Below are 57,036 nucleotides of genomic sequence, written 5' to 3'. Positions count from 1 at the left end.
CATTTAATTTTTATTTAATTATAGATTGCTAAAGCCCTAGAACTAATGCTGACCCCTGGTATTACCATCTACCTCCGAGAGTTTCAGTTATGAAGCTCAAGCAGTCGCACCTCATCCAGGAGTTTGTTTACCAGTTCTACCTGGCATTGTCCCGTTTGCCAGCGAGTAGCACTGGCACTGGCGGCTGCCGTTGCCAGCCGGGCTGCACCGGTTACCCCTTCTCCTCTGGCCAATCCTACGGCAAAACCGGCCACAAAGGCATCACCGCAACCGACGGTATTGATGGCCTGAACCCTGGGCGGGATAACTTTAAAGAAATCGTTCTCAGTAGCTACCAGGGCTCCATCCCCACCAAGGGAAAGAACAGCTACCTGGACACCGCTTTCCAGCAGTTTCATTAAAAACTTTTTTTGGTCGTCCACCTCCTTTAACGGATGCCCGGCCAGGGTTTCCGCTTCCTGCTGATTGGGTTTAACCATATAGGGCCTGGCTTTAATCCCCTCTATAAATGCCGCTCCGCTGGTGTCGAGGATAGCCATCGCCCCTGCCTGGTTAATTACCTCAATCAACAGGGAGTAAAAGCCAGGTGCTAATCCCCTTGTGAGGCTGCCGGATATGGTGACCACTTTGCTGCTACTGGCCAGTTCTTTGACTTTATCCACCAGCTTTTGCGCATCGGTCTGACTAACATCGGGCCCTGGTTCCAGGAGCTCGGTCTGCGTTTTCCCTACCGGGTCCAGGATATTAATGCAGATGCGCGATTCGCCTTCTATTACGACGAAATCCTCCTTCATTCCCTCCCTCGCCATTATTTCTTTGATATAGCTACCGGTGTATCCGCCAATAAATCCTGTAGCTATCACCTCCTCGCCGAGATTATGAATTACCCGAGCGACATTGAGTCCCTTGCCGCCTGCTTGGGCTAGCACTTGTTTAACGCGAAAGACACCATTTAAACTAAAATTGTCTACAATGTATGTTTTATCAATAGCTACGTTGGTAGTGACAGTCGTAATCATTCGGTCCTGCTCTCCAAAGTTAAAAGGTATTTGATATTATCGATAATCTCCACAGGGGTAGGATCTACTCCCCTTATAAGGGCCAGGTAAAGGGAGATAAAATCCCCTAAATATACCAGGGAAAAAAGACGGGCCAGGCGTGATTTACCCACTGACGCTACTTTTCTCACCCCGGCTGCCCGGGAAGCCAGGAGCTCCTGTGAGATCTCTATACGCCGGGTTGTTTCTAATCTATCCTCGGCATCCTGCAAAAACGTAAAGTAAAAATGGCGCAAGTATGACTGAGGTGCATCCCATCCCGCCACTTCATCATGATGAAGGGCCGGGAGGGCATTATACATGGCTAAAAGCTTGCTATTCTCTGCAAATTGGTTTTTCCATCTGCTGGCCACAGCGATAGTTAAAGGCAGGGAACCATAGACAACAGGGACATAGCCTGCCATCTCGTAAGCCATGCTTTTCGCCAGGTTATCTTTAGCAGGGACAATGGGTCCGTACTGACCACCGAGTTCAGATAAAATGTTAATGGTTTCTTTTACTTCTGCCGATTTATCACCGACAAATCCTAGTCGCTGTAACAGTCCCAGCAAGGGGAGAAAAATATACCCAACGGCGATACGGGGCATCATTCCGCCAGGAATGAGTAGATACGGGTGTTTATTTCCCCGGGCCAGGGATAATAATTTCCCCCCGGAGGTGAGGACAATGATCTGAGCCTCTGTTGTACAAACCTGATGATAAGCATTAAGTATCTCTTCGGTCTTACCAGAATGGCTGACAACAACAACCAGGGTGCGATTGTCAATACTAGCCGGTATGGTATATCCCCGGTTCAGAAAAAGGGGGATTTTAATTTCATCAAAGAGATACGATGCCAGAAGATCTACACTTGCTGCCGAGCCGCCGCCGGTACCAAGGAACATAATTTGTCTAATCTCATCCCGAGAAAGGTTTTCCGGCCAACGACCGGCCAGTTCCCAGGCCTCCCTGAACTGGTGGGGGTAGTTAATAGTTTCCTGAAGGGCTTGACCACTATCCAGTTTAGAGAGGGTGTGAAGATCGTCTAAATCAACATACACCGCCCGTGTTCCCTCTTCTCTTAATCAATTTTCTACTAGTGACCCCCTTCGGTGAACCGCCCATCTCAGGCTCGCCCAGCTGCGCCGAATAGCCTTATCTTTGCCAGAGCAACTTCCTTTACCCGGTTACGGGCCGGATTCAGGTAACGCCGAAGATCGTTCTCTTCCGGGTTAGATAAAAGGGTTTCTCTAAGAGCGGCAGCCATGGCCAGCTTGAGATCGGTAGCAATATTGATTTTACTGATCCCCAGTTGAATACAGCGGGTGATAGCCTCATCGGGAACGCCGGAAGCGCCGTGGAGAACCAGGGGTAATTTTACTTTGGCTGCTATGGATGCCAGGCGTTCAAAATCAAGGCGGGGTTCCCCCTGATATACACCATGGGCCGTGCCAATGGCAATGGCTAAAGAGTCTATCCCGGTAGCTTCTACAAAAGTAACAGCTTCGGCGGGATCAGTATAGTAAACGTCTTTCGCCCGGACCTGGAGTTCCTCCTCGCGACCACCTATACGGCCGAGCTCTGCTTCAACTGCCACCCCTCTGTTTCTGGCCATAGTTACTACCTGCCGGGTAAGGCGAATATTCTCATCCCAAGGTAACTTTGACCCGTCGAACATTACCGAAGAAAAACCGGCTTCAATACAGAGAGCTATCATGTCTAAATCCTGGGAATGATCCAGGTGCAGAGCTATTGGTATACCCGCCCTCCTGGCGGCTGCCCGGGCCATGGCCACCAGGAAGTCCGCTCCGGCAAATTTAACTGTACCCGGCGTGGCTTGGAGAATTACCGGCGCCTTAGCCTCGATAGCCGCCTCTACCACGGCCCACAGGGTTTCCAGGTTGTGAATATTAAAGGCACCTACTGCATAACCGTTCTCTCGTGCAGCTTGTAATACTTCCCTGGGATTTACTAATTCCACAACAAGATCTCCTTTCTGCAGCAATATACTTAAGCAACAATTACTTCGATGCCACGCCTGGTAAGTTCTTCTATAAAATCGCGGGGAGCATTGCTGTCGGTAATAAAGGTATTAACTGCAGAAATGGGCGCAAAGCGCGATAAAGTTACCCGGCCGATTTTGGAATGATCAGCCAGGACGATCACCCGATCGGCAGCAGCAACCATTAAGCTATTTGTATGGGCCTCGGTCATATTAGGTGTCGTAAGGCCGTGTTCAATACTTATACCGTTAACACCCAGAAATGCCTTCTGGACATGAATCTCCCGCAGTACCCTTTCCGTGAGGGAACCGACCATGGCATAAGACTTAGTACGCATATTTCCACCTGTCAGCACCAGGTTGATACCCTCACTATGCGCCAGTTCCATGGCAATGTTGACAGTATTGGTTACTACAGTAAGATTATTATGGTTCTTTAGTAACTGGGCCAGGGCAGTAATGGTAGTACCTGCATTAAGAAGAATAGTATCTCCATCCAGAACAAGCTCAGCAGCCTTGCGGGCAATGGCTAACTTTTCAGCCGAAAATTTATTGATTTTCTCCATAAAAGAGGGTTCCTCATCGCTTCCGCCGCGAACCGGCACTGCCCCTCCATGGGTACGGGTAAGAAACCCTTCCCTCTCGAGGGTTTCGAGATCCCGGCGAATGGTCATCGGCGATACTCCCAACTCCCGGCTGAGCTCATTTACACTCAGCGGCATTCCTGAGCTGATTTTATCGATAATGATTTTACGTCGTTGTGCCGAGATCATGATGCCCCACCCTGTATTGTTTTGTTAATTTATGTTTTCTTGTTAAACATATTCGCTAAAAAACGAACATCTCCTGCTGGTTATTAAAACTTTTTTATTAAATTTTTATGGTAATATTAAGGAACCTTTCATAGACAAAGAAAGGCTGCTGACCGGTATGGTCAACAGCCTTTGGGCCAACTTATCTTGTTCCCTTACTTTCCTTTCTTTTCCTTCAAAGCGGCCTGGGCGGCGGCCAGTCTCGCTACCGGCACCCGGAAGGGTGAGCAGCTGACGTAGTTCAAGCCGATCTGGTGGCAGAACTCCACCGAGCTGGGTTCGCCGCCGTGCTCGCCGCAGATGCCGATTTCCAGCTTGGGATTGGTGCTGCGGCCCAGTTCGACGGCCATCTTCATGAATTTGCCCACGCCGTCGCGGTCGAGGACGATGAAGGGGTCTTCTTTCAAGATCTTCTCGTCGACATACTGGTGCAGGAACTTGCCTTCAGCGTCGTCGCGGCTGAAGCCGAAGGTGGTCTGGGTCAGGTCGTTGGTGCCGAAGGAGAAGAACTCGGCTTCCCTGGCGATTTCATCGGCTGTGGCGCAGGCCCGCGGCATTTCGATCATGGTGCCGACCTTGTAATCGAAATCGACACCGGTTTCCTTTTTGACGGCCGCGGCTACCTCGTCAACCATGGCGTGGAGGCGCTGTAACTCGTTGACGTGGATAACCAGGGGAATCTCTACTTCAGGCAGGACCTTGACGCCCTCTTTCACCAGCTGGGCCACCGCCTGGAAGATGGCTCGCACCTGCATGGCGTAGATCTCCGGGTAGGTGATGCCTAAACGGCAGCCGCGGTGCCCGAGCATGGGGTTGAATTCGTGGCGCGCCCGGACTTCCCGCAGGAGGGCCTGTTTTTCTTCCAGCTCTTTGGAGTCGCCGTTTGTCGCCTGGAGCCTTGTGACGTCGACCAGGAGTTCTTCAATATTGGGCAAGAACTCATGCAGGGGCGGATCGAGGAGCCGGATGGTGACCGGCAGGCCCTCCATGGCCTTCAAGATACCGTAAAAGTCGCCCTGCTGCATCGGCAGGAGCTTATCCAGGGCAGCCTGCCGTTCTTCTTTGGTCTTGGCGAGAATCATCTGCTGGACAACAGGCAGGCGATCGACCTGCATAAACATATGCTCGGTACGGGTGAGGCCGATGCCATCGGCGCCGAATTCCCGGGAGCGCCTCGCGTCTTCCGGCGTGTCGGCGTTGGCGCGGACTTTGAGGCGCCGGAAGGAATCGGCCCACTCCAGGATGGTTTCAAATTCCCCTGTGAGCTGGGGGTCGATGAGGGGCACTTCACCCAGCATGACGTTGCCGGTGGAGCCGTCGATGGAAATGACGTCACCTTCTTTGACCACCAGGTCGCCGATGAAGAAGCGTTTGTTTTCGACGTCTATTTTAATGGCGTCGCAACCGGTGACCGCCGGTTTGCCCATGCCCCGGGCGACTACGGCTGCATGGCTGGTCATGCCGCCCCGGGCCGTGAGAACCCCCTGGGCCTGGACAATGCCGTGGATATCGTCGGGAGTGGTCTCGGTACGTACCAGGACGACCTTCTGGCCGTCGAGGCCCATTTTTTCGGCATCGTCGGCGTCAAAGACCACCTGGCCGGAGGCGGCACCGGGGGAAGCCGGCAGACCCTTGGCCACCACTTCCAGTTTGGCGCTGGGGTCGATACGCCGGTGCATGAGCTGGATTAATTGATCGGCGTCGACGCGCAGGACGGCTTCTTCTTTGGTAATCAGGCCCTCATTGACCATGTCGACGGCGATTTTGACAGCCGCGGCCGCCGTCCGTTTACCATTGCGGGTCTGGAGGATAAAGAGCTTGCCCTTTTCGATGGTAAACTCGATATCCTGCATATCGCGGTAGTGTTTCTCCAGCAGCTGGCAGATGTCTTCAAACTGGCGGTAAACTTCCGGCATTTCTTCCTTCAGGCTGCTGATGGGCTTAGGTGTGCGGATACCGGCCACCACGTCTTCGCCCTGGGCGTTGATGAGATACTCGCCGTAAATACCCTTCTCGCCGGTGGAGGGGTTGCGGGTGAAGGCCACGCCGGTGCCGCTGGTGGGACCCATGTTGCCGAAGGCCATGGTCTGGACATTGACGGCGGTGCCCAGGTCATCGGGGATCTTGTTGATCTTGCGGTAGACAATGGCCCGGGGGTTGTTCCAGGAATCAAAGACGGCACGGATGGCCATGTAAAGCTGCTCCCGGGGGTCCTGGGGGAAGTCCCGGCCGCTGCGGCTCTTGACGACGTCCTTGTACTCGGCGATAACTTCCCGCAAGGCATCGGGGGTGAGTTCATGGTCGAACTTTACGCCCAGGCGTTCTTTATGTTTTTCGAGTACGGCTTCAAAATCGTTATGTTCGATACCCAGGACGACGTTACCGAACATCTGGATAAAACGGCGATAGCAGTCCAGGGCGAAGCGCTCGTCGCCCGTCTGGGCGGCCAGGCCCTTGACGGAATTGTCGTTCAGCCCCAGGTTCAGGATGGTATCCATCATGCCGGGCATGGAAACAGGTGCCCCGGAACGGACGGAGACCAGGAGCGGGTTTTCGGGGTCGCCGAGCTTTTTACCATTGATGGCTTCCAGGTCCTTTAAGCGGGCGGCGACTTCCTCTTCCAGGCCCTCCGGGAATTGCTGGCCGAGACGATTGTACTCGTTACAGGCCTCGCAGGTGATGGTAATCCCCTGGGGTACCGGCAGGCCGATGTTGGTCATTTCGGCGAGATTCGCGCCTTTACCGCCAAGAAGCAGGCGCATGTCGGCCTTGCCTTCGCTGAACAGGTAGACGTACTTCTTACTTGCCATTTCTTTCCCTCCGATAATAGATTTGGAGTATTTTACCGGCCGTTTCTTCAACGGCCTTATTGATAACATTGATTACCGGACAGCCGAGCTGGTCCATGACCCTGCGGGCGTAGGCCAGTTCCTCTTCGATACGTTCCCTGGTGGCGTAGCCGGCCGGTCCCGGCAGCCCCAGGGTTTTCAGGCGTTCCTGGCGGATCTGATAGAGGAGCCCGGCGTCAATGGTCAGCCCTATTATCTTTTCCGGCGGCAGGTTGAGCAATTCTCCCGGCAGGGGTACTTCCGGCACCAGGGCGAGATTCGCGGCCCGCAAGCGCTTATGGGCCAGGTACATACACACCGGCGTTTTGGAGGTGCGGGACACTCCGATGAGGACCAGATCGGCGTGGCTCAGGCCCCGGATATCTTTGCCGTTATCATATTTAACGGCAAAATCAATGGCCTCCATTTTGCGGAAGTAGTCTTCGTCGGTACGGCGAATCAGGCCCGGCTCCAGCCGGGGCCGGCCGCCAGTAACCCGGGTGATGGCGTCCATCAGGGGGCCCAACAGGTCTACCGCCTCGAGGCCCCGGGCTGCCGCCAGTTCCAGGAGCTTCTTTTTTAAGTCCGGTAGTACCAGGGTGAAGGCGATGATCCCCTGTTCCTGGGCGGCTTCGTTGACTACCTCCTCCAGGTGGTCAAGGTCGGTAACATAGGGCACCCGGCGGATGTCCAGCCCGCCGCCGTCGAACTGGCTGGCTGCCGCCCGGGCGACATACTCGGCCGTCTCCCCCAGGGAGTCTGAGATCACGTAAATAACGCCGATGGTAACCCCTCCTTTACTTGGAAGTCGGAGTCCGGAAGCCAGACAGAAATGGGCTCCGGCCCTATTACCCATCGAGTAAATGTTTTGTGAATGGAGGTGATAGATACCCGCCGGGATATAGCTCCTTGCTAGGATCTGCCTTCTCCCAGTTCTACAAAGAGATTGGTTATGGTGGTCTTGGTAATGCGTCCTAATACTTTTAATTTTTTCCCTTGACCATTAACAGGACGTACTACCGGCAAGGCATCCACCTCGTGTTCGATAATCTTGCGAGCCGCTGCCAGTACCGGTTCATCAGGGGTGGTGCAAATAATATTGGGCATCCGGGTCATAATTACCGAAACCGGCATCTTCTGGAGATCACCGCCGCCGATGGCTGCTTTCAGCAGGTCCTTGCGGGAGACGACCCCCTCCAGGTGACCTTCGTCGTCAACCACCATCAGGGTACCTACGTCCTCCAGGAACATGGAGACAATGGCCTCATAAACCGAAGCCCCGGCCCGGATGACCCGGGGCAGGCCTTTGATATTGCCTACTCTGATCTTTTTGATTTCTTCGGCTACCAGGGCCTGGGAGGGCTTGCTGCTCAAAAAGTAGCCCACCCGGGGGCGGGCTTCCAGGATACCAGCCATGGTCAAGATGGCCAGATCGGGACGCAGGGTGGCCCGGGTAAGATTGAGCTCTGCGGCAATCTGCTGGCTGGTGATGGGCCCGGAACGCTTGACAATAGCTATTATCTGTTCCTGCCGCGGGGAAAGCTGCATCCCTCACCCCTCCCCTTCGTCCCGTTGTATACTTTGTAATGTATACCACATGGCCCGCCTTTTTCCTTCCTGGCAACCAAATTTTTTTATGGAACCAGGCGAGAGAAGTCGGCTATCTGAAAAACCAGGTTGACAATTGCCTGGAGGAGGGCCAGGCGGTTATTCCGGACTTCCATATCGGGCGCCATGACCAGGACGTTATCGAAGAAGGCATCAATGGGCCCCCGGAGGGCGGCCATGGCCTTTAAAGCAGCCAGGTAATCCCCTGCCCGGAGCCGGGGTTCAGCCTGGTGCCGGGTTTCCATCAGGGCCCGATAGAGTTCTGCCTCTGCCTTTTCCTGCAACGCCTCAGGCCGGAGATGGTATTTTTCCCTGGCCTGGCGGGCCAGGTTAAAGGCGCGGGTAAAAGCCGTCTGCAGGGCGGCAAAACCTTCTTCTTCCCTGAAGGCGCTCAAATCCCTGGTGCGATGATAAGCTGCCGCCAGGTCATCGCTGCCTGCCGCCAGGCAGGCCTGAATTACATCGTAGCGGTAGCCTTTTTCCTCTAGGAGGTGCTCCAGGCGCTGACGGCAAAACTGGACCAATTGCTCCTGGACGACATCCAGGGGCCTGGCCAGCTGGATACCGCCGGCAGTATAGCCTTCGTAGGCGGCGGCAATACTCGCGGTCAGGGAAAACTTTAAATTGAACTCCACGGCTATGGTTACCACGCCCGTGGCCTGGCGCCGCAGGGCATAAGGATCCTGGGAACCGGTGGGGATGAGGCCGGCCCCGAAGCAACCAACCAGAGTATCCAGCCGGTCGGCCAGGCCAACGACCATGCCGGTGAGGGAATCCGGTAACCGGTCGCCGGCAAAGCGCGGCCAGTAGTGCTGGCGGATACCCTGGCATACTTCAGCCCTTTCGCCGTCGTGGGCGGCATAATAAGAGCCCATGATGCCCTGGAGTTCGGGGAACTCGTAGACCATGGCCGTAACCAGGTCGGCCTTGGCTAGTTCAGCCGTACGTTCCACCAGGGGAACCAGTTCGGCCGGGAGGTCCAGGGTATTGACCAGATTTACGGCCAGGCGCTGCAGGCGCCTGGTTTTGGCCAGCATGGTGCCCAGGCTCTCCTGGAAGACGATCTCTTCCAGTTTGGGGACTTTGGCTGCCAGGGGCGTTTGCCGGTCTTCCTGGTAGAAGAAGGCCGCGTCGGCCAGCCGGGCTGCCAGTACCCTTTCATTGCCCCGGCTGATGTTCTCCAGGTGGTCGGCAGTGCCGTTATGGACGGTAATAAAACGGGGCAGGAGTTCACCCTGCGCGTTCCAGACGGGGAAGTAGCGCTGGTGGTCGCGCATGGGTGTAATGACTACCTCCTGGGGCAGCTTCAAGTACTCGGGGTCGAAGTGGCCGGCCAGGGCCGTGGGGTATTCGACAAGGTAGGTTATCTCCTCCAAAAGTTCCGGGTCCTTCTCCACCCGGCCACCTTCACGGCTGGCCAGGCCGGTAATCTGCTCCCAGATAAGCTGCCGGCGGCGGTGCTGGTCCACCAGGACGTAGTTTTCCTCCAGAACCTGGAAGTAAGCGCTGGCAGTTGGTACCTGGTGGGGACCGGGAGCCAGGAAGCGGTGGCCGTAAGTCTGGTTGCTGGCAGTCAGGCCGGCCAGTTCCACGGGTATGACCTCGCTACCAAAGAGCGCCAGGAGCCAGCGGATGGGCCGGGCGAAGCGTATCTCAAGGGAGCCCCAGCGCATGGGTTTGGGGAAACTCAAGGCGTTAACCACGGCCAGGAGCAGTTCCGGCAGGACTGTCACCGCCGGCCGGCCCTGTTCCCTCTTGATGGCAAAGACGTACTGGCCGCCATTATACTCCCGGGTTACCAGTTCCTCGACGGCGACGCCCATGCTCCGGGCGAAACCCAGGGCGGCCTTCGTCGGCTGGCCGTCGGCGGTAAAGGCGGCCTTTACCGGCGGCCCTTTGATTTCCTGGACCAGTTCCTCCTGGTTTTCCGCCAGGGCGGTTAGATAAAGGGCCAGGCGCCGGGGTGTGCCATAGGTGGCTACCTTCTGGCAGGGCAGGCGGTATTCCTGCAGGAGCTGGCTGGCTACGGCGGCCATTTGCTCCAGAGCCGGGTTCATAAAGCGGGCAGGAATCTCTTCCGTACCGATTTCAAAGATTAAATCGCGGGCCATGGCTATCCCTCCTTCACATCGCAGGCGTCCTTGCGGTCCCGGCCGCCCACCACGGCTGCCGGCCCAGGTGCAGGGGCTTCGGGCTGTTGCTGCCTAGCTTTTAACAGGGGATAGCCGAGCTTTTGCCGCTGTTCCAGGTAGGCGGCGGCACAGAGGCGGGCCAGGTGGCGCACCCGGCCAATGTAGGCCGTCCGCTCGGTGACGCTGATAGCCCCGCGGGCGTCCAGGAGGTTAAAGGTGTGGGAGCACTTGAGGGTGTAATCATAGGCTGGCTGGACCAGGCCCTGTTCGACCACCCGCATAGCTTCGGCCTCATAGGCGTTAAAAAGGTTGAAGAGCATGGCGGTGTCGGCAAAGGTGAAGTTGTAGTGGGAGTAATCGACTTCCGTCTGGTGATGTATATCGCCGTAGGTGATGCCGTCCACCCACTCAATGTCGTAGACGCTGTTGACCTGCTGGATATACATGGCCAGGCGCTCCAGGCCGTAGGTGATTTCGGCGCTAACGGGATGGCAGTCAAAACCGCCGCACTGCTGGAAGTATGTAAACTGGGTTATCTCCATGCCGTCCAGCCACACCTCCCAGCCCAGGCCCCAGGCCCCCAGGGTGGGGGACTCCCAGTTATCTTCAACAAAACGGATGTCGTGTTCCAGGGGATTGATGCCCATGGCTTCCAGGCTCTGTAAGTAAAGATCCTGGACGTTATCCGGCGACGGTTTTAAGATTACCTGGTACTGGTAGTAGTGCTGGAGGCGGTTGGGGTTCTCCCCGTAGCGGCCGTCTGTCGGCCGCCGGGAAGGCTCCACGTAGGCTACCCGCCAGGGCTCCGGCCCCAGGACGCGTAAAAAAGTGGCCGGGTTCATGGTACCGGCGCCTTTTTCCAGGTCATAGGGCTGCTGGATGACGCAGTTTTGTTCTGCCCAGAACCGCTGCAGGGTCATTATGAGTTCCTGGAAATTCAAGTGGGTTCTTCCTCTCTCGGGCTGGCATTGTTTGCACTCGGACCGCAGACAATTGCCAGCCCATAATTTTTTTATAGCTCCTCCGAAAATAGGGTTTTGCCAAAAATGGTGATCATTGCTGGTTGGGCTGTACTCCAGCTTCTTTGGGTCTGGGGGTACAGGCTCCGGGCTCCGGTGGTTCTCGGCTAGCAAACTTTACGCTCAGCCTTGCTCGGCGGCGGGGGTGGCTTGGCTTTATCTCTTCGATCATTCACAGCGGGGTGTGATACTTCTCATTCCTGAAGTCACGTTGCGATCCCCATCCCGTTCACCGCCGCCTCGCTTTGGCTTCGCTGAGTTTGCTAGCGCCTCGAACCAATTCGCCCTCCGCCTGTACCATCCAGACCCTTGACTTAGCCCACTTCATTATTCGTGACGGGGGCACCAGCCCCCATGGGCGGCTACTTAAAAAAGAGGCTCCCGCCCTGCCAGGGACGGGAGCTTGCTCTCCGTAACAGCATACCGGCCGGCCCCTGGCCAGCCTCACATGACAATAATTTAACAAAGTAGCCGCTACTTGTCAACTTGCTCATCCGAAGCCAGGGAATGTTCTTCCACCTGGCCGTCGGGACGTTCTACCTCCAGGGTGTAGCGGTTGAAAAGGGCCGCCACGGTACTCAAACCCGCCAGGACTGCCAGCTCGCTGCTGGCCAGGACGCCCAGGATGCCCAGGGCGCCGGCAGTGGCCGGGATCTCGGCGACTGTTTTGCCATCCTTTTTGATTTTGATCCTGGTCACATTGCCCTGGTGCAGAATGTTCCGGATCCGTTCCATCAATTTGCTGCCCCAGTTGCCCAGGGCGCCCTGGGTTTCTTCCTTGACCCCTTCCTCATACTGGATCAGGGCTTCCAGCAGGTCGCCACCGGCCCGGTCTAGGGCCTCTTTGGCTTCCCGGTAGCTAAGTCCCAGGCGCTTGCGCAACTGGTCGATTTTTTCCAGGTCCGTCAATATTATCGCCTCCTATTTCGTTGATAAAGGCACGGGATCGCAGTCTCCTGTCTAAATAGTATTCCAAAAACGCCGGCATAACTTCCCCTAGCTCCCCCATCAACATGGGGTTAATCTGCAATCTTTTTAAGTAGCTCCAGTTCAAGCGGTTTAGCTGCTGCCAGGTTTTTACACCTCCCCTGGATACCAGGTACTCTCGCCCCTGGTGGCCCCGACATTCAGGGCAAAGGGCGCCGCCGGCGGCCGGAGCTATGGCCACCCGCCCGTTGCCTTTTAGCTCCCTCTGGCACAGGGCACAGGCCTCCAGGCGCGGGGCCAGGCCAAGGAGCTTCAGGGTGCGGGCCTCAAAGGCCCGGGCCACCAGGGCCGGTTCCAGTTCCCCCAGGGCTTCCAGGCCCTGCTGCAGGAGGAGGTACATGGCCTGGTTCACCTGACCGGGCATAACCACGCCGTCAGCGATCTCGACCAGGTAATAGGCGTAGGCCAGGCGCTTTAAATCCTGGCGCAGGGGACCATAGATCTCCTGGACCTCGCACTGGGTGACGGTGGCCAGACTCTTGCCGGCATAAAATAAAAAACGGGATCGGCAGAGCTGCTGGGTACCGCTGCGCAGGCTGCTGCGGGGTTTGCGCACCCCCTTGACAATGGCTTCCAGCTTGCCGTGGGTGCGGGTGAGGATGGTCAGCAACTGGTCGGTTTCCTGGTAGTCACGGCTTTTTAAAACAATACCCTCAGCCTGGAATAGTCCCGGCATTGGTATCTCCACCTTTTTCCGGTTGTGATCCTGGAAGAGTCGGGCGCCGGCAGAAGTCTATCCAGTCTTACTTGTCACTGGTACCTGGCTGTTCGCCGACGGCGGCCAGCTCACCGGAGACCGGAGGGAAGCCGCCGGCATTCAAGCTATCACGGTAGAGAAGGTAAGCCTCGATACTTCCCGTCAGGGTAAACAATTGCCACCAGGCTTCGCTTATTTCCATGGGAGTCATCCTTTCTGAATTTCTCCTGCCGGGTATTAGTTATCCTGGACCCAAAAGCAAAGCCCTATACTGGTGTTCTACTGGATATGGCGGCGGTCGTAACCCAGTTGCCTCAGGGTAAGCTCCTGCTGGCGCCAGTTCTTCTTCACGCGGACCCTCAAATTTAAAAAAATCTTATTGCCCAGGAGGGCCTCCATTTCCCGGCGGGCCTGACTGCCGATTTCCTTCAATCTCTGTCCGCCTTCGCCGATGATGATCCCCTTCTGGGAATCCCGCTCCACGTAGATTACGGCGTCGACGTAGAGGTAGTCGTTGGGGCGTTCGGCTATCTCCTCCACTACCACGGCCACCGCGTGGGGCACCTCTTCCCGGGTAGCCCGGAGGACCTGCTCCCGGATGAGTTCTGCCATGACGAATTTCTCCGGCTGATCGGTAACCATATCCGGCGGGTAATACTGGGGGCCCGGGGGCAGGTAGGTACTGATAAGATCCGGCAGGGTGTCCAGGTTGGTGCCCACCAGGGCCGATACGGCGCGGACGGCGGCCACATCCAGGCGGGCGCGGAAGAATTCCTCCCGCCGGATGAGGGTCTCCCCCGCTACCAGATCCATTTTATTGAGGATCAGGATTACTGGCACGTCAACTTCCTTTAACCGGGAGATGATATACTCCTCCCCGGCGCCGGGTTCTTCCGCCGCGTCGACGACATAAAGGACGACGTCAACCTCGGCCAGGGTGTTCCGGGCTACGGCTACCATGTACTCACCCAGCTGATGCCGGGGTTTGTGGATGCCGGGGGTATCCAGAAAGACTATTTGATACGCGGTTGCAGTCAGGACCCCCAGGATCTTGTTGCGGGTCGTCTGGGGCTTATCGGACATAATGGCCACTTTACGACCTACCAGCCGGTTGAGGAGGGTGGATTTACCGGCGTTGGGCCGGCCGATGAGCCCGGCAAAGCCGGAACGGTAAGCTTCGGCCAAGGAACGTGCACCTCATTTCAAGGTAAAAGTATCCGGTAAGAGTTCTTTTAAACGCCGCCGGTGGATAGAGCCCCCGGGACGGCCGGTGATAACCTCCAGGTCGGGGGCAAACTCGGCCAGGACCTGACGGCAGGCACCGCAGGGAAAGCAGGCCTCCAGGTCACCGCCGACGACCGCCAGGGCGGTAAACTCCCGTTCGCCGGCGGCTACCGCCTGGAACAGGGCTACCCGCTCGGCGCAGACGGTCAGGCCGTAAGAGGCGTTTTCGATGTTACAGCCGGTATAGACTCTACCCCCGGCCGTGAGGAGGGCGGCGCCTACCCGGAAGTGGGAATAGGGCGCATAGGCTTTATCCCTGGCGGCCGCCGCCATGGCAATTAAATCCTGCAGGTCATATTTCATGTGGCAATCCCTGCTTTAATTTTACCATTGTCAGGGGCAACAAGCAAAGTTTTCTTGGCCGTACCGGTAAGAAATGCTAAACTGGGAGAAAAAGACGAAAGGCGGGGTGAAAGTATGGAGAAACGGTGCTACCCGTCTCAACCGCTGGTGGGGGTAGGGGCGGTAGTTGTCAGGGAAGAAAAATTGTTACTGGTGCGGCGGGGGAAGCCGCCGTCCCCGGGGCTCTGGAGCCTGCCCGGCGGTGCCCAGGAAACCGGGGAAACCCTGCCCCGGGCCGTTGAACGAGAGGTTTATGAGGAGTGCGGCCTTATTATAGCCGCCGGCCCGCCCATCGCTGTCCTGGACAGCATTTATACCGACAACAGGGGCCGGGTAAAATACCACTATGTCCTGATCGACTTCTGGGCCGAGTACCGGGGCGGCAGCCTGAATCCGGCCGACGACGCTACCGCTGCCTGCTGGGTGCCTCTACCGAAAATAGCTGACTATCCCCTCACCTCCGGGTTGAAAGAACTCCTGGCAGAGTGGGGTTTACTCGGCGGTATTCCGGCTTCTCCTCCAACCGGGGTTGTTTATCGTACCATTGGCGGTCAGTCCTTGTAGAAGCCGGCCCCAGCCTGCGCCCCCGCTGGCTGTCCTACCCGCCGGGCCGACCACCCCGGCAGAAATGATAAGCTTTAAACCGTCTTCTACCGGCATCTCCAGGGGAATAACCTCCTCCCGGGGGACCAGGAGCAAAAAGCCGGAGGTGGGGTTGGGTGTGGTGGGGACGAAAACATTGACCAGGTCGCTGGCGGCCCGCATGCTGGCCTCGGCCGGGGCCGGACCGGTAAGGAAGCCCAGGGAATAAATACCCCGGCGGGGATACTCGACCATAACTACATGTTGAAAGGCCTTTTTATCGTCCCGCCAGATGGCCTCTACCAGTTGCTTGACGGTCCGGTAGATAGAGTTGACCAGGGGAATGCGGTACATAACCTCGTCCCAGAGGTTCAGGAAGAAGCGGCCGATAAAGTTGGTGGCCAGGAAGCCGGCTATTAAAACCACGGCCAATGTCAAGGCCAGGCCCAGGCCCGGGACCCGCCGGCCCAGGAACAGGCCTACGGCCTGTCCGGCCAGCTGATCGAGGAAACTGAAGACCAGCCACAGGGCGTAGATGGTCGCTGCCGCCGGCATGGTTACTATAATACCGGTGAGAAAGAAACGGCGTAAACGGCGCAAAAGAAAGCCTCCTAAAAGCCCAGGCGGGGTCCAAAGATAAGGTAGCCTACAGCTACCGCCCCCAGGGCCGTAATCAGGACGGCCCCGGCGGCTACATCCTTGGCGATCCGCGCCAGGGGATGATACTGCTTCGTATAGAGATTCACGGTAACTTCCACTGCTGTGTTCAAGGCTTCGGCCGCCAGGACCATGGTGATAGTTATAGTAAGGGCCACCCATTCCCAGGCCGCGATCCGGAAGTACCAGCCCGCCCCGATGACCACCATGGCGGCCAGCAGGTGGACGGCCATATTGATTTGCGTCCGCAGGCAGTAGACAATCCCGGCCCCGGCCGCCCGAAATTTGGCCAGCATTAACGCCTCAGCCCTACCCCGGCCAGGATGGCCTCCTGGCGCGCCTCCATATCCGCCGCCCCTGCTGCCGTGTCGTGGTCGTAGCCCAGGAGATGCAGGAAACCGTGGACGGCCAGGAAGGCCAGTTCCCGGGCCAGGGAGTGGCCGTATTCCCCGGCCTGACGGACTGCCGTGGGTACGGAGATAATGATGTCCCCCAGGAGCTTGTCCCCCCCGGGGTCAGCGTAGGCGGGCTCATCAGGGCCCTTCTCTTCGAGGGCAAAGGAAAGGACGTCCGTAGGGGCGTCCACCCCCCGGTAGGTGCGGTTGAGCTCCTTTATGGCCGCATCATCCACCAGGGTCAGGCTTACCTCGGCTTCCCCTGCCACCCCTTCAGCGGCGGCGGCGGCCTGCAGCACCCGGTTCAGGGTGGAGAGCAGTTCCTCGCCCACAGGGTAATCAGCCTGCTGATTGTTTATGGAGCACTCCATTACGGTTTTTTCTCCTTTCTATCTCCTTGACGACCACCTCCGGGTATTCCACCCGTGTGTGGAAAATGCCGTTTAAAACCCGCATGAAGGCTTCGGCGATTACTGTCAGTTCCCTGAAGGTTAGGTCGCTGGCCTCCAGCTGGTTATCTTCCAGTTTTTCCTTGATGATTTTACGGATAAAACCTTCCATCCGGCCGGGAGTGGCTTTAGGCAGGGAACGGATACCGGCCTCCACGCTATCGGCCAGCATGACAATGGCTGCCTCTTTGCTCTGGGGCTTGGGTCCCTCATAACGAAAATCGTCAGCCGCCACCTCTTTTTCATCCCGGCTGTTTTCACAGGCCTTATGGTAAAAGTAAGACATCAGGGTGGCCCCGTGGTGCTGGGCGATGATGTCCTGGATTACCCGGGGCAGGTGGAACTCCCGGGCCATTTCCAGGCCGTCCTTCACGTGGCAGGAAATAATCAGGGTGCTCAGGGTCGGCGCCAGGCGGTCATGGGGGTTTTCCGGGGTGACCTGGTTTTCGATAAAGAAATAGGGCCGTTTCAACTTGCCGATGTCGTGATAGTAGGCCCCTACCCGCGCCAGAAGGGAGTCGGCTCCCACGGCGTTGGCTGCTGCCTCGGCGAGATTCCCGACCAGGATGCTGTGGTGGTAGGTGCCCGGTGCCTCCAGGAGGAGCCTCTTTAGCAGGGGATGGTTGGGATCGGACAGCTCCAGGAGTTTGACGGCCGTAGTGATGCCAAAGCTATTTTCCAGGAAGGGTAAAAAGCCGATGGTCAACACCGTCGAAAGGAGACCATTGGCCAGGGCCAGGCCGGCGGCGATGCTGAGCTGGAAAAGGGTATCTTTAAGCATCAAACCCAGGGCGACCACGCTCAAGAGATTGGCCAGCATTAAAAACAGGCTTGACCGGGCCAGGTCGGAGCGGTGGCTTAAATGGGCCACACAGTAAATCCCCGTCAGGCCGCTGATGAATCCGGCCGCCGCAAACTGGTAGTAGTTGCCGCTAATAATGCCGGCCTCCAGGCCCAGAAAAACAGTAAAGATGACCGCCACCTGGGCGTCCAGGAGGATGGCCACCAGCATGGAACCGGCTGCAACGGGCATGAGGTAACCTACCAGCCGGGCCAGGTCGGGCCGCCCCCCCAGGCTGATGGCCACTACGCCCCGGGAGAAAACAAGAAAAATCAACCACAAAAGGCCGAGTAGAAGTAAGAGGTGGTTATCACCATAGATATCCGGTTTAAAAAAGCGTAAATAAAGGAGCATGAGGGCTACCAGGATACCCTGAAAGAGAATCAGCCCTATAAAGCCTCCCCACGAGGTGCCGGTGCGCAGCCGGCCGAGCTTCTGCAGGGCTTCAATATCCTCCGCCGTCACCAGTTCGCCGTCGCTAACGATCTTTTCCCCCTGGCGGATGGTCACCTGCACCGGAACTACCTCGGCCCGGGCCTTTTCCTGTTTCTGCATGGTAGCGGCAACGTCGTAAATCAAGTTGGGTTTTAAGTCGAGCTCCCTCAACAGGGCTGCCACCAGGGGCCGGTACCGGGCGTCAATGCCCGAAGTCTCAACTGCCGCCAGCATTTTATCCCTGGCGGTATTTAAAGCGTCCTGGGGGACGGCTTCGCCCATCACCTGGTTGATAATGCTCTTTGTAGCAGTTGCCAGGTTATTGATGGTGCCGCTATCGGCTGTGGCCAGGGCCTGGATAATTGCCGGCGTCAGCTTGAACTGGTTCAGGCGCTCTTTTAAACGGGCCACGCGCTCGTTAGCATCGCCGGTACTATTATTAATTTCCCTGATTGACTGGAAAATACTATCTACCTGGCCGGTAAGGGAGGCGACCACCGTATTATCCACCCGGTAAACCGGTGCTACCTGCCGGGCCGCTTCCTCCCGGGCCTTCTGGGTTAAAACCTCGCTTTCATAAACAATGCCCTGGGGAGCTTTAAAGTCCCTGGGGCTGGGTTGACCAACTGTGAGATCGAGTTTTTGGGGAAGGAAATCAAGGGCCATAATGGCCACGGCTATGACAAACAGGGCCATCCCCCAGACGGCCCGCCGGGTAAGAAACCTGGGGCCGAGCCGGGCCAGCAGCGGGTGCAGCAGCGTCTCTAACCGCTGCCATGGCACATCTGGTCACTCCTCTCGTAGGCCTTGATGATCTCCTGGACCAGGGGATGCCGAACCACATCGGCTTCCGTTAAATACTCGATGGCAATGCCTTCAATGCCCTTTAAAATCCTCTGGACTTCCACCAGGCCGGAGGTTGTCTCCCGGGGCAGATCCACCTGGGTGATATCGCCGGTGATTACCGCCCTGGAGCCGAAGCCGATCCTGGTCAGGAACATTTTCATTTGTTCGGAAGTAGTATTCTGGGCCTCATCCAGGATGATAAAGGCGTCGTCCAGGGTCCGTCCCCGCATATAGGCCAGGGGCGCTACTTCTATAATATTTTTTTCCATATACTTTTGTGCCGTTTCCAGTCCTAAAACGTCATAAAGGCCGTCATAAAGGGGGCGCAGGTAGGGATTGACCTTTTCCTGCAGGTCGCCGGGGAGGAAGCCCAGCTTCTCTCCCGCTTCTACTGCCGGTCGGGCCAGGATGATCCTTTCTACGCTGCGCGCCCTCAGGGCATTGACGGCCATAACTACTGCCAGGTAGGTTTTACCGGTACCGGCCGGGCCGATACCAAAGACGATATCATAACGGCGCATGGCCTGAATATAACGCAATTGTCCCAGGGTCTTGGGCCGGATCTGCTTACCCCGGGGGGTAACATAAATCACTTCACCCAGAGCCTGGGCCAGGTCCGGCTGATCCTGGCTGCCGTCCTGCCTGCGGACCAGGTTCCAGGTGTAGTTGATGGTTGCTGTATTGATGGTTGTTCCCGCCCGGGCGAGTTTTATTAGTTGCCAGAAAAGCTTTTCCAGCACCTGGACTTCCCGCCGGTCGCCGCTTAAGGTTATTTCGTTACCCCGGGCGATAATCCGGGCCGGCGTGTGGCTCTCAATAAATTTCAGGTTTTCATCCTGGTGGCCAAAGATGTTGGCCGCCTCACCGTTATTGCCGGTGGTGAGTTTTACTTCATAAATATCGGCCAATGGTTTGATCATCATCTCCCCTGATAGTATTGAAGGCTTTAGTAAATTATTATAGCTTTCATTTGTCCTTTAGTAAAGATGGATAATGATTACCCGGGGGTCGCCGGAGGGTTACCGCCGGGGGGCGTCCGGCCATGCAGAGGGACCACCTGGCCGATGTCTTCTTCGGTTTCGACCCAGGCCCGCACCCGGACTCTCTGTTCCCCCGTTCCAGTGAGGGGGATTATTTTCTCACCGGTAATGGTTACCCCTGCCGGCAACCGGGCTTTCAGGCTGGCCAGGGCCTGTTGACCGGCGACCCTGACAGCCTCTTCGTAGCCCAGTTGTTGCTTCTGGATCCGGATCTCGCGGTAGGTACTGATGATAAGTTCGACGGGAGGGGGGAAATTCCTCCAGGACGGTAAAGTGATTACTTTATTTTCCTGCAGGTAATGGGCATAGGGGGACCGGGCCGGACCCCTGAGAACGACCTGGCGTCCGGGAGTCTTAATTATTATCGCTCTCTGCTGACGTCCGGTGGCCTGTTCCCGGACCTGCAGGCGCTCTATCTCCTTTTCTTCTTCATACCAGACCCGGGCCCGGACAATACCCCGGGCCCGGACCAGGCGGGGTTCGGGCCGTGGTTGCTGCTGCGGCTGGTTTTCACCCGGTTTTTTCTCCGGCTCCGGAGGCAGGATCAGGCCGGAGATCAAGACCTCTCCCCGGCGAACCGTATCGCCGACAGCCACCCGCCCTTCACCATTCATCACCAGGATCTGTTTAATCACCCCGTCTTTGGCGGCAATTATGCTGGCCGGTAATTCATAGTCATCGCCTGCTGGGGGGGTATCTTTTCGACGACCTTAATTTCTGCCCTGGTGCCGTGGAAGCTGACCCCCACCCAGGCCAGCTGGGGCAGGCGCTGTTCCAGGCCGTACTCCAGAGCGCGGATGTCTATCCTGCCCTTCCAGGCACCGGGCTTCAAGCCTTCAGCCCTGGCGGCGGCTATAACCTGGTCCGGTGTAACCTGGCGCAGGGTTCCCTTTTCGGGCCGGACATCTACCACCCAGACGCAGGCCGAGAGGATGTAGATGGCAACCAAAAAGAAAAGGACGCCGGCAAGTAATAGCTGCCGGCCGCGCAGGCGGCGGCTGAAAAAAGGCAGGCCCCGCTTGTCCACAATACGGACACGGCAGTGGCTCTCCCGGGCCAGGGGGCGTAATAACCGGTACTCGCTAACCGGCATTTTGACCAGAATCTGGCCCTTGCCGGTGCGGGTAACGTCCAGGAGGGTGAGGCCCCGGGCCAGGGCCAGATTGAGAAAAGCCTCGGGGTCGTCGCCGCTGATGGTCAGGACCAGGTAGCCGGTCAGGTAGGCCTGCCAGTTATGTACGGTCACGTAACCTCGCACCTCCTAGCAAAACTCGAGGGAACGGATGGTGCCTTCCAGGGCGATGGCGTCAGGCTTAATCTCCCGGAGAAAGAGGCCTGTTCCTTTAATCTCCAGTTCCCCGGCGGTTAGTTTTAACTTCACCAGGTCAGGCTTGTAGGTGACGATACCCCGGTGGTTTTCCAATAGCAGGCGGCTGTTGCCAACCAGGGTTAAGCGCGGTAAATCCAGGGCCGCCTCCGGGGGTAGATCGAGAAATTCGGTTACCGATTTTTCTATATGCCTGACCCTGGCGGCCAGCCGGCGACGTAAACTGTGCTTGGCCATCCTGCCCCCTCCTGCCAATACTCTATGCACCTGGAGGCTAAAAAAGACCGCAAAAAACCCGGTCCTATCGGACCGGGTTTTTCCCATAAGCTCGCCACCGGAAATTTTTTGTTTCAGGGGTTGGGAAGACATTAACCTTTAGTGCCAGCGACGTTTGCGGGCGGCTTCGGATTTCTTTTTGCGCCTGACGCTCGGTTTTTCGTAATGTTCGCGCCGCCGGGCCTCAGAAAGGACCCCGGATTTCTGGCAAATCCTCTTGAAACGCCTTAAAGCGGCATCAAGGGATTCGTTTTTACCAATCTTTACCTCGCTCAACTACTGTTTCCCTCCCTCCGCCAACCCGGTGGTTAGCTGTCCCCTCACAGCTTTGCATAAATTTTATTATAGTAGATCCCTTTTGCAGCGTCAACCCAGGATCTGCAGCTGCCGGCCACCCAGGAGATGGAAGTGGAGGTGATAAACGGCCTGGCCGCCTTCCTCTTTGCAGTTATTTACCACCCGGAAGCCCCGGTCGGCAAGGCCGAACTCGCGGGCCAGCTTTACGGCCACCAGGTGTATATAACCGATGAGGTCGCCATCCTCCGGTGTAATGGCCGTCAGGTCAGGGATATGCTTCCTGGGGATAATCAGGATGTGGACCGGGGCTACCGGCCGGATATCTTTAAAGGCTACAACCCGGTCGTCCTGGTAGACCACTTCTGAAGGGATCTTACCTGCCGCTATCTGGCAAAAGATACAATCTTCAGCCACGCGCCCTTTACTCCTTTCGTGGTTGCCCGGGGTCCCGTTCCCCGGCTTCTCCCTTTTATTTTCTCCCGGTATATTAAGTTCTCCCTCGCCAGCCATTTTCCTGCCTGTCGCTAACATCTTTTTCTAATTTACCCCAAATTAAACTCCCGCGCAACTCCTGCAGCCTGACTGGTACCAGCTGGCCGGTGAGGTCAGCCGGCGCCGGGAAGGCTACCCGAAGATAGTTGCCTGTGAGGCCCTCCTGGCAGTCCGGGCAACCGGGGAGGGGCCCTTCTACCAGGACGTCCAGGGTTTGAGTTAGAAATTCCCGGGCGTACTGGCGGCTGAGGCGCCGGCCGAGTTGCAGCAGGCGCCTTTCACGATCTTTCTTTACCTCTGCCGCCACCTGGCCGGGCATGGCTGCCGCCGGTGTACCCCGGCGGGGGGAATAGGGAAAGACGTGGATGCCAGCCAGGCTGGCCTCCTTAACGACGGCCAGGGTATTTTGAAACTGGGCCTCTGTTTCTCCGGGAAAACCGACCATGACGTCGCTGGTGAAGGCCGCCCCGGGCCGGCCCGAGCGCAGGCTGGCAATGAGCTCAAGGTAGTACTGGCCGGTATAACGCCGGCCCATCCTGCCCAGGATGGCATCGTCGCCACTCTGGAGGGGGATATGGAAGTGGGGGCAGATAATCCCTTCACCCGTCAAAACGGCCTTGAGCTCCGGGGTAAAGTCCAGGGGATCGATGGAACTGATGCGCAGGCGCCTGAGACCCGGCACCTGTACGAGATTTTTCAAAAGGCCAGCCAGATCGATATCTCCCGCCAGGTCACGGCCGTAAGCCCCGGTATGCACACCGGTCAGGACAATCTCCAGGTAACCTGCATCAACCAAACGCCTCACCTCCGCCCGGATGAGTTCCGGGTCGCGGCTACGTAAAGGCCCGCGGGCATAAGGGACAATGCAGTAGGTGCAGAACTCCTGGCAACCCTCCTGGATCTTCAGGAAAGCCCGGGCCCGGCTGACCTCCACCAGGGGCAGCTCTTCGAAGGTTTCCCCTTTTTCGTGGGGCCTGACGGCGTTTATAGGGGCAGTTCCCTCCCTGGCCCTGGCAACCAGTTCAACCAGGCGGTGCCGGTCCCTGGTTCCCACCACGAGGTCGACGCCGGGGATAGCCAGGACTTCCCCCGGCGCCACCTGGGCATAGCAACCGGTAACGGCGACCACCGCCTCCGGGTTAGCCCGGATGGCCCGGCGAATCAGCTGGCGCGACTTGCGGTCGCTGATATGGGTGACGGTACAGGTGTGGACGACGTAGACGTCGGCCTCTTCCGGGAAGGGGACTACCTGGTAGCCGGCTTCCTGGAAAAGGTGCTTGAGGGCCTCCACCTCGTTCTGGTTGACTTTGCAGCCCAGGCTCACCAGGGCTACCCGGGGTGCTGGCACCTGATATTCACCACCTCATGGATGACGCTTTTATCTCTACCCCAGTTCCCCCATGGCGTACATAATGGCCGCCAGGCAGGCCAGTCCGGCCGTCTCCGTCCTCAAGATGCGGGGGCCCAGGGTGAGGGGTAAACCACCGAACCGGCAGGCCAGGTCAACTTCGGCCCGGCTCAGGCCTCCTTCGGGGCCAATAAGCAGGGCCAGTTCCCGGTCCGCCGGAACGGTAGCCAGGATGGACTTCAGGTCCCGGGTGCGTTCTTCTTCCCAGGGGACCAGTAACAGGGTGTCCGGCCGGAGTTTAACCAGGGCCTCGGCCAGCCCCAGGGGACCGTCCACTACCGGGATGCGGTGGCGGCGGCTCTGGCGGGCTGCGGCGTGGGCCTTTTGCTGCCAGCGCTCCCGGCGCCGGGCACAAGTCTGCTGGTCCGGCCGGGGGATAGAGCGCTCCGTTGCCAGGACGACAATCCTGTCCACACCTAGTTCTGTGCATTTCTCGATAATTAAATCCATTTTATCCCCTTTGGGCCAGCCCTGGTAAAGGGTGACCCTGACCCTGGGCTCCGGGCTGTCCAGGGGGTCTTTGATGGCAGCTGCCACCCGGCCTTCAGTGATGGCTACAATTTCCGCCCTGTATCCCTGGCCGTTGCTATCAGCCAGGGTGATACTCTCTCCCTGCCGGAGGCGCAGGACGCGGATGGCGTGGTGGGCGTTTTCGCCTTCCAGGAGGACTGTCTCTCCGGGGGCGACCACTATTGGTAGAAAAAAATGGTGGGCCATACGGCTCACCCTCCTGCCGAAAATAGGGTTTTACCACATTAGGCGATTATTTGTTGGCTTCCCTGGTGCTGGGGGTACTGGCTTCAGGCTTCGGGCGCTTAAGCGGCGGGCCGCCGAAGCCCAAGGCTTCGCGCAAAGTTTACTTACGCCTGGCTAACCCATAAAGGCGTCCTTTACCTTTCTGAAAAAGCCTTTGTCCTGTTCCCTGGCGCCACGGGGTTCGCTGCCGTAGAGCCGGGCAAATTCCCGCAATAATTCTTTCTGCTTTTCGTTGAGGTTGGTCGGGGTCTCGACGTGGATGCGGACGTGCTGGTCGCCCCGGCCGACTCCGTTTAGGCGGGGTATGCCCTTGCCCTTCAGGCGGAAACTGGTACCGCTCTGGGTACCGGGCGGGATATGCAGCTCTTCTTTGCCGTCCAGGGTGGGTACTTTGATACTGTCACCCAGGGCGGCCTGGACCATGGAAACCGGTACTTCGCAGAAAACGTCGTAGCCGTCCCGCCGGAAGAGCTTATGGGGCCGGACGTTTATATAGATATAGAGATCCCCGGGCGGGCCGCCGCGCAGGCCGCTCTCGCCCTCGCCGGCCATGCGTAACCGGGCGCCGGTATCCACGCCGGGAGGAATTTTGACCCTGATCTTGCGGGTGCGCTGGACTACGCCCCGGCCGCGACACCTGGGACAGGGCGTCTCAATGATCGTCCCCTGGCCGTGGCACTGGTGGCAGGTGCGAATGGTCTGGAACTGGCCCAGGGGCGTCCGCTGGGCGATACGAATCTGTCCAGTCCCGTGGCAGGTGGGACAGGTCTTCGGGTGGGTGCCGGGCGCCGCCCCGCTACCGCCACACTCCGGACATTTCTCCTGGCGGGGGATGCCTACCTCCTTCTCTACGCCGAAGGCGGCTTCCTCAAAGGAGATCTCCAGGTCCAGGCGCAGGTCATCGCCTCGCTGGGGGCCCTGACGCCGGGCCGCACCGCCGAAACCTCCACCAAAGAACATGTCAAAGATATCGCCGAAGCCAAAATCGGCCCCGGCGCCGCCAAAGTCAAAACCGCCGAATCCGGGCCCACCGCCAGCCTCGGTACCGGCGTGGCCGAACTGGTCGTAACGGGCCCGCTTTTCGGCGTTACTGAGGACTTCGTAGGCTTCCTGAACTTCTTTAAACTTTTCTTCGGCCTCTTTATCCCCGGGGTTCATATCCGGGTGGTATTTGCGCGCCAGCTGGCGGTAAGCCTTCTTGATCTCCGCCTCCGAGGCGTCCCGGGAAACCCCCAGGACCTCGTAGTAATCGCGCTTAGCCATGGTAGATCACCGGCTATTCTTTCTTGTCGTCGTCGACGACTTTATAGTCAGCGTCGTAGACGTTACCGTCCTGTTTCTGGCCGCCGGCCGCGCCCTGGCCCTGGGCTCCGGCTTGAGCACCAGCCTGCTGGTACACCTTGGTGGTCAGGGTATAAAGGGCCTGGGAGAGGGCCTCCATCTTTTCTTTGATCTTGTCATTATTCTTGCTGTCCAGGACCTCCTGGAGCTCTTTCTTCGCCTTTTCGATGCGGTCTACATCATTCTGGTCGGCTTTGTCCTTGAACTCCTTCAAGGTGCGCTCGGCCTGGTAGATGAGGGAGTCCGCCTGGTTGCGGGTCTCGATCTCTTCCTTACGGCGGCGGTCGGCCTCAGCCGAAGCCTCGGCTTCCTTGACCATGCGCTGGATCTCTTCCTCGCTCAGGCCGCTGGACGAGGTGATGGTAATGGCCTGCTGTTTGCCGGTACCCAGATCCTTGGCCGAGACGTGGACGATACCATTGGCGTCAATGTCGAACTTGACCTCAATCTGGGGCACTCCCCGGGGCGCCGGAGGGATCCCCGTCAGCTGGAAGCGGCCCAGGGTCTTGTTATCAGCGGCCATAGCCCGCTCGCCCTGGAGGACATGAATCTCCACCGTAGTCTGGTTGTCGGCGGCAGTGGAGAAGATCTGGCTCTTGGAAGTAGGAATGGTTGTATTGCGCTCAATGAGTTTGGTAAACACGCCGCCCAGGGTTTCAATGCCCAGAGAAAGGGGCGTGACGTCCAGCAGCAGCACGTCTTTGACCTCACCGGCAAGGACGCCTCCCTGGATAGCCGCTCCCAGGGCAACACATTCGTCGGGGTTGATGCCTTTATGGGGCTCCTGGCCCAAGATCTTGCGCACCGTCTCCTGTACCAGGGGCACCCGGGTGGAACCGCCTACCAGCAATACTTTATCGATATCTTTGGGTTCCAGGCCGGCATCGGCCAGGGCCTGCCTGGTCGGACCCACGGTCTTCTCTACCAGGTCGGCGATGAGTTCCTCAAACTTGGCCCGGGTCAGGTTGACATCCAGGTGGACGGGGCCGTTGGGCGTCGCCGAGATAAAGGGCAGGTTGATATTGGTGCTGGTCATGCCGGAAAGCTCAATCTTGGCTTTCTCGGCAGCCTCCTTCAGGCGCTGCATGGCCATCTTATCCTGGGTCAGGTCAACGCCATGCTCGCGGCGGCAGATATCCACCAGATAGTCCATTATTCGCTGGTCGAAGTCGTCGCCTCCCAGGCGGTTATTACCGCTGGTGGCTTTAACCTCAAAGACGCCGTCTCCCAGCTCCAGGATGGAAACATCAAAGGTGCCGCCGCCCAGGTCGTAAACCAGGATGGTCTGGTCCTCGCCTTTATCCAGGCCATAGGCCAGGGAAGCTGCTGTCGGTTCGTTGATGATGCGCAGGACTTCCAGGCCGGCAATGCGCCCGGCGTCCTTGGTTGCCTGGCGCTGGCTGTCGGTGAAGTAAGCCGGCACGGTGATGACGGCCTGGGTAACCTTTTCGCCCAGGTAGGCTTCCGCGTCGGCTTTCAGTTTCTGCAGGATCATGGCTGAGATCTCCTGCGGCGTATACTCTTTATTATCAATTTTTACCTTGTAGTTGGTCCCCATATGCCGCTTAATGGATATTACCGTCCGGTCAGGATTGGTTATGGCCTGGCGTTTGGCCACCTGGCCCACGATCCGCTCGCCCTCTTTGGTAAAGGCGACCACGGAAGGAGTGGTCCGGCCGCCTTCGGCATTGGGAATAACTACTGCCTCACCGCCTTCCATGACGGCCACGCAGGAGTTAGTCGTACCAAGGTCAATACCGATTACTTTACTCATCTTTATCTACCTCCTGTCCGTTTTCCTTAACGGTTGCTCCGGCTACGGCTACTTTTACCATGGCCGGCCGTAAAAGCTTGCCCTTCAAGGTATAACCGCGGCGGAACTCTGCCACCACCATGTTGGCCTGCTCCGGGTTTTCCGTCTCCTCCCTGGCCACGGCTTCATGCAATTCCGGGTTAAAGGGCTGGCCCAGGGCCGCAATCGGGGTTAATCCCTCCTGCTCCAGGATCTCCTTTAACTGGCGCAGGGTCATTTCTACCCCCGTGGCCAAGCCTTCAGCCTTGTTATCCGTCACCGCCGCCAGGGCGCGTTCCAGGTTATCCAGCACCGGCAACAGGCTGGTAATCAGCCGGGCGGCAGCCATCCGGGTCAGTTCCTCCTGTTCCCGGCGGGTGCGCTTGCGATAGTTATCAAAATCCGCCTGCAACCGCAAATAGCGCTGTTGCAGTTCGGCCAGGGCCGCAGTCTTATTTTCTACCTCCGCCCGCAGGCTATTGATTTCCTCCGTCAAATTTACAATTTCACCGGCTGCGTCCATGGCCTCCGCCTGTTCCGGTCCTGCCCCGCCCTTTGCGGGTACAGGTTCGTCTCCGGTAGTACCGGCTCCTGTTGTCTCCGGGGCAGCCGCACCCGGTCCCGGTTCCGGACAGGTCATTTCATCCTTCATTTTATGCTGCTCCTGATCTTTCAAACAACCCTTCACTCCTTTCGCAAAAAAAGCCAGCACCCAAAGGCACCGGCCGGTTGCAGGTGACCCATCGCTTTACCGGTAGAGTTGCTCCAGGGTCTGGGATAAAGCATCGGCAACACACCGGAGAACAGAAATGGCCCGGGAATATTGCATCCGGGTCGGTCCCAGGAGACCAACCTTGCCCATAATCTTTCCCTCTACAGCATAGCTGATGGTCACTACGCTGCACTTGTCAATACCCTCAATTTTATTTTCCTGGCCGATGCGAATGGTTAAACCGGTTGAGGGTGTGGTCATAAAAATCCGCCGCAGGGCCTCGTCCTGGTCCAGGAAGGAGAGGATCTCCCGTACCCGGTCCAGGTCTTTAAACTCGGGCTGATTTAAAATATTCAAGGTCCCGTTCCGGTAAACCCTTTCGCCGCTCTCCAGGGATAGAAGCTGCTGCAACAGGTCGCGGACCAGATTAACCAGATTCCGGTGCTGGGCCAGTTCCTGGTAGATATCGCTTAAAACCATCTGGCGCAGGTCTTCCAGGGCCCGGCCCTGGAGGCGGGCATTTAATACCCGGGAGATCCGGTTCAGGTCCTCCGGGGTTACGCCCTCCGGGATGGTTAAGACCCGGTGTTCCACTACGCCGGTACTGGTAACAGCTACCAGCAGGGCTTTATTAGCCACCTGGATCGGTAAAACCTGGACCTCCTCCAGGGAAGCCCGGCCCTGGTCAGGGCCCAGGGCAATGGCGGCATAAGAGGTCATCTCGGAGATTAACCGGGTTGTTTCCGCCAGGACCTGTTCGATTTCCAGCATCTTCTGGTTGTACCGCCGGCGGACATACTCCTCCTCCTCCGGCGTTAAATGGGCAGGTGGCATCAGACAATCGACGTAGTAACGATAACCCTGATCCGAAGGTATCCGACCGGCTGAGGTATGGGGCTGCTCCAAAAGACCCATCTCCTCCAGGTCGGCCATCTCATTCCGGATGGTGGCCGGACTGACTCCCAGGTTGTAGCGCCGGGCAATGGTACGCGAACCTACCGGTTCACCCGTAAGGATATAGTCCTGGATAACGGCTGCCAGGACTTTCTGTTTCCGCTCATCCATCCGCATGGTTGGTTTCACCTTCTTGTTAGCACTCTTATGTTCCGAGTGCTAAGAGCTTCAACTAAAACATACCACCCCCCTCAGGTTTTGTCAAGAAGAAGTCGCTCAGACAAAGGCCGCGAAAACCTCGTTGGCCAGGGGCAGGCCCCGCTCCGTCAGTTTGAGGTGATGCCCCTGCACTTCAATCAGGCCGGCCCGGAGCAACCGTTCCATTTCGCCGGCGTAAACCTCCCGGGCGTCTTTACCGAATCGCTGCCGGAAGGCCTGCAGATTAACACCGGCCAGCAGGCGCAGGCTCATAAACATAGTTTCAGCCATCTGCTGGCGGGGTGTAGTGACCTCTATCTCTGCCCGGGGAAGCCGGCCGGCGGAGAGGGCCGCGCCGTACTGCTCAAGGTTCTTGTAATTCTGCCAGCGCTCTCCCCGCCAGCTGGAAGCCGCCGCCGCCCCCAGGCCCAGGTAAGGATGGTTCAGCCAGTAGGTGACGTTATGGCGGCAGCGGTACCCCGGCCGGGCGAAGTTGGAAATTTCGTACTGCTGGTAGCCGGCCGCAGCCAGCTTTTCCCGGGCCTCCTGGTACATGGCCAGTTCCAGTTCCTCGCCCGGAAGGTTCAGGTTGCCTGCTGCCGCCAGACGGCCCCAGGGCGTGTCCTCCTCCACCTGGAGGCTGTAGGCGGCAAGATGCTCGGGCTGGAGGGCAAGGGCCTCCCTTAAAGTAGCCTGCCAGTTCTCCAGGGTCTGGCCCGGCAGGCCGAAAATTAAATCCAGGTTTATATTGGCAAAGCCGGCCCGGCGGGCCAGGTGGTAAGCCTGGTAGATGTCCCGGCGGCGGTGGATGCGACCCATGGCCTTAAGGAGACGGTCGTCAAAGGACTGGACCCCCAGGGAAAGGCGGTTAACCCCGGCGGAGCGCAAAACCCGTAGTTTTTCCAGGGTGATGGTGCCAGGGTTGGCTTCTACTGAAACTTCAGCCTCCGGTTGCCGGTTAAAATAGCCCTCGACAGCAACCAGAATCCTTTCCAGCAGGTCGGCAGGAAGGATGGTCGGCGTACCGCCACCCAGGAAAACCGTTGCTGCCGGCCCTGGCTGCCACGTCCCGGCCGCCAGCTTCATTTCTTCCTCCAGGAGGCGGCAGTAGACGGCCATCACCTCCGGTGACTGTTCGGGATAGGAGATAAAGTCGCAGTAGTTACACTTGCGGACGCAGAAGGGTATGTGGATATAGATGTGGCTGGCTTTGTTTACAAAGCCAGCCTGAGACATTGTCCCCATAACTACGATTTCCCCGCTTTCAAAACGGCCATAAAAGCCTCCTGGGGGATATCCACCGTCCCCACCTGCTTCATCCGCTTTTTGCCTTCCTTTTGCTTCTCCAGGAGCTTCCGTTTCCGGGTGACGTCACCGCCGTAACACTTGGCCAGGACGTTTTTGCGCAGGGCCGGAATGGTCTCCCGGGCGATAACGCGGCTGCCTATGGCGGCCTGGATGGGCACATCAAAGAGCTGGCGGGGTATCAACTGGCGCAATCGCTCCACCAGGGCGCGGCCGCGCTGGTAGGCCTGGTCCCGGTGGGTGATCAGGGAGAGGGCGTCTACCACCTCATTATTGATCAGGATGTCCATCTTCACCAGTTCCGAAGGACGGTAACCTTTTAAGGAGTAATCCAGGGAGGCGTAACCCCGGGTGCGGCTCTTCAACTGATCAAAGAAGTCATAGATAATCTCCGCCAGGGGCAGATCGTACTTCAAGGCCACCCTCTTTTCTGAGAGGTAGTCCATATTTAAGAAGCTCCCCCGTTTTTCCTGGCAGAGTTCCATGACCGGGCCTACGAAATCCTTCGGTGTCATGATGGTGGCCTCAACAAAGGGTTCCTCTATGTGGTCAATGAGGTTCGGCGCCGGCAAGGCTGTAGGGTTGTCGACCATGATAACGCTGCCATTGGTGCCCACCACCCGGTAGACTACGCTGGGAGCCGTGGTTATGAGTTCCAGGCCATACTCTCGCTCGAGTCGCTCCTGGATGATCTCCATGTGCAGCAGCCCTAAAAAACCGCAGCGAAAACCGAAGCCCAGGGCCACCGAGGTCTCCGTCTCGAAGGTCAAGGAGGCGTCGTTGAGCTGGAGTTTCTCCAGGGCGTCCCGCAGGTCGTCGTAACGCTCGGATTCCACCGGGAAGAGGCCGCAATAGACCATAGGCATAACCTTCCGGTAGCCTGGCAGGGGTGCGGGAGCCGGCCGCTCGGCACTGGTAATGGTGTCGCCTACCCGGGTATCCTTAACGTTTTTGATGCTGGCCGAAAGGAAGCCCACCTCACCTGCCGCCAGGGATTCCACCGGACGCGGTGCCGGGGTGAAAACGCCGACCTCATTAACCTCGAACTCGGCCCCGGTGGCCATGAAACGAATCCTGTCCCCCTTCCGAACTCTACCCTGGACAACCCGAAAGTAGGGAATGGCGCCCCGGTAACTATCAAAAATAGAATCAAAGATCAGCGCCTGGAGGGGCGCTTCCCCGTCGCCCCGTGGCGGTGGCACCCGCCGGATAATGGCTTCCAGGATCTCTTCTGTCCCCACGCCGGTCTTGGCCGAGGCCAGTATTGCTTCACTGGCATCCAGGCCGATGACGTCTTCAATCTCCCGCCGCACTCGTTCCGGCTCGGCGCTGGGCAGGTCGATTTTATTGATCACCGGAATGATCTCCAGGTTATGTTCCAGGGCCAGGTAAACATTGGCCAGGGTCTGGGCCTCGATACCCTGGGCGGCGTCGACCACCAGCAGGGCCCCTTCGCAGGCGGCCAGGCTGCGGGAGACTTCGTAGGTAAAATCAACATGCCCGGGGGTGTCAATCAGGTTTAAGACATACTCCTGCCCGTCCCGGGCTTTATAGTGCAGGCGCACGGCCTGGAGTTTAATAGTAATACCCCGCTCCCGCTCCAGATCCATGGTGTCCAGGACCTGGTCCACCATCTCCCGCTTGCTCAAAGCGCCGGTATACTCCAGGAGGCGGTCGGCCAGGGTCGATTTCCCGTGATCGATATGGGCAATGATGCAGAAATTACGGATATATTTTTGTTCCACCGACAATCTTTTTCCTCCCCCGCAATCTGGCTTAATTATAACAGAAAGCGGGCCGGGCTAAAAGCCCGGCCCGCTTTCTGTTCCATCTAGCGTAATTCGGTGGGTACAAAGGCGTCGATTATCCCGATTACCAGGGCTGCCAGCAAGGCACCCAGGATATTGACGCTTAAGTACGCGGGGATAATAAACTGGGCTACATAGATTACAATGGCGGCAACGATAAATCCAACTATGCCGCGACCGTGGGGCGAGACTTTTTTGCCAAGGACGGCTTCTACTGCCCAGCCCAGGATAGCAATGACGACGGCCGCTATGAGGGCGCCGGTAAAGCCTGCCACCCTGATACCGGGAAGGATAAAGCCTACCAGCATTAAAACCAGGGCCGAAACAACAAAGCGTACTACCGCACCTACCCAATTGGTCATACCCTCACCTCCTTTCACCCGGCTATAGCATTGCCCAGAAAGGAGGTTATTTATACAGTTCCTGGTCTCCCAGTTAATCTTTTTCAGCCGGCTGCCCTTTTAACCTGGTGATAGTAGTCGCCAGGGCGGCGGCGCCGAAACCGTTGTCAATATTAACGACGCCTATACCACTGGCGCAGCTGTTAAGCATGGTCAGGAGGGCTGCCAGGCCGCCGAAACTCGCTCCATAGCCGACACTCGTGGGTACGGCAATGACCGGCCGGTCGACCAGGCCGGCGACGACGCTGGCCAGGGCTCCCTCCATACCAGCCACAACGATTACCACATCGGCCTGGCGCACCAGATCCACCCGCCCCAGGAGGCGGTGGATACCGGCAACGCCGACGTCGTAGATTCTCTCAACCTCGTTTCCCATCACGGCGGCGGTGACGGCCGCTTCCTCGGCCACCGGCAAATCGGCCGTGCCGGCACTGAGGACGGCCACCCGGCCGCCGGTGGGCCTTATTTCCCCTGCGTCCACAACGATGGTCCGGGCGAGTTCATTAAACTCGGCTGCCGGCAGGCGGGCGGCTACCTCCTGGTAGGTCTCCCTGTCGGTCCGGGTCACCAGCACCGTCGAGCCGGCAGCCGCCAGGCGGCAGGCAATGGCGACCACCTGTTCCCTTGTCTTGCCCTGGCCGAAGATGACTTCCGGAAACCCATTGCGCAGGGCCCGGTGGTGATCCACCTTGGCGAAGCCCAGGTCTTCGTCCCCCAGGTGCTTTAAATGGTTCATGACCGTCTCCAGGTCGGTCTGGCCGTTTTTATAGGCCAGCAACAAGTCCTTGAGTTGTTCTTGGTTCATTTAGGCACTTTTCCTCCGAAAATATTTTCTGGTGGGCGAGGCGATAACCGCCTCAGGATGCTGCCCAGGTCTAAATTGTCCCTCTCAGGAATAAAATGGCTACCAGCGAGGGGGCATTGATGTGCGTATCCAGGTCATCACCAGCCGGCAGGCCCGGGCCCTGGGAGCTTTCCTCAAAGGGGTGCTCCTGGCCGGGTTAATTATTATGGGACTGGTCACCGGGGCCTGGCAATTGATCCGGACCGGTAGCCAGGTGCTGTCCGGCTCCCCCGCCAGGCTACCTATGCCCCTGCTGGAGGGCATCCTGCGTGAGGGTTTGCCGGCCCTGGGCCTGCAGGCAGGAGAAGCCCCCCGGAATACTTCCGGTGAGGCCCTGACAACGGCCCTGCAGGTCCTGGCCTCGCCCCTGGTAGTTTTACCTGGACAGGAGAAGACCCCGAGTCTCCTGACAACTGAAGAGGAGTATGTCCAGCCGGAACCGCCGGTAGAAGAAAGCCCGCCCCCGGCGCCATCAGAGGTCGAAACCACCAGCTCCAAAAACCCCCTGGTGGCTATATACAACACCCATAACGCGGAATCCTACCAGCCCAGTGAGGGTAGCGCCAAGTTTCCCGGCAAAAACGGCGGCGTCAGCCAGGTGACTGCCACCCTGGCCGACAGCCTGAGTAAAGATTATGGAATCCCGGTGGTTCGTTCAACCACCATCCATGATTATCCCGATTTTACCCTGGCTTATGCCAACTCCGAGAAAACCTTGAAGCGAATGCTGGCCGCCAACCCCTCGGTCCTGGTGGCCCTGGACGTCCATCGGGACGCCGGCCTGCCGTCACCGCCTGTTGTCGAAATTGACGGCCAGAAAGTCGCCCAGGTGCTCATCATCGTCGGCAGCAACGCCCGGTTGGAACACCCCAACTGGCGCCAGAATGAGGCCTTTGCCAGGCAACTGGCCAAAAAAATGGATGAACTCTATCCCGGGCTGTGCCTGGGAGTCCGGGTCCAGGAGGGGCGCTACAACCAGCATCTCCTGCCCCGGGCTCTGCTCCTGGAATTCGGCAGCGACAATAATACCCTCCAGGAGGCTGAAGGTTCCGCCCGCCTGGTAGCCAGGGTCCTGGCGGCGGTAATCAAAGACCTGCGGCAGGAAAACCCGGCCAGTTGATCCGGGGTCCGGCTTGTTGCTTTTGCCAGGTTCCCATGTTAAAATAGTCCGGGAGGTGAATAAGGTGCCCAATATCAAGTCAGCTATGAAACGGGTGGAGTTGACCCGTATTCGTACCCTGCGCAATAAGGCTATTAAATCCAGCGTTAAAACGGCAATAAAGAAGTTCCGTACCGCCCTGGAACAGGGTGATAATCATAACGCTGCCGTTAACCTGCGCCAGGCCATCCGCGCCATTGATAAAGCCGTCACCAAAGGCGTCTTACATCCCAACACCGCGGCCCGGAAAAAGTCCAGCCTTCAGCGCTATTTTAACAAAACAACCGCTTAAAACCAGCCAATAAAATTTTTACAAATGTAATTTTCCCCCCGTTGTCCTGCCATAATAAGAAAAGGCTATGCAGAAGGGGGGGATTTTACTTTATGGCAGAAAAACCTGGCACCGTTAAAAACCCGGCTGAAAAAACGGCCCGCCGCCGGGAAGGTGAACTGGGGACCGAGGGTGCTGCCGGGACCAATTATGAATTCGCCGCCGATGTGACGGCTCCGGGCACCAGGGTCGACACCAACGTCAAGACGGGTTACGAGGCAAACCGTGAAAAGACGCAAAAGAAATAGGCCTACCATGGGGGAGCATTCAATGCTCCCCCATGGCAATGATGGTCCAGATAGCCTGCTCCAGCAGGGGTCCGGCCTCTCCCTGGCCGGTTTTCAGGGCGGTATCTACTTTTAATAGTTCCTCCAGGGCCTGCCCGGCGACCGGGAGGGAAAAATTGCGAGCCTGGGCTGCCACTTTCCGGGCTACGAAGGGTTTAACCCCCAGCCTGGCGGCCAGATTTCTCTTATCCCCTCCCAGGTGCGCCCGGTAAATCAGGCGCAGTTGGCGCGCCAGCATGGCTACGATCCCCAGGGGGGCTTCACCCCGCTCCAGGAGCTGGCGTAAAAAGCCGATAGCCAGTTCGGGTTTCCTGTTTCCCAGGGCATCGACAAGCTGGAAGATGGTATTTTCAGCCTCGATCTCCGGTATCAGGGCCTGGACAGTAGCCGGGGTAATGGTACCCGGTTTTCCTGTATAAGCCATTGCCTTGTCCAGTTCATTGCGAGCCTGTCGCAGGTCGCCGCCGCCGGCCCGGGCCAGGATCAGCGCCGTAGCCGGCGGCAGGTTGTAGCCTTCCTGCCGGGCTTCCTTTATCAGCCAGGCCGCCAGATCTTCTCCTTGGAGGGGTGAACACTCTACCACCCGGCCGGTACTATTTATTTCCTTGACTGCTTTCAGGCGTTTGTCAATACTACCGTTAACCACCAGCACCAGGCAGGTTGCAGGTTCCGGTTTGGTTAAATATTTTAGGAAATCCTCATCCTGCCAAATCTCCCCGGCGGGGTCTTTAATCACCACGAGGCGGCGTTCTGCCATGGCCGGCAGGGTAGCCGCCAGCATGATCACTTCCGCCCCCGTTAACTCCCGCCCGTCCAGTTCCTGGTAGTCAAAGTCCCCTGTTTCCGGTGGGATAAGTTTTTTTTCCAGGATTTTCAGGGCCCGCTCCTTAAGGTAACCCTCGCTACCGTAAAAAAGGTAGACAGGGGCGATGTAGCCCTGCTTTACCTCCTCAACCATTGCCTGCCAGTCCAAATTCAGCCCTCCTGGTAAAGCTCCCAGGAAAAGCCTGCCGGGAGCCGCGTTTATAATCTATGGGCGCTATTTACCAGTCCACCCTTATTTTAACCCTTAGCATGCTGGTTGCCATGTTCTTAAGGGAGAACAGTCTTTACCTGCCAGCTATCCCCGTCGCTCCTGATGCTAATTGCCCCCTGCCGGTCGGTGCGATAAATGGGGACGCCCCGCCCCTGCCAGTAGCCCACTACCTCCGGCGCCGGGTGGCCGAAGTTATTTCTCTCCCCCACGGAGAAAACCACCGCTTGGGGGGACACCTGCTGCAAAAAGGACGGCTCCAGGCCGAAGCGGCTGCCATGGTGGGGTACTTTAAAGACGGTACTGCGGACATTCATCCCGGCCCTCTCCAGATCGGCCATGGCTTCAGCCTCAATATCGGCGCCCAGAAGAAGGCTGAAGTCCCGGTAAACCACCTTCATGACCAGGGAATTGTTGTTGCTGTCGGAGTTGCTGCCGCTGATCTCCCGGCCGGGATGCAGGACCTGGAGGTCCACTACCGGGTCCAGGGCCAGGGTGGCCCCCCGTCCCGCCTCCTGCCAGGGGATACCCCGGGCCTGGAGTTCCGCCAGGAAGGGACGGTACTCGTTAACCATACTGCCCCGCAAGGGGGGGACGACGACCAGGGAGACAGGCATCTGCCGTACCACGGCCATGAGGCCGCCCAGATGATCAGTATCCGGGTGGGTGCTGACGACTGCATCCAACCGCCGCACCCCCTGGCGGTGGAGGAAGGGCACCACCACCCTCTCCCCGACGTCAAAATCGCCCTGCTCGAAGGGCCGACCGCCGCCGTCGACCAGGATGTGCCGGCCGCCGGGGGTGGCCAGGTAAATGGCGTCCCCCTGGCCGACGTCGATAAAGGTCACCCCTAGTTCTCCCGGCTGCCCCGGGTGGTAAAGGTAGACCAGCAAAGTTGCCAGGGTCAGGGCCGCCACCACTCCAAGCTCGCGAAGATGCCACCGCCACAAGGCCAACCAGCGCGGTTCCCGGCGGCGCAGCCAGAGTTCCCTCAGGATGATCAGGACCAGGTAATAACCGGCCACCCCCAGGGGCGAGGGTGTGGCCAGGGGCAGGGTCATCCCCGGCAAGCCGGCCAGGCCGGCGAGGAAGGCTAGCATTAGGTTGACGAGGGGGCCCAGGGCGTTAAACACGGTCCCTGCCAGGGGCAGGCTCACGAGGGCCAGGGCGGAGGCCGCCAGGCCCAGAGTGACAATGGCTCCCACCAGGCCGGCGGTGATCAGGTTGGCTGGCAGGCTGAGAAGGGAAACAAAACTAAAGTAATAGGCTACCAGGGGCAGGGTAGCTACCTGCGCCGCCAGGGGGATCACCAGGTAGGCCCGCCAGGCGGGAAGCCAGGCCAGAAGGTCATCCAACAAAGGGTAAAGATACACGATGCCCCACGTGGCGGTAAAGGAAAGCTGAAAACCGCTGTCATAAAGGGAACGGGGGCGTACCAGCAGGATTAACAGGGCTGCCAGGGCCAGGGCGGTGTAGAAATCGCGGCGCTGGCGGCGCCAGAAGGCTATAAGCCCCAGGCCGGCCATAATGGTCGCCCGGTTTACCGAGGGTGTGAAACCGGTGACAGCGGCATAAAAGATCAGACCGGCCAGCCCCAGGGCCACCGCTGTCTCTGCTCTTAGACCCAGGAGGCCGGCTATAGCCATGACTATAAGTAAAACCAGGGCCGTGTTGGAGCCGCTGACGGCGAAGAAATGGAAAACCCCCAGGTTTTTAAAGGTGTCGCTGTCCTGATCCGTTAATTCCTCGACGTCGCCGAAGAGAAGGGCGGCAAGAATCCCCGCCTGGCGCGGTGGCAGGGCGGCTGCAATAGCCGTTTTTACCCTGCCTTTGGCTGCCAGGGCCAGGCGTACCAGGGGGTTACCTGCCTCTTTTTCCAGCTTGACTATGGCCCGGGGGTCATTGAGCAACATGCGGTTATAAATATAGCGTCGGGCGAGGTAGGCGCGATAGTCAAACTCGCCGGGGTTGCGGGCCGGCGGTGGCGCTGTGAGCTGGCCGTGGACGCGGAGAACGTCGCCGTAATGGTACCGGGGCAGGCTTTTGTTTCTATCCCGCCGGTAGATAACTACCTGGACGTTTTCTTTTATCTTTTTACTATATGCGCCCTGACTGACCTCCCGGGCCGCCAGGGTATAAACGACCCGGTCGGGATAAAGCTGCGGTTCCCCTGTCACCATCCCGGTGAGGTCGAGATAGGTGTCGCGATCGCCCGCAAGTTGACTCTGGTGAAGGCAGTTGTCCCAGGTACTAATAAAAAAACCCATGGCCACAAATCCGGCCAGGAGCAAGTACATCCAGGCGGGCCGTTGCGGCGGCCGCCAGAAGAGGTAGGCCAGGGCCCAGAGGGCCAAGGCTATGACCAGGGGAGAGAGCAGCACCGCGGTATCCCCCGGCGCTACCGCTCCTGCCGCCCCCTCCTGAAAGCGCGCCAGCAACAGGCCGACTATATAGGCTACGGTAACCCAGAGGAGCGGTCGATCACGCATGGGTTAAACTTCGCCAGTCAGGGAAAAGATTCCTGCCCGCCCGTAAAGATATTGCCCTTCTGATCTCCTACCTCCTGGCCAGCCGGGCGGCCGGTGCCGGCGCGCGCCGGGCCCAGAAATTAGCCAGGAAGGAACCGCTCAAGTTGTGCCAGACACTGAAGATGGCGCTGGGCAAAGCCGCCACCGGGGTAAGGAACTTCATGGCCAGGGCCGCCCCCAGGCCAGAGTTCTGCATACCCACTTCGAAGGAAACGGCCCGGGCCTGGGCCTCGGTCATGCGGCAGAGGTATCTAGCGACAAAATAGGCCATGAGGAAACCCAATCCATTATGGAGGATTACGGCGAGGATCACAGCGCCGGCGACGTTGACGAGTTTGGCGGCGCTACCGGCCACCACAGCGGCGATAATTATCACGATGGCGATGACGGAAACTGAGGGCATTACCTGGTTAACCACCCTGGCCCGTTCATTGCCCAGCACCTGCCTGATGACCAGGCCGATAATAATCGGCAGCAGGACAATCTTGGCGATGTCAATAAGCAGGGCCAGGGGTTCTACGGGAATAAACTTCCCGCCCAGGAGCAAGTAAAGGTACGGAGTAATAAAAGGTGCTATCAGGGTCGTGATCGAAGATATGGTTACCGACAGGGCTACGTCTCCTTGAGCAATAAAGGTCATCACGTTGGAGGCCGTCCCGGAAGGGACGCACCCCACCAGTACCACCCCGGCGGCCAGCTCCGGTGGCAATCGTAATATGGTAGCAATGGCAAAGCCCAGCAAGGGCATAATGATAAACTGGAGGGCCACACCAACTACCACATTTAATGGCTGCTGCAGAACCCCGGCAAAATCCCCCATAGTCAGGGTCATGCCCATGCCCAGCATGACCACGCCCAGGAGATAAGAAATATATTTGCCAAGGAATTGAAAGGAGTTGGGGCTGAGCAGGGCCAGGGCGGCAAAAACTATCACCCATAATGTAAAGTACTTAGGAATGATCTCCAGCAAGGAACGGTTTTTCTTTGTTGCCATAACTTAAAGCCTCCTACCGCAATACCTGAGCCATAATTCCAGAACTGGGATTAACATTCGACAGGGTCCGGCAATAGGTTCCGGACAATAAATGTGACCCACTCCCCTGAGGTCAGGGTGTCCTCGACGGCAAACCCGTTAGCCAGCAACGCGTCCTCAACAACCCCGGCTTTACCCCTGGAGATGCCGGAGGCGATAAGGGTTCCCCCGGCTGGCAATACCCTGCCGGCATCCGGGATCATTTTAAGAATAACTTCCGCCAGAATATTGGCCACGACCAGGTCAAAGGGGCCTTCCAAACCGGCAAGCAGGTCGTTATTCCTGACGGTGACTTTGTCTGCGGCACCGTTACGGGCGATATTTTTCCGGGCTACCGCCACCGCCACCGGGTCCAGATCAAGGGCCAGCACCGCACCAGCACCCATTTTAGCGGCGGCCAGGGCTAGAATCCCTGTACCGCAGCCGACATCGACGACCCTGGCCCCGGGCTTGAGGACCCGCTCCAGGGCCTGGAGGCTGAGGATAGTTGTCGGGTGGGTACCCGTACCAAAGGCCATGCCGGGATCTATCTCGATAACTGTTTCCCCGGGGGAAGGAGTATATTCTTCCCAGGTAGGCTTGATGGTCAACCCCTTCGTTACCCGCACCGGGTGGTAGTATTTCTGCCATCCGTAGGCCCACTCCTCTTCCCTGGCCAAGCGGTACCTGACAGTCGCAGCTCCCGGGTCCAGGCCCACTGCTGCCAGGGCCTTTACCCTGGTCTGAATCTCCCCGGCCCTTTCTTCCTGCCAGGAAACCACGGGAAGGTAGGCCCTGACGCGTACCCCGGACGCGGGATAATTAGCCGGGTCAAGGGCATAGATCTCTCCGTAACGATCTTCCCATTTGCGGGTAAGGTCGGCACTATCCTCAATGACCACCCCTGTGGCCCCGTAATCCTCCAGGATCACGGCCACGGCTTCCACCGCTTCCGCGGTGGTCAGCACCTCCACTTCTACCCACTGCAAAGGCTCTATCTACCTCCACTAATTGATCAAAGGAGCAATTCCCCCGGAGGTGTAAAAAACCGGTCCCCGGACCGGTCAAGAAGCTATCCCCCCTTCCCACCGCCAGCCTGCGGGGTACGCGGGTGCTTATGACAGTGCGAAGTTATAAAAACTACTCCTTCCCTGTTTGTTGCATGCGCGCCAGGAGGCGGTGGTTTTCCTGGACCTTCTGGGTGATATCCCTGGCGGACTGGGACGTCCTGGCTGCCAGGTCCCGTACCGCCTGGGCGACGACAGAAAAGGTGCGGCCGTGCTCCCCGGCCCGGGCGGCCTCGATGGAGGCGTTAAGGGATAGAATCTTGGTCTGTTCGGCAATATCGCCGATAATCTTGGCCACGGCAGCAATCTCATCCTGGAAGTGGCCAAGCTGCTGAAGCTGGTCGATGATGTAGTTTTCGATGGCCAGCTGCATATCAAAAATAATCCGTTTGGTAAAGGCCTCCAGCAGGCGCAAACATAAATCTGGATCGTCGGCATGATAGTGCCAGATAACGCGGCGGATCTCGCTAAGATAAATCCGGTAGGCCCCCAGGTACCACTTGGGATAGAGGCCAATTTTCTGGTGTTTCTTTCCAATGCGCAGGCGGCCGGATATGTACTCCCCGTCTATGCGCGGCGCGGTCAGGCTGATGAAGTAAGCCTTCTGGGTCTGGGTCAGCCGTTCGAGGGTGCTATGTTGTTTAATCATGTTCTCCAGGTAGGGGTACTGTAAGAGGTGATCGTAGAAGGTCTTGACTACTGCATCAGCCTCTTTGATAAAGATCTCCTTTTCAGCCTCCATAAGGCCGAGTTCAGCCTCGCTGAGGGTCAGGAAACGTAACTGTTCGGCATAGGCATCATTAGCCACCATTTGGCGAACCTCCCCTTTTTCTCCTGGATGGAACAAATTTCGCCCTCGACCGGTATTTTCCTGCTCAATATTTTTTCTAGCCCGCAATTTTTTCTTATCCTGCGACCTTTTTTGCCCCCGGCCCGCTGGTACAGATTACCTTCAGGCTCTGATTACGCGATCGCCATGAACGTCCCCGCAAGTTTAACGGCGAAGCCAGAAAACCGCCACGATCAGGGCGGCCAGCAAGATGCGGTAGCCAGTAAACAGGAGATAGCTGCCGCGGCGGAGGTACTGGAGCAAAAACTTGATGGCCAGGAAACCGACAACAGCGGCTGTCAGGACACCGGCGATAAAGGCCAGATTGACTTCGTGCAGGGGTAACTCTTTTAACTTTAAAAGCGCCGCCCCGGCGATGATAGGAACAGACATGAGGAAGGAAAAACGGGCGGCTGTCTCCCGTTCCATGCCTGTGAGGAGCCCGGCCGTCATGGTAATGCCGGAACGAGAAACGCCGGGAATGATTGCCAGGGCCTGGGAGATACCGACTATGATACCGTCAAAGAGGTTGACGTCGTCCAGCTGTCTCCTCTTGCGGCCCACCCTGTCGGCCCACCAGAGGCCGAGGCCCATGAGGGTAAGGGTCAGGGCAATGAGGAGGGGCGAGCGGAAAATGGTCTCCGCCTGTTTTTCAAAAAGCACACCAAAGATGGCCCCGGGGATAGAAGCGACGATTAAATACCAGAACAGGCGGCCGTCCTGGCTCCGGGGTTGGCCCAGGCCGCTGAGGACCAGTTCGATTATATCCCGCCAGAAATAGGCTACCACGGCAATCAGGGTACCAAGGTGCAGGGCGACGTCAAAGGTCAACCCCGGGTCGGGCCAGCGGAAAAACCAGGGCGTTAAAATCAGGTGGGCGGAACTGGAGATGGGTAAAAACTCACCCACCCCCTGGACGAGGCCCAGGACTATGGCCTGCAAAACAGTCATTATCCATGCGCTCCTTTACTGGTAAGCACTACAGACCAAGTTTATCTTGGCCCTTGGCGGGTGTCAAGGTCCTATAGGCTCCGTCAGGTAATTAATTATTTAATTTACGGTGATCAGGTCCTTGAGATCGGCAAACTTTTTGGCACCGATACCGGAGACATTTTGCAGGTCTTCAATGGTGCGGAAGGGACCCTTCTGGGTCCGGTAGTCGAGAATGCGCTGGGCCAGGGTCGGGCCAATCCCCGGCAGGCTGTCCAACTCGGCCAGACCGGCGGTGTTGATATTTACCTTGCCCCCGGTCCTGGACGAAGAGCTGCCAGCTGGGTTCCCCGGGGCCGCTCCCGGGCCGGTGGCAGCGCCGGCCGGGGCATTTACCCTTGCTTCCTCTCCCTGGCGGGGTACGATTACCTGCTGGCCATCACTTAAAGGAGCGGCCAGGTTCAGGGCGTTGGGGTTCGCTTCCGGGAGCACGCCGGCCAGGTGGATGGCCTCATTGACCCTGGCACCGGCTGGGAGCTCGTAAACGCCCGGCATTTTTACTGCCCCGGCCACATGGACCTGAATGGTAGCCGGATTATTGGCGGCCGCCTGTCCCTGGCCAGCGCCATTACTGCTGTTCCCAGGAGCCCCGGCCTGCTCCCCTGGTATCACCCGGGGCAGGTCTGCTGCCGCCTGCCGTTCCCGCCAGCTACCATACTGGATGCCGGCTCCGAAGATGAGAGCCACCGCCAGGGCTGCTGCCAGCCAGCGTACGCGCCTGTCCCACTCCCACATGCTGCATCACCCCGGAAGAAATTTCTTCCTGGAATTAATTACGACTCAAAAGGCCATCTTCCTGCCAGCGACGACATAATTTTCGCCGGGATTGGATCCCGGCGAATGATGGAAGGCCGCCCCGGGGCGGCCCTTTAACGGAAGAAAATCAAGGTGTCCAGGATAAATAAAGGAATTAAAATCCCTATCGACCAGCCCATGTAGCCGAAAAAGCTGGGCATGCGAATATTATTCTCTTCCGCTATTGACCGCACCATAAAGTTGGGGGCATTACCGATATAAGTATTGGCACCCATAAACACGGCGCCGCAGGATATGGCCAGGAGCATCTTGGGAGCCACGACACCCAGGGTGGTAGGCACCCCGGTGGTTGCCCCCAGGCTGGTAGCGGTGGTCAGGAATACCAGGTACGTCGGGGCGTTATCCAGGAAGCTGGAAAGGGCTCCCGTGGCCCAGAAAAATTGGGCCGGGTGAGTTAAGCCCAGTTCCGCGCCGCGGGCGTGGAGGATGGCCAGGGCCGGAATCATGGTCATAAAGATACCGGCAAAAAGGATGGCTACTTCCTTGATGGGACCCCAGGTAAAGCGATTATCTTTACGAATATCCATAGAAGTAGTCTTCCATGACAGGAAAGCCGCCAGGAGAATGGCCAGGTCGCGGATTATGTTGGTGTAGGGCAGCACCACTGCTTCTTCGCCGTGGCGGAAGATAGTAATGCCGTAAAGGTTCCCGGTTTGCTGGTCGGCAAAGGCCGGGTTCTTGGCCAGGATACTACTTAAAATAACAGCGCCGACAATGATACCCAGGTAAATAAGATTCTGTAAACCCTCTACCCGCAAGGGGTCCTGCCCGCCCTTTGCCCGGGGCACCTTTTCTTTACGGTAAAAGTAACTATCCAGGAAGTAGTAAAGGGTGAGGAGGATTAGTACATTAAATCCCATGGGCAGGATTAACCTCATGGTCCAGAAGAAGGGCACCCCCCGTAAATAACCCAGGAACAGGGGCGGGTCGCCTACGGGGGTGAGGGCCCCGCCGATATTGGAAATGAGGAAGATAAAAAAGATGATTATGTGGGCCTTGTAACGCCGCCACTCGTTGGCCCGGATAACCGGCCGGATCATGAGCATGCTGGCTCCGGTGGTCCCAATCCAGCTTGAGAGGATCGTGCCCACCAGCAGGAGCAGGACGTTCACACCCGGATTACCCCGCAGGGTACCACGAAGAATGATTCCCCCTGCCACTACGAAGAGACCGAAGAGAAGGATGATAAAGGGCAGGTAATCCAGGAGATACACTTCCACTGCCTGGGTAAAGGCCGTACCGCTCCCGAAGGCAATTAAGAACGGTACAAAGAAAACCAGGGACCAGAACAAGCTTACCTTCCCCATGTTGTGCTCCCACCAGGAGGCGTTGACCAGCGGCCAGATGGCAATGGACAGGAGCATCCCTACAAAGGGTAATACGCTCCATAAAGGTAACATTTTACCCAGCTCGTTTCCTGTCGCCGCCCATGCCACCCCCCCGAGGGGCAAAAAAGAGCCGCAAAGAAGCAAGGTTAATACCGCAACTCTTTTAATGCTCATCTCCACCTGTCCCTTCTCTGAGAATACAATTTTCGGGCCAATTCCATAATAAAAAAACATCGCCCCCCTGGATAGTGAATCTTGTCCACCAGGGGGTTACCCTGACCTGGAGCGGGGCCCTGTTATCCCAGGTGGATGACTTTTTTGCCCTTAGGCTCCAACTCCCGGTCAGGGTCGCCGATGATCCCTGGCGGCTGTCGCGGGGGTACAGTCTCTGTCCTGCAGAAATTACCCCGATTTGGAAGGCCCCCAGGTTCAACAGGTTTAGATGTCCATCAACTGGCCCGGCGAGCTACCACATTGACAAGTTTATCAGGGACAACAATGACCTTTACCACCTGCTGTCCGGCCAGCAGGGCTGCCACCTTATCCCGGTTCAGGACGAGTTCCTCGATTTTCTCCCTGGCCAAACCTGCCGGCACCTGCATCCGGTCTTTTACCTTACCGTTAATCTGGATTACTAGAGTGATCTCCTCTTCCACCAGGGCCTCAGGGTCGTACTGGGGCCAGGATTCCCGGTGAACGCTTTCCTGTCCACCTAGGCCCTGCCAGAGTTCCTCAGTAATATGGGGGGCAAAGGGAGCCAGCAGGGTTACCAGCTTGCGCAAGACCTCTCCCATGAGAACCAGATTCTGCTCCTCTTCCGGAACAGTGTCCTGGTAACGATAACAGCCATTGACCAGTTCCATAATAGCGCTGATGGCCGTATTAAAGTTAAAGCGTTCCTCCACATCCTCAGTAACTTTCTTGATGGTGGCGTGGAGGAGGCGCCAGAGCTCCCGGTCAGCATGGCTCCTGATTTCCAGGCTGCCTCCCGCCCTGCGGACTGCGTCAGCGTAGGAACCTACCAGGCGCCAGACCCGGTTTAAGAAGCGGTAGCAACCCTCCACTCCCTGGTCGCTCCACTCCAGGTCCCGCTCCGGCGGGGCGGCAAAGAGGATAAAGAGGCGGGCCGTATCCGCCCCGTAACGATTGATTATCTCCTCAGGACTGACGATATTGCCTTTGGACTTGGACATCTTGCTGCCGTCCTTAAGGACCATTCCCTGGGTCAGGAGGTTCTGGAAGGGCTCCTCCACCCCTACCAGGCCGAAATCATGGAGGGCCTTGGTGAAGAAACGGGCGTACATCAAATGGAGGATGGCGTGCTCCACCCCGCCGATATACTGGTCCACGTTCATCCAGTAGTCGACTTTATCCCTCTCAAAGGCCCGATCCTGGCTGTGGGGACTGGTATAGCGCAGGAAGTACCAGGAAGAACAGACGAAGGTGTCCATGGTGTCCGTTTCCCGCCGGGCCGGGCCGCCACACCGGGGACAGGTGGTATTAACAAACTCCGGGCAATAGGTTAAGGGCGATTCCCCTGTGGGTCTGAATTCCACTCCTTCGGGCAGGATAACCGGCAGGTCTTCCTCCGGTACCGGCACAATACCGCACTGGTCGCAGTAGATCATGGGTATGGGGGCGCCCCAGTAACGCTGGCGGGAAATGAGCCAGTCCCGCAGGCGGTAGTTCACCCTGGCCCTGCCCCTGCCGATACTCTCCAGGTATTCAGTAACCTTCTGAATACCCTCCCGGTTGGGCAGGCCATTAAAGGGACCCGAATTCACCATAATGCCGTCTTCTACATAGGCCGCTGCAAGCTCTCCGGCCGGCAACTCCGAACTGGCGGGCCGGATAACGACCTTTACAGGCAGGTCGTATTTGCGAGCAAATTCAAAGTCCCGCTGGTCATGGGCCGGTACCCCCATGACGGCACCGGTACCATATTCCATGAGGACATAGTTAGCAATCCAGATGGGCACCCGTTCGTTATTTACCGGGTTAATGGCATAGGCACCTGTAAAAAGACCTTCCTTTTCCTTTTCCGTGGCGGTGCGATCCAGGGCGCTCAAATAGCGCGCCGCCTGGACGAATTCCTCCACCGGCCCCTCATAGGGCGTCCCGGCGGTTAACTTCTCCACCAGGGGGTGTTCGGGCGCCAGGACCAGGTAGGTAACGCCGTACAAGGTGTCGGGTCGCGTGGTGAAAACAGGAATCTCTTCGCCGCTACCCTCCACCCGGAAGACTACTTCCGCACCGGAACTCTTGCCAATCCAGTTCTCCTGCATGATCTTTACCTTATCCGGCCAGCCCGGGAGCTTTTTCAAATCCTCCAGCAGGCGATCGGCATAATCGGTAATGCGGAAGAACCACTGCTCCAGGTCTTTACGCATTACCGGGGTATGGCAGCGCTCGCAGGCCCCGTCTACCACCTGTTCGTTGGCGAGGACGGTAGCGCAGGAGGGGCACCAGTTGACAGCAGCCTTCTTGCGGTAGGCCAGGCCGTGTTTATACATTTGCAGAAAAAGCCACTGAGTCCAGCGGTAGTAGTTGGGGTGGCAGGTGGCCACCTCCCGGTCCCAGTCGTAGCTGATGCCCATGGCATGGAGCTGGCGGCGCATGTTGGCAATATTGCTCCAGGTCCACTCCGCCGGCGGGATGCCCCGGTGGATGGCGGCGTTTTCCGCCGGCAGGCCAAAGGCATCCCATCCCATGGGATGGAGGACGTTATAACCCCGCATCCGCTTGACCCTGGCCACTACATCACCGATGGAATAGTTCCGGACGTGCCCCATGTGCAAGTTGCCAGAAGGGTAGGGGAACATCTCCAGGCAGTAAAATTTGGGCTTATCGGGATCCTCCGTTACCCGGTACAGGTCGCTGGCCTCCCAGCGGCGTTGCCATTTGGGTTCGATCTCTTTGAAGTTATAGCGTGCTTCCATAAATGTCACTCCATACTACCAGACTCAAGGGCTCTCTATGGCTACTCTCCGGGCATCGCCCCAGAGGCGCTCCAGGTCGTAGAACCGGCGCTCTTCTTCGAGAAAGATATGGACTACTACGGCACCATAATCCAGCAATACCCATCGAGCCGCCTCCAGGCCTTCCCGGTGGAGGAGTTCCACCCCGGCTGCGTCCAGGATCTCTTCGACCCGGCCGGCTATGGCCTGAACCTGGACGGTGGAGGTACCGCTGGCGATGACGAAATAGTCGGCAATGAGGGTTATGCCCTGCAGGTCAAGGATAACCGGATCAATTCCTTTTTTCTCCAGCACCGCCTGGGCCGCCAGCTGGGCTACCCGGCCTGCATCCATAAATTTTAGCCTCCTACGTAAATAGGGTTCTACAATTTAGGCTATTAGTTGGTTTCCTGGGGGCTGGTTTGAACTATATTAACTCCATGCCAGATTTTCTTTCTTTTGCTGGCGATTGCTGGCCGTCATAAGCGGCCCGTCCGCATATGAATTAGGGTGGAAAGATTACTTTCAGGCGCTGGTTTCCTCCTGGCCGGACAGGAGGAGATAGTTTCGGGCCTCGATGGTGACCGGGTGGAGGGGTTGGCCTTTGCCCACGAGGTAAAGAATACTGGTTTCAAAGGCTTTCAGCAGGGCCGCATTTAAATCTGCGGCTGCCAGCCGGCGCAGTTCTTCCACCCCGGGAAAACGGCGTTCCGGTTCAATAACATCCGCCAGGTAAATAATCTTATCCAGGGCCGTCATGGCTACGGCTCCTACCGTATGCCGGGCGACGGCCTGGAGAACCGCCCGATCTTTTATGCCCAGGTCCTGTTTGATAAGTAAAGCGCCAACAGGGCCATGGAGCAAAATGGGGAGCCGTCTTTCCAGTTCGCAGGTTATCAGTCCGGCCCCTGCGGCCAGGGTCAGGAGCTCCCCAGGAGGTAAATCCCGGGCATAATCGTGTAACAGGCCCGCCAGGCGGGCCTGCTCCGGATCGACCTTATTTTTGCTTGCCAGCCGGGCAGCTGTACCGGCTACTCCCAGGCTATGCAGATAACGCTTTTCTGATAACCTGGCAGCTAAAATCTCCTGATAGTTAGCCATTGTTCCTATTCCACTTTCTTTCTTCCCTCCGCCCTGATGCTTAACAAAAACCCCCTATTATATTAATAGGAGGTTCAATACGCCCGGGCAGTATGGGCCTAGGAACGAGCCCGAGCTTCGTTGACGGTAAGGATACGCCCGCCCAGTTCGGCCCCGTTCATGGCGGCGATCATCTGATCTGCGTCGGCATCGTTTACTTCTACGAAGCCAAAGCCCCGCGACCGGCCAGTCTGGCGATCGGTGATAATACGTGCGCTCAACACTTCGCCGTGGGAAGCAAAGGCCCTCGCCAGTTCTTCCTCACTGGTAGCCCAGGGAAGGTTACCCACATACAGGGTACGCACCAATGCCTTTCACCTCTTCTTAGATGTTATTTAGTAGTATATAGTCCTAGCCCTTTTCGTATACACCATCTAACCGGGGCCGGTATAATCCCCGGGAGCGGATATACTCTTCTACTGCTTCCGGCAGCAGGTATTTTATAGGTTTGTTGTTTTTTACCCGCCAGCGAATGTCAGTAGAAGAAATGGCCAGAGCCGGGACTTCGATGAGATGAATACGGTGCCTACCCTCGACCGGTAACTGGGGCCTGGATTCCTCGAGCCGGTTCAACTGAAAACCAGGTCGCGTGGCAGCAATAAAATGACACTCACGCAGGAGCGTGTCGACATCCTTCCACGTCAAGATTTCCAGGATTGCGTCGGCACCGGTAATAAAGTAAAGCTGGACTTCAGGGCCGTACTCCCGCCGGAACTCAGCAACTGTGTCGACGGTGTAGGAAAAACCCTCCCGATCAATCTCGCTCCGGGATACCTCGAAATACGGATTACTGGCTGTAGCCAGCAGGGTCATCTGGTAACGGTATTCCGCGTCGGTGACCGGGTAGTCCTTTTTATGGGGAGGGCGCCCGGATGGGACAAAGATCACCTTTTGCAGGGCGAACTCCCAGCGAGCCGCTTCCGCAGTCACTAGGTGACCGTAATGGATGGGATCGAAGGTCCCGCCCATAATCCCTACCCGTCCGGGACGGGTAACTAAATTCATCATTTCCTCCAGATTCCCTATGAAGTTATTTTATCAATTACTGGCGGATCTGTCCACTACCAAAAATAATATACTTAAAAGTTGTTAGTTGTTCCGGCCCCATGGGACCACGGGCATGGAGTTTCTGGGTACTGATACCAATCTCGGCCCCGAAACCGAACTCGTAGCCATCGGTAAAACGCGTTGAGGCATTGACGTATACGGCCGCCGCATCCACCCGGGCCAGGAATTCCCGGGCCGTCTGGTAGTTGGTCGTAACAATGGCTTCCGAGTGTTTGGTGCCGTAACGATGGATATGCTCCAGGGCGCTCTCAAGGGAGTCGACAACCCTTATGGCCAGGATGAGATCCAGGTACTCAGTGGCCCAGTCGGTTTCGGTGGCAACTTCCGCCCAGGGTATGATGGCCCGGGTACGTTCACAGCCCCGGATGGTGACTCCCTTTTCCTTTAAAGCCGCGGCCAGGGAGGGGAGAAAGGAGTCCGCCACCTTTTCATGGACCAGCAGAGTTTCCATGGCGTTACAAACACCCGGACGCTGGGTCTTGGCGTTAATGACAATCCTCTGGGCCATATCCAGGTCGGCTTCGGCGTCGACATAGACGTGGCAGTTCCCCACACCGGTTTCAATGACGGGCACGGTGGCGTTTTCTACCACGGTCCGGATCAGGCCGGCCCCGCCCCTGGGAATCAAAACATCCAGGTAATCATTGGCCCGCAATAAAAGATTTACAGCTTCCCGGTCGGTGGTCTCGATTAATTGGATGGCCCCCTCCGGCGCTCCGGCAGCCGTTGCCGCCCGGCTGATGACACGGGTTAGGGCCTGGTTGGAATAAAAGGCCTCGGACCCGCCCCGCAGGATGACGGCATTGCCGGTTTTTAGACAGAGCCCGGCGGCATCGACGGTGACATTGGGCCGAGCCTCGTAAATAATACCGATAACCCCCAGGGGCACCCGTACCCGGCCAATCTGCAGGCCGTTGGGCCGGGTCCACATGGAGGTCACCTCGCCCACGGGGTCCGGCAGAGCAGCCAGTTCCCGCAGGCCGGCAGCCATATCCCTGATGCGCTTCTCATTGAGGAGAAGGCGGTCCAGGAGGGCCCGGGAAAGGCCCTTTTCTTTTCCGGCGACCATGTCCCTGGCGTTGGCGGCCAGGATGGCTTCCTGTTCTTCCTCCAGGGCCCGGGCCATAGCCAGTAAGGCCTCGTTTTTCTTGCTGGTTCCCAGGCCGGCCAGGATCCGGGCGGCTTCTCTGGCTCTCTGGCCTTTGGTCTGCACCTCCAGGGCTACATTCACCAAAACCGCTCCTTTCCCCTACCCCAGGACAATTAGATTGTCCCGGTGAACAATCTCGTCGTAATCCTTATAGCCTAAGATTTCGCCAATCTCGCCCGTTTTCCTGCCTTTAATCCGAGAAATAGCCGCTGCCGGATAGTTGGCCATACCCCGGGCGATCTCTTTACCAGCGGGATCAACGATACTTACTATAGCCCCCTGGTCGAAATCACCATCCACCGCAATAACGCCACCGGGGAGGAGGCTCTTGCCATTTTTACATATTGCCCGGGCTGCCCCGGCGTCAACCTGGATTTGCCCCTGGACGGCCGGAGCATAGGCGAGCCAGCGTTTCCTGGTGTGGGCCCGATGTTCCCGGGGCAGGAAAATAGTGCCTATTTCCTCACCCTTCAGGACGGCTTCGATTTGCCCGGCCTGGAGACCGCTGGCGATGACCACCGGGATGCCGAAGCTGGTGGCCAGGCGGGCGGCCTGGATCTTAGTGGCCATGCCCCCCGTTGACCAGGTGGAACCCGCCCCCCCGGCCAGGGCTTCTATCTCCGGCGTAATCTCCGTCACGCAGGGGAGCAGGACAGCATCGTCACTGGTAACCGGGTTGGCGGTAAAGAGGCCTCCGGTATCAGTCAGTAAAAACAGGATATCCGCGTCTACCAGCCCGGCCACCAGGGCGGAGAGGGTGTCATTATCCCCGACGCGGATTTCCTCAACCGCTACGGTGTCGTTCTCGTTGACAATGGGTACAACTCCCAGGCGCAGGAGGGCCGCCAGGGTATGGCGGGAATTTAGGTAGTGGCTGCGGTCGGCCAGGTCGGCCCGGGTCAAAAGCACCTGGGCTACCAGCAGGCCGTAATCGCTGAAGAACTTTTCGTACATATGCATGAGCAGCCCCTGGCCCACGGCGGCAGCGGCCTGTTTTTCCGGCAGGGTCCGGGGCTTTTCTTTCAAACCCAGGCGGCCCATACCGGCTCCCACGGCTCCGGAGGTTACCAGGACCACCTGGCGGCCGGCGTTGACCTGATCCACCAGCTCCCGCACCAGACGCTCCATCCGTCCCAGGTTTAGTTTGCCCGTTTTATGGGTCAGGGTACTGGTCCCCACCTTTATTACCAGCCGCCGCGCCTGGCTCAAAGCCAGCCGGCACTCCCTTTCCGTCAAGCACCCTCGCCCCTTTTAAAGATGGTTTAGCTGCTCTCATGGCAACTCTCTCGGGTGGGGCTGGTTCCCTTCTGGTACTGGTCGCGTATGGGGCGGAGCTTATACTCTCCGATTGCGACGTTAGCGGGAACCTGCTTTACCCCTTCCTAATGCCCGCATTTCTACGTCTTGCTGGCGTAACGATATTCCTATGAAGGGCCCTCTTTAGGGCTCTTCCACATACTCAAACTCAAACTTGCCAATGCGGATGATGGCACCGGTGGCGGCGCCGGCTCGCCGCAGGGCGTCGTCAACGCCCTTTTGCTTCAGGTAAACCTGCAACCGGCGCACGGCTTCTTCATTGTCAAGGTAAGTCATGGCCACCCGGCGCTCGACGTCCGGGTTTTTAACGATGAAAACCTGCCCTTCCCGTTCGATAGTTAGCTCCTCCGGAGCCAAAGCGGTCACCTTTTCTTCTTCTGGAGCCGTTACCGGAGCCGGTGGCGGGAGGGTGGCCAGCAGGCCGGACACATGATAGAGGAGTTCCTGGACGCCTTCGCCGGTGGCGGCCGAAATTGGAAAAATACGGTAAGAATCGCCCAGACGTTCTCTAAGAAACGCCACCTTTTCCTCCCCCCCTGGGATATCCATTTTATTGGCTGCCACCACCTGGGGTCGCCGGGCCAGCTCCGGATTGTAATGGGCGAGTTCGTCGTTAACCGTCCGCCAGCCGGCCAGAACGTCTTCTCCTGGTTGGGAAGTATCCAGGACATGAACCAGAACCCTGGTCCGCTCGATATGGCGCAGGAACTTCAGCCCGAGACCGGCCCCCTGGTGGGCGCCGGCTATCAGGCCGGGGATATCGGCAACGACGAAGGAATCCCCGTCTTCCAGCCGCACTACACCAAGATTGGGCGTCAGGGTGGTAAAGGGATAATCGGCAATCTTCGGCCGGGCAGCCGAGATACGGGCCAGGAGGGTTGATTTGCCGGCGTTGGGCAGGCCAATTAAGCCGACATCGGCCAGGAGTTTTAATTCCAGGACGAGCCAGCGCTCTTCCCCCGGTTCACCCTTTTCGGCAAAGGTCGGGGCGCGATCAGTAGAGGTAACAAAACGGGCGTTTCCACGGCCGCCCCTGCCTCCGGCGGCGACTACGACCCGCTGGCCATCTTCTACCAGGTCCGCCAGGACCTGGCCGCTGGTGGCATCCCGGACGACTACCCCGACCGGAACCCGCAGAATGAGATCCGGAGCACTGCGACCGTGTTTGTTCTTCCCCTGGCCATGCTGGCCCCGTTCAGCCCGGTAGTGGGCGCGGTAACGAAAATCGACCAGGGTGCGCAACCCGGCATCAGCCTCCAGGATGACGCTGCCGCCACGACCGCCGTCACCCCCGTTCGGCCCGCCGCGGGGCACGTACTTTTCACGGCGAAAGGCGACGATGCCATTGCCGCCGTCTCCGCCTTTTACGTAAATCTTGGCTTCGTCATAAAACAAGGGGAAGACTCCTCCGAAAATAGACTTCTGGCAAAAATGGTGATTACTGGTTGAGGTGCATTCCAGCTTCTTCTTACTTACGCCTCGAACCAAGTCGCCCTTTCGCCTGTACCATCCAGTCCCTTGCCAGCTGCACTTTCATGGTTCGCTGCCAGGGCATTAGCCCCTGTGGGGGCTCCTCCGAAAACAACTCTCGTCCCTAAGTATGGATTTCCAGTGACAGGGTTTAAGCCGCGATGAAAGCTAACGTTTAACGAGATTTAAAGATAAGGCTCAGCTTACCGGTTTCCGGCTGCCACGTAAATGGCAGTTCCTGCCTCCGGGTAAGGTCAGCCAGGGTGTCTGCCGCTCCGGCAGGTAACGTTGCTGGTACCGGGGTGTAAAAAAGAAGCCGATAACCCTCAGCCTCACTGGTAAGTTCGACCCGGAGGGTGTTACCATCCCCCGCCAGGGCCAAAGCCAGGTCCCAGGCTGCCTCCCAGAGGGCCCTGGCCGTTCCCGGTTCCAGGGCCAGTTTTTCCATGCGGGTACTAATCTTCATTTCCAGGGAGATACCCCTGGCTACGGCTCCTTCTATCCTGGCCAGGGCTGTCAGGGCCAGAGCCGGCTCTTGGAGGTGCATAATCCGGCCGATCTGCTCCAGCTGGTCGATTACCTGCCGCAGGTATGCCAGGGCCCGGTCGTTCTTTTTCAACTGGAGATAGCCAGAAATAACCTGGAGGTGGTTTAGAAAATCATGCCTTTGCCAGCGCAGTAAAGAAATAATCTCCCTGGCCTGCCAGGCCATAACTAAAACCTCCCTCAATACGGATACGAGCCGATACTAGAAACCCCTGGAACAATCCAGGGGTTGTAAGGGACGGCTGGCGACCGGATGGGTACCTGAACCGGATTTTAAGCGTAAACGCTGACCTGTTTCTTCTCGCGACCCTTGCGCTCAAAATGAACTTTACCGTCAATGAGGGCATAGAGGGTGTCATCTTTACCTATACCTACATTCCGGCCTGGGTGAATCCGCGTTCCGCGCTGCCGGACGATGATGTTACCAGCCTTGACCAGCTGGCCGTCTTGTTTTTTTACTCCCAGGCGCTTGGCCTCGCTGTCGCGGCCGTTACGGGAGCTGCCGACACCTTTTTTATGGGCAAATAGTTGTAAATCCATGAACACTGGCCTTGCCTCCTCCGAGCAAACAGAATTAAAAGCCGTGCAGCCTAAGAATTAGTCTTGGCACAATCTTAAGCCGCTCCGCCGATCGGACCTGAACTTTGCCAGCCAGAAATTTTCGTACCTTGGCTGGTGACGGTAAGTCACAACCTGTGGCTTTTAAGTTTCGCTGGTCAATGTTTTATACTCCACCTGCACGTATGGCCTGTAGTCGGTGGCGATAGTGTTTAAGCCGACTTCCAAGGTTCTCAGGATCACCCGGGCTGTCCGGGCTCCCGCAGGACTTAAGTCCGCCGGTAGACGGCACTGGAGGTCACCATCTCTAATGGTAACCTGTGGTTTACCTTCCAATTGATCCTCAAGGCCCAAAACGGCCGTCTGGGCCAGGGCCGACACGGCGGCGCAGACTATGTCTCCGCCTTTAGGACCATAACCGGCATGGCCGGTAACCCTGAAGCCCCCCAGCTCGCCGTCCCTACCCCGCCAGAAGGTAACCCGGATCATTGAATCTCGATTTTTTCGATCTGGAGTTGGGTGTAGGGCTGGCGGTGTCCCTGTTTCCGTCGATAATTCTTCTTGGGTTTATACTTGAAGACGATAATTTTGGGGGCTTTATCCTGGGCCTGAACACTGGCCGTAACCTTAGCACCCTCAACGTAAGGGTTACCTACCTTCAGGTCGGCACCCTCACCTACAGCCAGGACCTTGTCCAGGACCACCTTTTCCCCTACTTCCGCCGGCAGCTTTTCGACCCGCAGGGTGTCCCCTTCGCTAACACGGTATTGCTTGCCGCCGGTCATAATAATGGCATACACAGGCAATTCCTCCCAGGCTAAGACTCGCCGCCGCCAGGTACCATGTGGTTTGTCTACCTGCGGCGTGCGGTTTAAAACTTTGGGTACTGCGCTTTCTGCAGTTTAACACATCCTCCCATTAACTGTCAAGCATTGGCCAGTAGCCGCGCCCGGGCATAGGTCCGGAAAACCCGGGTTATCTCTACCGGTACTTCCCGTCCCAGGTAGGCGGCACCGCCGGGGATATCCAGGACGAAACCGGCTACCCTGGCGATACCGTCGCCGCCGTTGCCCGTATGAACACCTTCAATGGTTACCTGGAGGACCTGGCCTACCTTTACGGGCGTAGAGAGATTGGCGATTTCTTCCCGGTCAAAGAGCTCCCGCAGCCGTACTTCCTCCAGGTGAAAATTTTCGTTCCCCTTGATGATTAATTTCTTACCGGCCCGCCGCTCCAGCGTCCGCAGGTTGGCGCCACCGACGCCGATGAGGGGCGCCGCCACGGCTGGATTGGCTTCTGCCAGGATGGCCCGGGCCTTGCTGACAGCCGCCAGTTGCAGGATCTCCTTACGAGCCTTGAGGGTTACCGTTTCCGCTGAAAGGACCTTGCCGGTGCCATGGCAATAAGGACAATCCTGCTGCAACACGCTCTCCAGCCGCTGCTGGGCCTTTTTCCTGGTCATTTCCAGGAGCCCCAGGCGGGTGAAGCCCAGGATCTGGGTCTTTGTTTTATCCTTGGTCAACTCACCTTCCAGAACTTTGATGACCTGCTCCCGGTGGAGGGGGTTATCCATATCGATGAAGTCGACCACAATGATGCCGCCGAT

57 protein-coding genes, 1 pseudogene and 1 other annotated feature (1 of these 59 only partly in view) are annotated in these 57,036 nt (G+C 57.9%); of the genes and pseudogenes, 4 read left to right on the top strand and 54 right to left on the bottom strand.

Features of this window, described 5'->3' with window-relative positions; genetic code table 11:
- Positions 1-83 precede the first annotated feature (83 nt).
- The 14 genes from pfkB to MOTHE_RS02685 all read right to left on the bottom strand — a co-directional run bounded on the left by pfkB (position 84) and on the right by MOTHE_RS02685 (position 14,709).
- Positions 84-1,019 carry a 1-phosphofructokinase gene (gene pfkB / locus MOTHE_RS02745; protein ID WP_011392148.1) on the bottom strand — a complete coding sequence of 312 codons (936 nt, stop codon included), beginning with the start codon at positions 1,017-1,019 and terminating at the stop codon, positions 84-86.
- Positions 1,016-2,098, bottom strand: coding sequence for a bifunctional phosphoglucose/phosphomannose isomerase (locus MOTHE_RS02740; protein WP_011392147.1), 1,083 nt, complete (start codon positions 2,096-2,098; stop codon positions 1,016-1,018). The genes pfkB and MOTHE_RS02740 overlap by 4 nt, the downstream gene beginning before the upstream one ends.
- A gap of 65 nt (positions 2,099-2,163) precedes the next feature.
- Positions 2,164-3,018 (bottom strand): class II fructose-1,6-bisphosphate aldolase, encoded by an 855-nt coding sequence (gene fba / locus MOTHE_RS02735; protein ID WP_011392146.1) that lies wholly within the window; start codon positions 3,016-3,018, stop codon positions 2,164-2,166.
- A gap of 29 nt (positions 3,019-3,047) precedes the next feature.
- Complete coding sequence (locus tag MOTHE_RS02730; protein WP_011392145.1) at positions 3,048-3,812, bottom strand: DeoR/GlpR family DNA-binding transcription regulator; 765 nt, start codon at positions 3,810-3,812, stop codon at positions 3,048-3,050.
- A 194-nt stretch (positions 3,813-4,006) separates the two neighbouring features.
- Complete coding sequence (gene ppdK / locus MOTHE_RS02725; protein WP_011392144.1) at positions 4,007-6,661, bottom strand: pyruvate, phosphate dikinase; 2,655 nt, start codon at positions 6,659-6,661, stop codon at positions 4,007-4,009.
- On the bottom strand, positions 6,651-7,535 hold the full coding sequence (locus tag MOTHE_RS02720) for a pyruvate, water dikinase regulatory protein (protein WP_080997167.1): 885 nt from the start codon (positions 7,533-7,535) through the stop codon (positions 6,651-6,653). The genes ppdK and MOTHE_RS02720 overlap by 11 nt, the downstream gene beginning before the upstream one ends.
- Before the next feature lie 56 nt (positions 7,536-7,591).
- On the bottom strand, positions 7,592-8,227 hold the full coding sequence (gene ccpN / locus MOTHE_RS02715) for a transcriptional regulator CcpN (RefSeq protein WP_053094631.1): 636 nt from the start codon (positions 8,225-8,227) through the stop codon (positions 7,592-7,594).
- A gap of 86 nt (positions 8,228-8,313) precedes the next feature.
- The gene (gene glyS / locus MOTHE_RS02710) at positions 8,314-10,398 is read right to left on the bottom strand and encodes a glycine--tRNA ligase subunit beta (protein WP_011392141.1); all 2,085 of its coding nucleotides are present in this window, start codon (positions 10,396-10,398) and stop codon (positions 8,314-8,316) included.
- Between the two features lie 2 nt (positions 10,399-10,400).
- Positions 10,401-11,360, bottom strand: a complete 960-nt coding sequence (glyQ, locus tag MOTHE_RS02705) for a glycine--tRNA ligase subunit alpha (RefSeq protein ID WP_011392140.1) — start codon at positions 11,358-11,360, stop codon at positions 10,401-10,403.
- 552 nt (positions 11,361-11,912) lie between these two features.
- Positions 11,913-12,347 (bottom strand): DUF4342 domain-containing protein, encoded by a 435-nt coding sequence (locus MOTHE_RS02700; protein WP_011392139.1) that lies wholly within the window; start codon positions 12,345-12,347, stop codon positions 11,913-11,915.
- A complete protein-coding gene (gene recO, locus MOTHE_RS02695; RefSeq protein WP_011392138.1) occupies positions 12,298-13,101 on the bottom strand; it encodes a DNA repair protein RecO in 804 nt (267 codons plus the stop codon). The genes MOTHE_RS02700 and recO overlap by 50 nt, the downstream gene beginning before the upstream one ends.
- 67 nt (positions 13,102-13,168) lie before the next feature.
- On the bottom strand, positions 13,169-13,324 hold the full coding sequence (locus tag MOTHE_RS13610; RefSeq protein ID WP_176553521.1) for a YqzL family protein: 156 nt from the start codon (positions 13,322-13,324) through the stop codon (positions 13,169-13,171).
- A 77-nt stretch (positions 13,325-13,401) separates the two neighbouring features.
- A complete protein-coding gene (gene era, locus MOTHE_RS02690) occupies positions 13,402-14,307 on the bottom strand; it encodes a GTPase Era (RefSeq protein WP_011392137.1) in 906 nt (301 codons plus the stop codon).
- 12 nt (positions 14,308-14,319) lie between these two features.
- Positions 14,320-14,709, bottom strand: coding sequence for a cytidine deaminase (locus MOTHE_RS02685; RefSeq protein ID WP_011392136.1), 390 nt, complete (start codon positions 14,707-14,709; stop codon positions 14,320-14,322).
- Positions 14,710-14,823: 114 nt separating this feature from the next.
- Between MOTHE_RS02685 and MOTHE_RS02680 the strand changes: the two genes are divergently transcribed.
- Complete coding sequence (locus tag MOTHE_RS02680) at positions 14,824-15,312, top strand: NUDIX hydrolase (RefSeq protein ID WP_011392135.1); 489 nt, start codon at positions 14,824-14,826, stop codon at positions 15,310-15,312.
- On the opposite strand, the gene MOTHE_RS02675 is transcribed toward MOTHE_RS02680, so the two are convergent.
- The 19 genes and pseudogenes from MOTHE_RS02675 to larB form a co-directional block, all read right to left on the bottom strand.
- Complete coding sequence (locus tag MOTHE_RS02675; protein WP_011392134.1) at positions 15,241-15,930, bottom strand: DUF502 domain-containing protein; 690 nt, start codon at positions 15,928-15,930, stop codon at positions 15,241-15,243. The two genes, MOTHE_RS02680 and MOTHE_RS02675, sit on opposite strands and share 72 nt — an antisense overlap.
- A gap of 11 nt (positions 15,931-15,941) precedes the next feature.
- Positions 15,942-16,283, bottom strand: a complete 342-nt coding sequence (locus tag MOTHE_RS02670) for a diacylglycerol kinase family protein (RefSeq protein ID WP_011392133.1) — start codon at positions 16,281-16,283, stop codon at positions 15,942-15,944.
- Positions 16,283-16,753: an rRNA maturation RNase YbeY gene (gene ybeY, locus MOTHE_RS02665; protein ID WP_011392132.1), complete on the bottom strand. Its 471-nt coding sequence runs from the start codon at positions 16,751-16,753 to the stop codon at positions 16,283-16,285. Before ybeY ends, MOTHE_RS02670 begins: the two co-directional genes overlap by 1 nt.
- Complete coding sequence (locus MOTHE_RS02660; protein WP_053094630.1) at positions 16,722-18,890, bottom strand: HD family phosphohydrolase; 2,169 nt, start codon at positions 18,888-18,890, stop codon at positions 16,722-16,724. The genes ybeY and MOTHE_RS02660 overlap by 32 nt, the downstream gene beginning before the upstream one ends.
- Entirely contained in the window at positions 18,872-19,873 is a 1,002-nt protein-coding gene (locus MOTHE_RS02655; protein WP_053094629.1) for a PhoH family protein, read from the bottom strand. Before MOTHE_RS02655 ends, MOTHE_RS02660 begins: the two co-directional genes overlap by 19 nt.
- A gap of 77 nt (positions 19,874-19,950) precedes the next feature.
- Positions 19,951-21,239, bottom strand: a pseudogene (gene yqfD / locus MOTHE_RS13805) (sporulation protein YqfD).
- A 15-nt stretch (positions 21,240-21,254) separates the two neighbouring features.
- Positions 21,255-21,557: a sporulation protein YqfC gene (gene yqfC / locus MOTHE_RS02640; RefSeq protein WP_011392128.1), complete on the bottom strand. Its 303-nt coding sequence runs from the start codon at positions 21,555-21,557 to the stop codon at positions 21,255-21,257.
- A gap of 138 nt (positions 21,558-21,695) precedes the next feature.
- Positions 21,696-21,872: a 30S ribosomal protein S21 gene (gene rpsU, locus MOTHE_RS02635; protein WP_011392127.1), complete on the bottom strand. Its 177-nt coding sequence runs from the start codon at positions 21,870-21,872 to the stop codon at positions 21,696-21,698.
- 90 nt (positions 21,873-21,962) lie between these two features.
- On the bottom strand, positions 21,963-22,307 hold the full coding sequence (locus MOTHE_RS02630; protein WP_011392126.1) for a histidine triad nucleotide-binding protein: 345 nt from the start codon (positions 22,305-22,307) through the stop codon (positions 21,963-21,965).
- Positions 22,308-22,380: 73 nt separating this feature from the next.
- Complete coding sequence (gene mtaB / locus MOTHE_RS02625) at positions 22,381-23,733, bottom strand: tRNA (N(6)-L-threonylcarbamoyladenosine(37)-C(2))-methylthiotransferase MtaB (protein ID WP_011392125.1); 1,353 nt, start codon at positions 23,731-23,733, stop codon at positions 22,381-22,383.
- Positions 23,734-23,769: 36 nt separating this feature from the next.
- Complete coding sequence (locus tag MOTHE_RS02620; RefSeq protein WP_011392124.1) at positions 23,770-24,510, bottom strand: 16S rRNA (uracil(1498)-N(3))-methyltransferase; 741 nt, start codon at positions 24,508-24,510, stop codon at positions 23,770-23,772.
- Between the two features lie 153 nt (positions 24,511-24,663).
- A complete protein-coding gene (dnaJ, locus tag MOTHE_RS02615) occupies positions 24,664-25,812 on the bottom strand; it encodes a molecular chaperone DnaJ (RefSeq protein WP_011392123.1) in 1,149 nt (382 codons plus the stop codon).
- A 13-nt stretch (positions 25,813-25,825) separates the two neighbouring features.
- On the bottom strand, positions 25,826-27,664 hold the full coding sequence (dnaK, locus tag MOTHE_RS02610; RefSeq protein ID WP_011392122.1) for a molecular chaperone DnaK: 1,839 nt from the start codon (positions 27,662-27,664) through the stop codon (positions 25,826-25,828).
- Entirely contained in the window at positions 27,657-28,334 is a 678-nt protein-coding gene (grpE, locus tag MOTHE_RS02605; protein WP_011392121.1) for a nucleotide exchange factor GrpE, read from the bottom strand. The genes dnaK and grpE overlap by 8 nt, the downstream gene beginning before the upstream one ends.
- A 96-nt stretch (positions 28,335-28,430) precedes the next feature.
- Entirely contained in the window at positions 28,431-29,465 is a 1,035-nt protein-coding gene (gene hrcA / locus MOTHE_RS02600; RefSeq protein WP_011392120.1) for a heat-inducible transcriptional repressor HrcA, read from the bottom strand.
- 99 nt (positions 29,466-29,564) lie between these two features.
- Positions 29,565-30,731, bottom strand: coding sequence for a radical SAM family heme chaperone HemW (gene hemW / locus MOTHE_RS02595; protein ID WP_011392119.1), 1,167 nt, complete (start codon positions 30,729-30,731; stop codon positions 29,565-29,567).
- Positions 30,732-30,733: 2 nt separating this feature from the next.
- Positions 30,734-32,542, bottom strand: a complete 1,809-nt coding sequence (gene lepA, locus MOTHE_RS02590; protein WP_053094625.1) for a translation elongation factor 4 — start codon at positions 32,540-32,542, stop codon at positions 30,734-30,736.
- A gap of 80 nt (positions 32,543-32,622) precedes the next feature.
- Positions 32,623-32,961 carry a phage holin family protein gene (locus tag MOTHE_RS02585; protein ID WP_011392117.1) on the bottom strand — a complete coding sequence of 113 codons (339 nt, stop codon included), beginning with the start codon at positions 32,959-32,961 and terminating at the stop codon, positions 32,623-32,625.
- 73 nt (positions 32,962-33,034) lie between these two features.
- Positions 33,035-33,805 carry a nickel pincer cofactor biosynthesis protein LarB gene (larB, locus tag MOTHE_RS02580; RefSeq protein ID WP_011392116.1) on the bottom strand — a complete coding sequence of 257 codons (771 nt, stop codon included), beginning with the start codon at positions 33,803-33,805 and terminating at the stop codon, positions 33,035-33,037.
- Between the two features lie 121 nt (positions 33,806-33,926).
- On the opposite strand from larB, the gene spoIIP reads away from it, so the two are divergent.
- The 3 genes from spoIIP to MOTHE_RS02565 all read left to right on the top strand — a co-directional run bounded on the left by spoIIP (position 33,927) and on the right by MOTHE_RS02565 (position 35,582).
- On the top strand, positions 33,927-34,964 hold the full coding sequence (gene spoIIP, locus MOTHE_RS02575) for a stage II sporulation protein P (RefSeq protein WP_053094624.1): 1,038 nt from the start codon (positions 33,927-33,929) through the stop codon (positions 34,962-34,964).
- 64 nt (positions 34,965-35,028) lie between these two features.
- On the top strand, positions 35,029-35,295 hold the full coding sequence (rpsT, locus tag MOTHE_RS02570) for a 30S ribosomal protein S20 (RefSeq protein WP_025774009.1): 267 nt from the start codon (positions 35,029-35,031) through the stop codon (positions 35,293-35,295).
- 92 nt (positions 35,296-35,387) lie between these two features.
- Positions 35,388-35,582 carry a hypothetical protein gene (locus MOTHE_RS02565; protein WP_025774008.1) on the top strand — a complete coding sequence of 65 codons (195 nt, stop codon included), beginning with the start codon at positions 35,388-35,390 and terminating at the stop codon, positions 35,580-35,582.
- Positions 35,583-35,601: 19 nt separating this feature from the next.
- Here the strand turns inward: MOTHE_RS02565 and holA are convergent, their stop codons facing one another.
- From holA to MOTHE_RS02460, 21 genes are all read right to left on the bottom strand, one after another.
- Positions 35,602-36,594, bottom strand: coding sequence for a DNA polymerase III subunit delta (gene holA, locus MOTHE_RS02560; protein ID WP_011392113.1), 993 nt, complete (start codon positions 36,592-36,594; stop codon positions 35,602-35,604).
- Positions 36,595-36,713: 119 nt separating this feature from the next.
- On the bottom strand, positions 36,714-39,143 hold the full coding sequence (locus MOTHE_RS02555; RefSeq protein ID WP_011392112.1) for a DNA internalization-related competence protein ComEC/Rec2: 2,430 nt from the start codon (positions 39,141-39,143) through the stop codon (positions 36,714-36,716).
- Positions 39,144-39,210: 67 nt separating this feature from the next.
- A complete protein-coding gene (locus MOTHE_RS02550) occupies positions 39,211-40,176 on the bottom strand; it encodes a bile acid:sodium symporter family protein (protein ID WP_011392111.1) in 966 nt (321 codons plus the stop codon).
- Between the two features lie 50 nt (positions 40,177-40,226).
- Positions 40,227-41,183 carry a 50S ribosomal protein L11 methyltransferase gene (gene prmA / locus MOTHE_RS02545; RefSeq protein ID WP_011392110.1) on the bottom strand — a complete coding sequence of 319 codons (957 nt, stop codon included), beginning with the start codon at positions 41,181-41,183 and terminating at the stop codon, positions 40,227-40,229.
- Between the two features lie 151 nt (positions 41,184-41,334).
- Positions 41,335-42,072 carry a globin-coupled sensor protein gene (locus MOTHE_RS14070; RefSeq protein WP_011392109.1) on the bottom strand — a complete coding sequence of 246 codons (738 nt, stop codon included), beginning with the start codon at positions 42,070-42,072 and terminating at the stop codon, positions 41,335-41,337.
- 183 nt (positions 42,073-42,255) lie between these two features.
- Positions 42,256-43,041, bottom strand: a complete 786-nt coding sequence (gene uppP, locus MOTHE_RS02535) for an undecaprenyl-diphosphatase UppP (RefSeq protein ID WP_011392108.1) — start codon at positions 43,039-43,041, stop codon at positions 42,256-42,258.
- Between the two features lie 99 nt (positions 43,042-43,140).
- Positions 43,141-43,815, bottom strand: coding sequence for a ComEA family DNA-binding protein (locus tag MOTHE_RS02530; protein ID WP_011392107.1), 675 nt, complete (start codon positions 43,813-43,815; stop codon positions 43,141-43,143).
- Between the two features lie 134 nt (positions 43,816-43,949).
- Positions 43,950-45,398: a sodium:proton antiporter gene (locus MOTHE_RS02525; protein WP_053095208.1), complete on the bottom strand. Its 1,449-nt coding sequence runs from the start codon at positions 45,396-45,398 to the stop codon at positions 43,950-43,952.
- 275 nt (positions 45,399-45,673) lie between these two features.
- A complete protein-coding gene (gene leuS / locus MOTHE_RS02520) occupies positions 45,674-48,163 on the bottom strand; it encodes a leucine--tRNA ligase (RefSeq protein ID WP_011392105.1) in 2,490 nt (829 codons plus the stop codon).
- Positions 48,164-48,187: 24 nt separating this feature from the next.
- The gene (rsfS, locus tag MOTHE_RS02515; protein ID WP_011392104.1) at positions 48,188-48,535 is read right to left on the bottom strand and encodes a ribosome silencing factor; all 348 of its coding nucleotides are present in this window, start codon (positions 48,533-48,535) and stop codon (positions 48,188-48,190) included.
- A gap of 171 nt (positions 48,536-48,706) precedes the next feature.
- A complete protein-coding gene (yqeK, locus tag MOTHE_RS02510; protein WP_011392103.1) occupies positions 48,707-49,282 on the bottom strand; it encodes a bis(5'-nucleosyl)-tetraphosphatase (symmetrical) YqeK in 576 nt (191 codons plus the stop codon).
- A 98-nt stretch (positions 49,283-49,380) separates the two neighbouring features.
- On the bottom strand, positions 49,381-49,626 hold the full coding sequence (locus MOTHE_RS02505) for an RNA recognition motif domain-containing protein (RefSeq protein ID WP_011392102.1): 246 nt from the start codon (positions 49,624-49,626) through the stop codon (positions 49,381-49,383).
- Positions 49,627-49,672: 46 nt separating this feature from the next.
- On the bottom strand, positions 49,673-50,326 hold the full coding sequence (nadD, locus tag MOTHE_RS02500; RefSeq protein ID WP_011392101.1) for a nicotinate-nucleotide adenylyltransferase: 654 nt from the start codon (positions 50,324-50,326) through the stop codon (positions 49,673-49,675).
- 37 nt (positions 50,327-50,363) lie between these two features.
- Complete coding sequence (locus MOTHE_RS02495; RefSeq protein WP_011392100.1) at positions 50,364-51,620, bottom strand: glutamate-5-semialdehyde dehydrogenase; 1,257 nt, start codon at positions 51,618-51,620, stop codon at positions 50,364-50,366.
- An 18-nt stretch (positions 51,621-51,638) separates the two neighbouring features.
- On the bottom strand, positions 51,639-52,775 hold the full coding sequence (gene proB, locus MOTHE_RS02490) for a glutamate 5-kinase (protein WP_053094623.1): 1,137 nt from the start codon (positions 52,773-52,775) through the stop codon (positions 51,639-51,641).
- Between the two features lie 204 nt (positions 52,776-52,979).
- The gene (obgE, locus tag MOTHE_RS02485) at positions 52,980-54,251 is read right to left on the bottom strand and encodes a GTPase ObgE (RefSeq protein WP_011392098.1); all 1,272 of its coding nucleotides are present in this window, start codon (positions 54,249-54,251) and stop codon (positions 52,980-52,982) included.
- A 250-nt stretch (positions 54,252-54,501) separates the two neighbouring features.
- Positions 54,502-55,038, bottom strand: a complete 537-nt coding sequence (locus tag MOTHE_RS02480) for a Spo0B domain-containing protein (protein WP_011392097.1) — start codon at positions 55,036-55,038, stop codon at positions 54,502-54,504.
- Positions 55,039-55,145: 107 nt separating this feature from the next.
- Positions 55,146-55,412 carry a 50S ribosomal protein L27 gene (gene rpmA, locus MOTHE_RS02475; protein ID WP_053095207.1) on the bottom strand — a complete coding sequence of 89 codons (267 nt, stop codon included), beginning with the start codon at positions 55,410-55,412 and terminating at the stop codon, positions 55,146-55,148.
- A 162-nt stretch (positions 55,413-55,574) separates the two neighbouring features.
- Positions 55,575-55,919, bottom strand: coding sequence for a ribosomal-processing cysteine protease Prp (locus tag MOTHE_RS02470; protein WP_011392095.1), 345 nt, complete (start codon positions 55,917-55,919; stop codon positions 55,575-55,577).
- Positions 55,916-56,230 (bottom strand): 50S ribosomal protein L21, encoded by a 315-nt coding sequence (gene rplU, locus MOTHE_RS02465; protein ID WP_011392094.1) that lies wholly within the window; start codon positions 56,228-56,230, stop codon positions 55,916-55,918. Before rplU ends, MOTHE_RS02470 begins: the two co-directional genes overlap by 4 nt.
- A gap of 10 nt (positions 56,231-56,240) precedes the next feature.
- Positions 56,241-56,312, bottom strand: a sequence feature (ribosomal protein L21 leader region).
- Positions 56,313-56,355: 43 nt separating this feature from the next.
- A protein-coding gene (locus MOTHE_RS02460) for an Rne/Rng family ribonuclease (RefSeq protein WP_011392093.1) crosses the window boundary here: on the bottom strand, positions 56,356-57,036 show its 3' end. The gene runs 1,008 nt beyond the window's last position; only the last 681 of its 1,689 coding nucleotides appear in the window; its start codon lies off the right edge, out of view; its stop codon occupies positions 56,356-56,358.

This window comes from Moorella thermoacetica (assembly GCF_001267405.1).
Lineage (GTDB): Bacteria > Bacillota > DSM-521 > Neomoorellales > Neomoorellaceae > Neomoorella > Neomoorella thermoacetica.
Note: the sequence above shows the minus strand (reverse complement) of the source record. Positions and strands in the feature narration are given on the sequence as shown.

Excerpts from the sequence above, each read along its gene's own strand:
- recO (WP_011392138.1), bottom strand. The coding sequence starts at position 13,101 with ATGCCGGGACTATTCCAGGCTGAGGGTATTGTTTTAAAAAGCCGTGAC.
- MOTHE_RS02680 (WP_011392135.1), top strand. The coding sequence starts at position 14,824 with ATGGAGAAACGGTGCTACCCGTCTCAACCGCTGGTGGGGGTAGGGGCG.
- MOTHE_RS02480 (WP_011392097.1), bottom strand. The coding sequence starts at position 55,038 with ATGGCCTGGCAGGCCAGGGAGATTATTTCTTTACTGCGCTGGCAAAGG.
- MOTHE_RS02555 (WP_011392112.1), bottom strand. The coding sequence starts at position 39,143 with ATGCGTGATCGACCGCTCCTCTGGGTTACCGTAGCCTATATAGTCGGC.
- leuS (WP_011392105.1), bottom strand. The coding sequence starts at position 48,163 with ATGGAAGCACGCTATAACTTCAAAGAGATCGAACCCAAATGGCAACGC.
- MOTHE_RS02585 (WP_011392117.1), bottom strand. The coding sequence starts at position 32,961 with ATGACCAATTGGGTAGGTGCGGTAGTACGCTTTGTTGTTTCGGCCCTG.
- ppdK (WP_011392144.1), bottom strand. The coding sequence starts at position 6,661 with ATGGCAAGTAAGAAGTACGTCTACCTGTTCAGCGAAGGCAAGGCCGAC.
- MOTHE_RS02685 (WP_011392136.1), bottom strand. The coding sequence starts at position 14,709 with ATGAAATATGACCTGCAGGATTTAATTGCCATGGCGGCGGCCGCCAGG.
- dnaJ (WP_011392123.1), bottom strand. The coding sequence starts at position 25,812 with ATGGCTAAGCGCGATTACTACGAGGTCCTGGGGGTTTCCCGGGACGCC.
- MOTHE_RS02620 (WP_011392124.1), bottom strand. The coding sequence starts at position 24,510 with ATGGCCCACCATTTTTTTCTACCAATAGTGGTCGCCCCCGGAGAGACA.
- pfkB (WP_011392148.1), bottom strand. The coding sequence starts at position 1,019 with ATGATTACGACTGTCACTACCAACGTAGCTATTGATAAAACATACATT.
- MOTHE_RS02730 (WP_011392145.1), bottom strand. The coding sequence starts at position 3,812 with ATGATCTCGGCACAACGACGTAAAATCATTATCGATAAAATCAGCTCA.
- MOTHE_RS02720 (WP_080997167.1), bottom strand. The coding sequence starts at position 7,535 with ATGGGTAATAGGGCCGGAGCCCATTTCTGTCTGGCTTCCGGACTCCGA.
- yqfC (WP_011392128.1), bottom strand. The coding sequence starts at position 21,557 with ATGGCCAAGCACAGTTTACGTCGCCGGCTGGCCGCCAGGGTCAGGCAT.
- grpE (WP_011392121.1), bottom strand. The coding sequence starts at position 28,334 with ATGAAGGATGAAATGACCTGTCCGGAACCGGGACCGGGTGCGGCTGCC.
- MOTHE_RS02655 (WP_053094629.1), bottom strand. The coding sequence starts at position 19,873 with ATGATCAAACCATTGGCCGATATTTATGAAGTAAAACTCACCACCGGC.
- hrcA (WP_011392120.1), bottom strand. The coding sequence starts at position 29,465 with ATGCGGATGGATGAGCGGAAACAGAAAGTCCTGGCAGCCGTTATCCAG.
- rsfS (WP_011392104.1), bottom strand. The coding sequence starts at position 48,535 with ATGGATGCAGGCCGGGTAGCCCAGCTGGCGGCCCAGGCGGTGCTGGAG.
- uppP (WP_011392108.1), bottom strand. The coding sequence starts at position 43,041 with ATGACTGTTTTGCAGGCCATAGTCCTGGGCCTCGTCCAGGGGGTGGGT.
- ccpN (WP_053094631.1), bottom strand. The coding sequence starts at position 8,227 with ATGCAGCTTTCCCCGCGGCAGGAACAGATAATAGCTATTGTCAAGCGT.
- ybeY (WP_011392132.1), bottom strand. The coding sequence starts at position 16,753 with ATGGAGTGCTCCATAAACAATCAGCAGGCTGATTACCCTGTGGGCGAG.
- glyS (WP_011392141.1), bottom strand. The coding sequence starts at position 10,398 with ATGGCCCGCGATTTAATCTTTGAAATCGGTACGGAAGAGATTCCTGCC.
- hemW (WP_011392119.1), bottom strand. The coding sequence starts at position 30,731 with ATGGGGACAATGTCTCAGGCTGGCTTTGTAAACAAAGCCAGCCACATC.
- yqeK (WP_011392103.1), bottom strand. The coding sequence starts at position 49,282 with ATGGCTAACTATCAGGAGATTTTAGCTGCCAGGTTATCAGAAAAGCGT.
- MOTHE_RS14070 (WP_011392109.1), bottom strand. The coding sequence starts at position 42,072 with ATGGTGGCTAATGATGCCTATGCCGAACAGTTACGTTTCCTGACCCTC.
- MOTHE_RS02550 (WP_011392111.1), bottom strand. The coding sequence starts at position 40,176 with ATGGCAACAAAGAAAAACCGTTCCTTGCTGGAGATCATTCCTAAGTAC.
- MOTHE_RS02525 (WP_053095208.1), bottom strand. The coding sequence starts at position 45,398 with ATGAGCATTAAAAGAGTTGCGGTATTAACCTTGCTTCTTTGCGGCTCT.
- rpmA (WP_053095207.1), bottom strand. The coding sequence starts at position 55,412 with ATGGATTTACAACTATTTGCCCATAAAAAAGGTGTCGGCAGCTCCCGT.
- MOTHE_RS13610 (WP_176553521.1), bottom strand. The coding sequence starts at position 13,324 with ATGGAAATAAGCGAAGCCTGGTGGCAATTGTTTACCCTGACGGGAAGT.
- dnaK (WP_011392122.1), bottom strand. The coding sequence starts at position 27,664 with ATGAGTAAAGTAATCGGTATTGACCTTGGTACGACTAACTCCTGCGTG.
- MOTHE_RS02670 (WP_011392133.1), bottom strand. The coding sequence starts at position 16,283 with ATGCTGGCCAAATTTCGGGCGGCCGGGGCCGGGATTGTCTACTGCCTG.
- larB (WP_011392116.1), bottom strand. The coding sequence starts at position 33,805 with ATGAACCAAGAACAACTCAAGGACTTGTTGCTGGCCTATAAAAACGGC.
- nadD (WP_011392101.1), bottom strand. The coding sequence starts at position 50,326 with ATGAATTTAGTTACCCGTCCCGGACGGGTAGGGATTATGGGCGGGACC.
- MOTHE_RS02565 (WP_025774008.1), top strand. The coding sequence starts at position 35,388 with ATGGCAGAAAAACCTGGCACCGTTAAAAACCCGGCTGAAAAAACGGCC.
- MOTHE_RS02470 (WP_011392095.1), bottom strand. The coding sequence starts at position 55,919 with ATGATCCGGGTTACCTTCTGGCGGGGTAGGGACGGCGAGCTGGGGGGC.
- MOTHE_RS02530 (WP_011392107.1), bottom strand. The coding sequence starts at position 43,815 with ATGTGGGAGTGGGACAGGCGCGTACGCTGGCTGGCAGCAGCCCTGGCG.